General features: G+C 71.6%; 55 protein-coding genes, 2 tRNA genes and 1 riboswitch (2 of these 58 only partly in view). Of the genes, 30 read left to right on the top strand and 27 right to left on the bottom strand.

The window, feature by feature from the left end; all coding sequences use genetic code 11:
* Positions 1–1,072 carry the 5' portion of an alpha,alpha-trehalose-phosphate synthase (UDP-forming) gene (locus tag IE290_RS19865; RefSeq protein ID WP_017985373.1) on the bottom strand. Its footprint begins 371 nt before the window's first position, so 1,072 of the gene's 1,443 nt are visible here — the first part of the coding sequence; the start codon lies at positions 1,070–1,072; its stop codon lies beyond the left edge, outside the window.
* 82 nt (positions 1,073–1,154) lie between these two features.
* Complete coding sequence (locus IE290_RS19860; protein ID WP_191246112.1) at positions 1,155–2,675, bottom strand: threonine/serine exporter family protein; 1,521 nt, start codon at positions 2,673–2,675, stop codon at positions 1,155–1,157.
* Between the two features lie 152 nt (positions 2,676–2,827).
* Between IE290_RS19860 and IE290_RS19855 the strand changes: the two genes are divergently transcribed.
* Positions 2,828–2,900: transfer RNA gene (locus IE290_RS19855), tRNA-Thr, on the top strand.
* A 287-nt stretch (positions 2,901–3,187) separates the two neighbouring features.
* The gene (locus IE290_RS19850) at positions 3,188–3,421 is read left to right on the top strand and encodes a hypothetical protein (protein ID WP_191246111.1); all 234 of its coding nucleotides are present in this window, start codon (positions 3,188–3,190) and stop codon (positions 3,419–3,421) included.
* 189 nt (positions 3,422–3,610) lie between these two features.
* On the opposite strand, the gene IE290_RS19845 is transcribed toward IE290_RS19850, so the two are convergent.
* From IE290_RS19845 to IE290_RS19835, 3 genes are all read right to left on the bottom strand, one after another.
* Entirely contained in the window at positions 3,611–4,903 is a 1,293-nt protein-coding gene (locus IE290_RS19845; RefSeq protein WP_191246333.1) for an ArsB/NhaD family transporter, read from the bottom strand.
* A 7-nt stretch (positions 4,904–4,910) separates the two neighbouring features.
* A complete protein-coding gene (locus IE290_RS19840; protein ID WP_191246110.1) occupies positions 4,911–5,351 on the bottom strand; it encodes a CBS domain-containing protein in 441 nt (146 codons plus the stop codon).
* 208 nt (positions 5,352–5,559) lie between these two features.
* Positions 5,560–6,396, bottom strand: a complete 837-nt coding sequence (locus IE290_RS19835; RefSeq protein ID WP_191246109.1) for an HpcH/HpaI aldolase/citrate lyase family protein — start codon at positions 6,394–6,396, stop codon at positions 5,560–5,562.
* A gap of 325 nt (positions 6,397–6,721) precedes the next feature.
* On the opposite strand from IE290_RS19835, the gene IE290_RS19830 reads away from it, so the two are divergent.
* The 4 genes from IE290_RS19830 (at position 6,722) to IE290_RS19815 (ending at position 10,072) form a co-directional block, all read left to right on the top strand.
* Complete coding sequence (locus IE290_RS19830) at positions 6,722–7,543, top strand: HpcH/HpaI aldolase/citrate lyase family protein (protein WP_191246108.1); 822 nt, start codon at positions 6,722–6,724, stop codon at positions 7,541–7,543.
* Between the two features lie 23 nt (positions 7,544–7,566).
* Entirely contained in the window at positions 7,567–8,667 is a 1,101-nt protein-coding gene (locus IE290_RS19825) for a Glu/Leu/Phe/Val family dehydrogenase (protein WP_191246107.1), read from the top strand.
* A 56-nt stretch (positions 8,668–8,723) separates the two neighbouring features.
* Entirely contained in the window at positions 8,724–9,521 is a 798-nt protein-coding gene (locus tag IE290_RS19820; RefSeq protein WP_191246106.1) for a PrsW family glutamic-type intramembrane protease, read from the top strand.
* Between the two features lie 113 nt (positions 9,522–9,634).
* Positions 9,635–10,072 carry an ester cyclase gene (locus IE290_RS19815; protein WP_191246105.1) on the top strand — a complete coding sequence of 146 codons (438 nt, stop codon included), beginning with the start codon at positions 9,635–9,637 and terminating at the stop codon, positions 10,070–10,072.
* A gap of 33 nt (positions 10,073–10,105) precedes the next feature.
* Here IE290_RS19815 and IE290_RS19810 read toward each other — a convergent pair whose 3' ends face one another.
* The 5 genes from IE290_RS19810 to IE290_RS19790 form a co-directional block, all read right to left on the bottom strand.
* Complete coding sequence (locus IE290_RS19810; RefSeq protein WP_191246104.1) at positions 10,106–11,314, bottom strand: RNA polymerase sigma factor; 1,209 nt, start codon at positions 11,312–11,314, stop codon at positions 10,106–10,108.
* A gap of 2 nt (positions 11,315–11,316) precedes the next feature.
* Positions 11,317–11,661, bottom strand: coding sequence for a YciI family protein (locus IE290_RS19805; RefSeq protein WP_191246103.1), 345 nt, complete (start codon positions 11,659–11,661; stop codon positions 11,317–11,319).
* 96 nt (positions 11,662–11,757) lie between these two features.
* Positions 11,758–12,663, bottom strand: coding sequence for an endonuclease/exonuclease/phosphatase family protein (locus IE290_RS19800; RefSeq protein ID WP_191246102.1), 906 nt, complete (start codon positions 12,661–12,663; stop codon positions 11,758–11,760).
* 76 nt (positions 12,664–12,739) lie between these two features.
* The gene (locus tag IE290_RS19795; protein WP_191246101.1) at positions 12,740–14,035 is read right to left on the bottom strand and encodes an MFS transporter; all 1,296 of its coding nucleotides are present in this window, start codon (positions 14,033–14,035) and stop codon (positions 12,740–12,742) included.
* A 120-nt stretch (positions 14,036–14,155) separates the two neighbouring features.
* A complete protein-coding gene (locus IE290_RS19790; protein WP_191246100.1) occupies positions 14,156–15,262 on the bottom strand; it encodes a PucR family transcriptional regulator in 1,107 nt (368 codons plus the stop codon).
* A gap of 108 nt (positions 15,263–15,370) precedes the next feature.
* Here IE290_RS19790 and IE290_RS19785 point away from each other — a divergent pair, with 108 nt between their 5' ends.
* Complete coding sequence (locus IE290_RS19785; protein ID WP_191246099.1) at positions 15,371–16,150, top strand: SDR family NAD(P)-dependent oxidoreductase; 780 nt, start codon at positions 15,371–15,373, stop codon at positions 16,148–16,150.
* Here the strand turns inward: IE290_RS19785 and IE290_RS19780 are convergent.
* From IE290_RS19780 to selD, 3 genes are all read right to left on the bottom strand, one after another.
* Entirely contained in the window at positions 16,140–16,544 is a 405-nt protein-coding gene (locus IE290_RS19780; protein ID WP_191246098.1) for a CoA-binding protein, read from the bottom strand. The two genes, IE290_RS19785 and IE290_RS19780, sit on opposite strands and share 11 nt — an antisense overlap.
* A gap of 28 nt (positions 16,545–16,572) precedes the next feature.
* Positions 16,573–18,171 (bottom strand): hypothetical protein, encoded by a 1,599-nt coding sequence (locus IE290_RS19775; RefSeq protein ID WP_229874606.1) that lies wholly within the window; start codon positions 18,169–18,171, stop codon positions 16,573–16,575.
* A 246-nt stretch (positions 18,172–18,417) separates the two neighbouring features.
* The gene (gene selD, locus IE290_RS19770) at positions 18,418–19,410 is read right to left on the bottom strand and encodes a selenide, water dikinase SelD (RefSeq protein WP_191246097.1); all 993 of its coding nucleotides are present in this window, start codon (positions 19,408–19,410) and stop codon (positions 18,418–18,420) included.
* 66 nt (positions 19,411–19,476) lie between these two features.
* Here selD and IE290_RS19765 point away from each other — a divergent pair.
* The 5 genes from IE290_RS19765 (at position 19,477) to IE290_RS19745 (ending at position 23,959) form a co-directional block, all read left to right on the top strand.
* Positions 19,477–19,571: transfer RNA gene (locus IE290_RS19765), tRNA-Sec, on the top strand.
* A gap of 18 nt (positions 19,572–19,589) precedes the next feature.
* Positions 19,590–20,870 (top strand): L-seryl-tRNA(Sec) selenium transferase, encoded by a 1,281-nt coding sequence (selA, locus tag IE290_RS19760; RefSeq protein ID WP_191246096.1) that lies wholly within the window; start codon positions 19,590–19,592, stop codon positions 20,868–20,870.
* Positions 20,858–22,555, top strand: a complete 1,698-nt coding sequence (locus tag IE290_RS19755) for a SelB domain-containing protein (protein WP_191246095.1) — start codon at positions 20,858–20,860, stop codon at positions 22,553–22,555. Before selA ends, IE290_RS19755 begins: the two co-directional genes overlap by 13 nt.
* Before the next feature lie 95 nt (positions 22,556–22,650).
* Positions 22,651–23,412: an SDR family oxidoreductase gene (locus IE290_RS19750; protein ID WP_191246094.1), complete on the top strand. Its 762-nt coding sequence runs from the start codon at positions 22,651–22,653 to the stop codon at positions 23,410–23,412.
* A gap of 67 nt (positions 23,413–23,479) precedes the next feature.
* Positions 23,480–23,959, top strand: coding sequence for a hypothetical protein (locus tag IE290_RS19745; protein ID WP_191246093.1), 480 nt, complete (start codon positions 23,480–23,482; stop codon positions 23,957–23,959).
* Between the two features lie 142 nt (positions 23,960–24,101).
* On the opposite strand, the gene IE290_RS19740 is transcribed toward IE290_RS19745, so the two are convergent.
* Entirely contained in the window at positions 24,102–24,518 is a 417-nt protein-coding gene (locus tag IE290_RS19740; RefSeq protein ID WP_191246092.1) for a hypothetical protein, read from the bottom strand.
* Positions 24,519–24,835: 317 nt separating this feature from the next.
* Complete coding sequence (ilvD, locus tag IE290_RS19735; protein WP_191246091.1) at positions 24,836–26,503, bottom strand: dihydroxy-acid dehydratase; 1,668 nt, start codon at positions 26,501–26,503, stop codon at positions 24,836–24,838.
* Between the two features lie 76 nt (positions 26,504–26,579).
* On the opposite strand from ilvD, the gene boxC reads away from it, so the two are divergent.
* The 4 genes from boxC to IE290_RS19715 are packed head-to-tail and all read left to right on the top strand — an operon-like array spanning position 26,580 to position 32,053.
* Positions 26,580–28,196, top strand: a complete 1,617-nt coding sequence (gene boxC, locus IE290_RS19730) for a 2,3-epoxybenzoyl-CoA dihydrolase (protein ID WP_191246090.1) — start codon at positions 26,580–26,582, stop codon at positions 28,194–28,196.
* A gap of 1 nt (position 28,197) precedes the next feature.
* The gene (gene boxB, locus IE290_RS19725; RefSeq protein WP_191246089.1) at positions 28,198–29,616 is read left to right on the top strand and encodes a benzoyl-CoA 2,3-epoxidase subunit BoxB; all 1,419 of its coding nucleotides are present in this window, start codon (positions 28,198–28,200) and stop codon (positions 29,614–29,616) included.
* 20 nt (positions 29,617–29,636) lie between these two features.
* Positions 29,637–31,199 carry a benzoate-CoA ligase family protein gene (locus tag IE290_RS19720; RefSeq protein ID WP_191246088.1) on the top strand — a complete coding sequence of 521 codons (1,563 nt, stop codon included), beginning with the start codon at positions 29,637–29,639 and terminating at the stop codon, positions 31,197–31,199.
* The gene (locus IE290_RS19715; RefSeq protein WP_191246087.1) at positions 31,196–32,053 is read left to right on the top strand and encodes an amidohydrolase family protein; all 858 of its coding nucleotides are present in this window, start codon (positions 31,196–31,198) and stop codon (positions 32,051–32,053) included. Before IE290_RS19720 ends, IE290_RS19715 begins: the two co-directional genes overlap by 4 nt.
* Positions 32,054–32,786: 733 nt before the next feature.
* Here IE290_RS19715 and IE290_RS19705 read toward each other — a convergent pair.
* Positions 32,787–33,170 carry a VOC family protein gene (locus IE290_RS19705; protein ID WP_191246085.1) on the bottom strand — a complete coding sequence of 128 codons (384 nt, stop codon included), beginning with the start codon at positions 33,168–33,170 and terminating at the stop codon, positions 32,787–32,789.
* A 63-nt stretch (positions 33,171–33,233) separates the two neighbouring features.
* Positions 33,234–33,686: a MarR family winged helix-turn-helix transcriptional regulator gene (locus IE290_RS19700; RefSeq protein ID WP_094005709.1), complete on the bottom strand. Its 453-nt coding sequence runs from the start codon at positions 33,684–33,686 to the stop codon at positions 33,234–33,236.
* Positions 33,687–33,780: 94 nt separating this feature from the next.
* Between IE290_RS19700 and IE290_RS19695 the strand changes: the two genes are divergently transcribed.
* Together IE290_RS19695 and IE290_RS19690 are read left to right on the top strand one after the other, a co-directional pair.
* Positions 33,781–34,734 carry a ring-cleaving dioxygenase gene (locus IE290_RS19695; protein WP_191246084.1) on the top strand — a complete coding sequence of 318 codons (954 nt, stop codon included), beginning with the start codon at positions 33,781–33,783 and terminating at the stop codon, positions 34,732–34,734.
* Positions 34,731–35,333, top strand: coding sequence for an alpha/beta hydrolase (locus IE290_RS19690; protein WP_191246083.1), 603 nt, complete (start codon positions 34,731–34,733; stop codon positions 35,331–35,333). Before IE290_RS19695 ends, IE290_RS19690 begins: the two co-directional genes overlap by 4 nt.
* Here the strand turns inward: IE290_RS19690 and IE290_RS19685 are convergent.
* From IE290_RS19685 to IE290_RS19675, 3 genes are read right to left on the bottom strand one after another with little or no spacing between them, the layout of a single operon-like run.
* Entirely contained in the window at positions 35,330–36,055 is a 726-nt protein-coding gene (locus tag IE290_RS19685) for an SDR family oxidoreductase (RefSeq protein ID WP_191246082.1), read from the bottom strand. The two genes, IE290_RS19690 and IE290_RS19685, sit on opposite strands and share 4 nt — an antisense overlap.
* The gene (locus IE290_RS19680; protein WP_191246081.1) at positions 36,055–37,206 is read right to left on the bottom strand and encodes an NADH:flavin oxidoreductase; all 1,152 of its coding nucleotides are present in this window, start codon (positions 37,204–37,206) and stop codon (positions 36,055–36,057) included. The genes IE290_RS19685 and IE290_RS19680 overlap by 1 nt, the downstream gene beginning before the upstream one ends.
* Positions 37,203–37,769, bottom strand: a complete 567-nt coding sequence (locus IE290_RS19675) for a TetR/AcrR family transcriptional regulator (protein ID WP_191246080.1) — start codon at positions 37,767–37,769, stop codon at positions 37,203–37,205. The genes IE290_RS19680 and IE290_RS19675 overlap by 4 nt, the downstream gene beginning before the upstream one ends.
* Before the next feature lie 63 nt (positions 37,770–37,832).
* On the opposite strand from IE290_RS19675, the gene IE290_RS19670 reads away from it, so the two are divergent.
* The 8 genes from IE290_RS19670 (at position 37,833) to IE290_RS19635 (ending at position 46,207) form a co-directional block, all read left to right on the top strand.
* Positions 37,833–38,627 carry a class I SAM-dependent methyltransferase gene (locus IE290_RS19670; protein ID WP_191246079.1) on the top strand — a complete coding sequence of 265 codons (795 nt, stop codon included), beginning with the start codon at positions 37,833–37,835 and terminating at the stop codon, positions 38,625–38,627.
* Between the two features lie 42 nt (positions 38,628–38,669).
* Positions 38,670–39,014: a LapA family protein gene (locus tag IE290_RS19665; protein ID WP_191246078.1), complete on the top strand. Its 345-nt coding sequence runs from the start codon at positions 38,670–38,672 to the stop codon at positions 39,012–39,014.
* Positions 39,015–39,047: 33 nt separating this feature from the next.
* Entirely contained in the window at positions 39,048–39,824 is a 777-nt protein-coding gene (locus tag IE290_RS19660) for an Abi-alpha family protein (RefSeq protein WP_191246077.1), read from the top strand.
* A gap of 209 nt (positions 39,825–40,033) precedes the next feature.
* Complete coding sequence (ectA, locus tag IE290_RS19655; protein ID WP_191246076.1) at positions 40,034–40,534, top strand: diaminobutyrate acetyltransferase; 501 nt, start codon at positions 40,034–40,036, stop codon at positions 40,532–40,534.
* Between the two features lie 68 nt (positions 40,535–40,602).
* Positions 40,603–41,856, top strand: coding sequence for a diaminobutyrate--2-oxoglutarate transaminase (gene ectB, locus IE290_RS19650; protein ID WP_191246075.1), 1,254 nt, complete (start codon positions 40,603–40,605; stop codon positions 41,854–41,856).
* A gap of 22 nt (positions 41,857–41,878) precedes the next feature.
* Positions 41,879–42,292: an ectoine synthase gene (locus tag IE290_RS19645; protein ID WP_191246074.1), complete on the top strand. Its 414-nt coding sequence runs from the start codon at positions 41,879–41,881 to the stop codon at positions 42,290–42,292.
* Between the two features lie 66 nt (positions 42,293–42,358).
* Complete coding sequence (gene thpD / locus IE290_RS19640; protein ID WP_373300479.1) at positions 42,359–43,252, top strand: ectoine hydroxylase; 894 nt, start codon at positions 42,359–42,361, stop codon at positions 43,250–43,252.
* Positions 43,253–43,498: 246 nt separating this feature from the next.
* Entirely contained in the window at positions 43,499–46,207 is a 2,709-nt protein-coding gene (locus tag IE290_RS19635; protein WP_191246072.1) for an AfsR/SARP family transcriptional regulator, read from the top strand.
* Positions 46,208–46,739: 532 nt separating this feature from the next.
* Here IE290_RS19635 and IE290_RS19630 read toward each other — a convergent pair.
* From IE290_RS19630 to IE290_RS19615, 4 genes are all read right to left on the bottom strand, one after another.
* Entirely contained in the window at positions 46,740–46,892 is a 153-nt protein-coding gene (locus IE290_RS19630; protein WP_191246071.1) for a hypothetical protein, read from the bottom strand.
* Positions 46,893–46,972: 80 nt separating this feature from the next.
* Complete coding sequence (locus IE290_RS19625) at positions 46,973–47,857, bottom strand: hypothetical protein (RefSeq protein WP_191246070.1); 885 nt, start codon at positions 47,855–47,857, stop codon at positions 46,973–46,975.
* Positions 47,854–48,333, bottom strand: a complete 480-nt coding sequence (locus IE290_RS19620; protein ID WP_162830506.1) for a DUF6932 family protein — start codon at positions 48,331–48,333, stop codon at positions 47,854–47,856. Before IE290_RS19620 ends, IE290_RS19625 begins: the two co-directional genes overlap by 4 nt.
* 650 nt (positions 48,334–48,983) lie before the next feature.
* Positions 48,984–49,787 carry an SGNH/GDSL hydrolase family protein gene (locus tag IE290_RS19615; protein ID WP_191246069.1) on the bottom strand — a complete coding sequence of 268 codons (804 nt, stop codon included), beginning with the start codon at positions 49,785–49,787 and terminating at the stop codon, positions 48,984–48,986.
* Positions 49,788–50,009: 222 nt separating this feature from the next.
* Here IE290_RS19615 and IE290_RS19610 point away from each other — a divergent pair, with 222 nt between their 5' ends.
* The gene (locus IE290_RS19610; protein WP_191246068.1) at positions 50,010–50,654 is read left to right on the top strand and encodes a DUF3159 domain-containing protein; all 645 of its coding nucleotides are present in this window, start codon (positions 50,010–50,012) and stop codon (positions 50,652–50,654) included.
* Positions 50,655–50,761: 107 nt separating this feature from the next.
* Here the strand turns inward: IE290_RS19610 and IE290_RS19605 are convergent, their stop codons facing one another.
* Complete coding sequence (locus IE290_RS19605; RefSeq protein WP_191246067.1) at positions 50,762–51,676, bottom strand: N-acetylglucosamine kinase; 915 nt, start codon at positions 51,674–51,676, stop codon at positions 50,762–50,764.
* Complete coding sequence (locus tag IE290_RS19600; protein WP_191246332.1) at positions 51,673–52,680, bottom strand: SIS domain-containing protein; 1,008 nt, start codon at positions 52,678–52,680, stop codon at positions 51,673–51,675. Before IE290_RS19600 ends, IE290_RS19605 begins: the two co-directional genes overlap by 4 nt.
* A 127-nt stretch (positions 52,681–52,807) precedes the next feature.
* On the opposite strand from IE290_RS19600, the gene IE290_RS19595 reads away from it, so the two are divergent.
* Together IE290_RS19595 and IE290_RS19590 are read left to right on the top strand one after the other, a co-directional pair.
* Positions 52,808–53,536 (top strand): GntR family transcriptional regulator, encoded by a 729-nt coding sequence (locus IE290_RS19595; protein ID WP_191246066.1) that lies wholly within the window; start codon positions 52,808–52,810, stop codon positions 53,534–53,536.
* A 168-nt stretch (positions 53,537–53,704) separates the two neighbouring features.
* Positions 53,705–54,604 carry a hypothetical protein gene (locus tag IE290_RS19590; protein WP_191246065.1) on the top strand — a complete coding sequence of 300 codons (900 nt, stop codon included), beginning with the start codon at positions 53,705–53,707 and terminating at the stop codon, positions 54,602–54,604.
* A 106-nt stretch (positions 54,605–54,710) separates the two neighbouring features.
* Here IE290_RS19590 and thiE read toward each other — a convergent pair whose 3' ends face one another.
* Positions 54,711–55,367, bottom strand: coding sequence for a thiamine phosphate synthase (thiE, locus tag IE290_RS19585; RefSeq protein WP_191246064.1), 657 nt, complete (start codon positions 55,365–55,367; stop codon positions 54,711–54,713).
* A 31-nt stretch (positions 55,368–55,398) separates the two neighbouring features.
* A riboswitch (TPP riboswitch) is annotated at positions 55,399–55,507 on the top strand.
* Here thiE and thiO point away from each other — a divergent pair.
* Positions 55,502–55,616, top strand: the 5' end (the start) of a protein-coding gene (gene thiO / locus IE290_RS19580) for a glycine oxidase ThiO (protein WP_191246063.1). It continues 992 nt past the right edge of the window; only the first 115 of its 1,107 coding nucleotides appear in the window; it begins with the start codon at positions 55,502–55,504; its stop codon lies beyond the right edge, outside the window. (Overlaps the previous riboswitch by 6 nt.)

Here is a 55,616-nt window from a genome sequence, read left to right as displayed (position 1 = left end):
GCACCACCGGGTGACCGACGCGGGCGAACTCGCCGTTGATTCGGCCCACCATCTGCTCGATCTCGGTGCGCATCCGCTGGTAGTGCTCGACGCGTTCCCGGCTCGGGGTCGCCAGCTGGACGAAGGTGACGTCCTCCGGCTGGACGCGGCCCTCCTGGAGCAGTTCGTGCAGCGCCTGCAGGCGCAGGTCGATGCCCTTGGTGTAGTCCAGGCGGTCGACCCCCAGCAGGACGGTCTTCGGGTTGCCCAGGTCGCGGCGGATCTGGGCGGCCCGCTCCGCGACCTCCTTGGTGCGGGCGAGCGTGTCCAGGCCGGCGGCGTCGATCGAGATCGGGAACGCCCCGACCCGGACCGTGCGGTTGCCGACCTGCATCATGCCCGGCCGGGACCGCACGCCGACCGCGCCGCGGCTCGGTTCCAGCCCGAGCAGCGTGCGGGCCAGCCACAGGAAGTTCTGCGCGCCACCCGGCCGGTGGAAGCCGACCAGGTCGGCGCCGATCAGGCCGCGCACGATCTCCGCGCGCCACGGGAGCTGCATGAACAGCTCGACCGGCGGGAACGGGATGTGCAGGAAGAAGCCGATGCGCAGGTCGGGGCGCAGTTCGCGGAGCATGCTCGGGACCAGCTGCAGCTGGTAGTCCTGCACCCACACCGTGGCGCCCTCGGCGGAGACCTGCGCGCTGGCCTCGGCGAAGCGGCGGTTGACCTGGACGTAGCTCTCCCACCAGCCGCGGTCGAACACCGGCGGCGCGACCACGTCGTGGTAGAGCGGCCACAGCGTGGCGTTGGAGAAGCCCTCGTAGTAGTCGCGGACCTCTTCGGTGGACAGCGAAACGGGGTAGAGGACCATGCCCTCGTCGCTGAACGGGTCGACGTCCACCCCGGGCACACCCGGCCAGCCGACCCAGGCACCCTTGCGCGAACGCAGGAACGGCTCCAGCGCCGACACCAAGCCACCCGGACTCGCCGTCCAGCGCTGGTTGCCGTCGGCCGTCCGTTCCAGGTCGACGGGCAGCCGGTTGGCGACCACGACGAAGTCCGCCGAAGCCGTGCCGATCCCTGGTTCGCTCACGTGGCCATGCTCCCTTGTCGTCCGCTCGAACACTATCCCGCGGCGGCGAACCAAGATCCACCGCGCGGTGGCTCATGGACGGCTACTCCAGTCGGCGCTCGGTCGTCCGCAGCGGACCCGCCATCCGGGGGCCCGCGAGCTTCCGTTCGAGGCGGCCGAGACCGGTGCGGACCGGCTGCGCGAGGTACTCGCCGAGTACCACGCCGGCGGCCAGCGCAAGCCCGATCGCCGCGGCCTTGATCAGCGTGGAGAGGTTGCCGTTGCTCTGGGTGGCCAGTTCATAGAGGCCACGGTACGTGGACAGACCCGGCAGCAGGGGGGTGATTCCCGACACCGCCACGACCAGCGGCGTCACCTTCAGCCGTCGGGCCAGCACGCCGCCGGAGAAGCCGATCACGACGGCCGCGACGGCCGAGGAGGTGATGACGTCGAACCGGCCCACGATCACCAGCGCGCCGTAGACGCCCGCGCCGATCGCGCCCGCCGCGGCGGCCACGAGCATCGAGCGCAGCGTCGAGTAACTGGCGACCGCGAAGCAGGCCGCCGCGGCCGCGCCCGCGGGCACGATGACCAGCAGGCTGTCCGCGGTCTGGGCGGGCAGCACCGGTTCGGCCGGGGTGAACCCGAGTGCCTTGGCGATGTTCAGCGCGAGCGCGACGCCGGTGATCAGGCCGGCGGACATCAGGACGGTTTCCATCGTGCGGCCGGCGGCGGTGACGTTGTAGCCGGTGATGGCGTCCTGCACCGCGGAGACCGTGGACAGACCGGACAGCAACACGGTGATCGCCGCGGCGGCGACCAGTGTGGAGAACCGCGCCGGCACGAGGTCGGTGTTCACGGCGACGGTGGCCAGCCCGGTGGCGACCAGCCCGCCGACGGCCTGCTGGAAGAAGAACGGCAGCGCGACGCGGTTGAGCAGGCGCCCGAGCCGGTCGATGAGGGCGGAGATGATCAGCGCGCCGACCGCGACGTCGAGGGTGCCGCTGAGCAGCAGGGTGATGAAGAAGGCCATGCCGCCCCAGGCCAGGGTGGCGAACCAGCGCGGGTACGGGTGCGGGGCGGTGGTGATCTTGTGCAGCTCGGTGTAGGCCTCTTCCGCGCTGAGGTGGCCGCGCAGGATCTGCTGGACCAGCATCTCGGTCTGGGACAGGCGGGTGTAGTCCAGGCTGCGCGAGCGGACCACGCGCAGGGCGGTGATGGGGTTCGCGTCGGTGCCGCGGTGGCAGGTGACGGTGATGGAGGTGAAGATGACGTCCACCTCGCAGTGCGGGAGACCGAAGGCCGCGGTCAGGGACAGGATGGTCGCGGTCACGTCGGACGCGCCGGCGCCGCTGGCCATCTGCACCTCGCCGACGCGCAGGACCAGGTCGAGGACGAAGTTGACCGTCGCCTCGTCCGGCAGGGCGGGACCGAGTTCGGTGGTCGCGTCCGGCGCCGGCTGCTCGCCGGTGGGCGCTTCCAGGATGTGCCAGGCCCGGCGACGCGGCTCGGTCGCCCGGCGACGCCGGTTCGCCTTTTCGACGCCGGGATCCTCCGGCGCTTCGAGGATGTGCCAGCCGCGCCTGCGGGTCACCGGGCCCCGGACGCGCTGGGTGCTGTTCATACGGCCGTCACCTCCTTGATTTGGCCTCCCGGCAGGCCCATCGCCTGGATCAAGCCGGTCGTTGCAAAGGGGCAACCGTGGCGTGCGCCACTCCGCCGATCATCCACGAAACCGGGGGGCCCGGCAGCGGTTGCTAGGATGACCCCGATCAGGCCGACTTAGCTCAGCTGGTAGAGCAGCTGTCTTGTAAACAGCAGGTCAGGGGTTCGAGCCCCCTAGTCGGCTCCCCGTCCGGCCAGGGTGTGTCCCTGTGGTGGAAAACACCCTGGCCGGCTTGTTCGTCCGGGTCCGCCGTTCTCCGCCGGTAGCGGCTCGTCCACTCAGAATGAGCGTCGGAGAATGCGGGGAGATTTTCCCGGGCGCCCAATTGACACACCGCCAGCGGCGGAGTGACGATACAGCGGCTCGGGCAAATTAACTGACCATGAACTCAGGGGTCAGAACTTCTCTGGACGTTCCGGACCGTGCGGAGCTGAAAACAATCACGCTCTATTCAGGAAGGCTGTCCTGAAATGACCAAGAAGAGGATCGCCGCGGCTGTTTCGGCGGCGGTGGCCGCGCTGGCGATGGTGCTGCTGCCCGCGGCGCCGGCGTTCGCCAAGATCCAGCCGGTCGATGTGTCCTGCACCAACCAGGGTGGCAACCAGCCGGGCGGGCAGCAACCGAGCTGCCAGGGCGGTGGACTCACCCAGAACACCGAGAACCAGAACCCGGCCGGGCAGGCTCCGCCCGGGCACAATCCTTGATCGCATCCCCGAGTTCTGACCGGAGGTGTGCGGGTGGACTTGTGGGCACCATGCCGCGCTCGCGAGTTCACCCGCGAAAAAAGTCCGGGTTATTGTGGAGGCGGGCAAAAAGATATTAACCAATAAAAATGCCGTCTTCCTCGTCTGGTCGACGTGATTTCGCACATGAGCGTCCGTATTTCTGCGCCCTCACGCCAGCACGAAGTACCGCAGCCACAGGTACGGCGCCGCGAGCGCGACGGTGATCAGCGTGACCACCGCGCCCTTGCGGGTGAACTCCCAGAACGTGATCGGTGTTCCCTCGCGCGCGGCGATTCCCAGCATCACCACGTTCGCGCTCGCGCCGACCGCTGTCAGGTTGCCTCCGAAGTCCGCGCCCAGCGCCAGCGCCCACCACAGCGCCTGGCCCTGCCCGGGGTCCGGCAGGTCCGCCACCAGCCCGGCGACCAGCGGGCTCATCGTCGCCACGTAGGGGATGTTGTCGATCACCCCGGAGAGCACCGCGGAGACCACCAGGATCAGCATCACGGCCAGCAGGGCGTGTCCGCCGGTCGCGTCCGCCGCGAGTCGCGCCAGGTGACCGATCACGCCGGTGTGCACTAGCGCTCCGATCATGATGAACAGGCCCGCGAAGAACAGCAGCGTCTCCCACTCGACCGCGGCCAGGTAGTCCTTCGGACGGCTCCCCGAGACCAGCACGAGGATCCCGGCGCCGAGCAGCGCCACGACCGACGGGTCCAGGTGGAACACCGAGTGCCCGATGAAACCGGCGAACACCAGCGCCAGCACGACGCCGCACTTGACCAGCAGCCGCTTGTCGCGGATGGCTTCGCGCTCGTCGAGGGTCATCACCTCGGCGATGCGCTTGGGATCGGCATCGAACGAGCCGCGGAACAGCCAGCGCAGCACCAGCGCGAACACGGCGACCTCGACCACCACGATCGGTGTCAGGTGGACCAGGAAGTCGTTGAACGTGAGGCCGCCGCGGCTGCCGATGATGATGTTCGGCGGATCCCCGATCAGCGTCGCCGCGCCGCCGATGTTCGACGCGAACACCTCCGCGATCAGGAACGGCACCGGGTTGATCCCGAGCCGGTCGCACACCAGCAGCGTCACCGGCGCGATCAGCAGGACGGTGGTGACGTTGTCCAGGAACGCCGACGCCGTCGCCGTGAGCAGCACCAGCAGGACCATCACCCGCAGCGGCGAGCCCTTCGCGCGCTTGACCGCCCAGATCGCGGTGAACTCGAAGACGCCGGTGCGGCGCAGGATCCCGACGATGATCATCATCCCGAGCAGCAGGAAGATGACGTCCCAGTCGACGCCGGTGTCGTGCGAGTAGAACGCCTCGTCCGACCCGACCACGCCGGCCGCCAGCACGATCCCGGCGCCGCCCAGCGCCGCGGCCGTCTTCGGGACGCGTTCCGTCGCGATGAGCAGGTAGGCCACCGCGAACACGACGATCGCGAGGGCGGTCACCAGGCGCCGCCTAGCGCAGAGCCAGCTCCAGCAGCCGGGACGCGGTGATCACGCCGGTGAGGCCGTCGCCGTCCACCACCGCGACCAGGGGGCAGCGCAGCCGCGCCATCGCCGCGGCGACCTCGACGATCGTGTCGTCGGCCTGGACCACGGGCAGCTCCGGGCGGTCGTCCGGCAGCAGGGCGCGGACCGTCTTGCCCTGCAGCTTCTCCGCCACGCGGTCGGCCATCGACTCGGACAGCACCCCGGCCAGCGACGGGTCGTCCTGGACGTAGCGCGGCACCAGCAACCGCACCACCTGCGACGCGGGCAGGATCGCGGCCGGGCGGCCCCGCGGGTCGGTGACGACCAGGCCGGGCAACCGGTTCGCGGCCAGCAGTCGGGCCGCCTCGAGAGCGTCCGAATCCGACGCGACAACCGGGAAGTCCTCGGCGATCTCCGATGCGCGCACATCCGCAGCGTACGACGATTCCGCGGGGGTCACCGGTCCTTGCCGGAATCCTGACGAGCACCACCGGGCCACTCCTGCCGTCGACCGACCGCCCGGCCCTGCTCGGGACGGGTGTGCCGACCAGACTTCCCGGCGCGCCGCCCGTAAAGATGCCGTATGCGAGCCGAGGCGGCAAACCGGGCGGGCTCCGGTGGGCGCCCGGCGAGGCTCAGCCGTGTCCGAGTACGCGTCGCGCTCGTTCGATGATCGGCTTGTCGATCATGTTGCCGTGCGCATCGGTGCTCGCGCCGTCGGTGGCCGATTCGAGCACCCCGCGCGCCCACGCGCGGGCCTCCTCGGTCGGGGCGAGGACCTCGTGGATGACGGAGATCTGGGCCGGGTGGATGCACATTCGGCCGGTGAAGCCGAGCCGCGCGGCGTGCCGGGTGTCTTCGACGAGCTTCCGTTCGTCCCGGATGGCGATGGTGACGCCGTCGAGCGGCGGTGCGATACCCGCCGCGGCCGACGCGAGGACGACGGCCGAACGAGCGTGCGCCAGCGCGAGGTGATCGCCATGGTCGACGCCCAGTTCCTGCGCGAGGTCCCCGTTGCCGAACGCGACGCGGACGACTCCCGGCACCGAGCAGATGGCCCGGGCTTCGAGGATGCCCACGGCCGTTTCCAGCGTGGGGACCACACACGAACCCTCCGGCAGGCGATCGATCAGGTCGCGGACCTGGTCCGGTCCCGTCGCCTTGGGCAGCACGACCGAGCAGGGGCCGTCCTTGAGAGCGGCGATGTCGTCCTCGTACCAGGGGCTTGTCGCGTCGTTCACGCGTACCAGGCCCGGCCCGCCGCCGGCCCGCCACTGCCGGACGTTCTCCCTGGCCTCGTCCTTGCGGCCGGGTGCGACGGCGTCCTCCAAGTCGAGGACGATGCCGTCCGCCCCGCTGGTCGCGGCCTTGCCGAACCGGTCTGGGCGGTCACCGGGCACGAACAGGATGGTGCGCGCGGAGGCGATCCGGCCGGAATCCGCCGAGAAGTCCCTGTCGCGGTGCTCGTTCATCGGCAAACTCCTTCGAACCGGTCATCGAACTGATCATGCCGCCTGCTGAAACGATGGTAGGCAGGTGGAGCGTCGCCGGACAAGCCGCCGTTGCGGTGGGATGCGGCGGGTCGGCCGGGTTGAAATCGGTTCCGGAATGTCCTGGCGGAAATCGACGATGACATTTCGCAGAATGCGCCGGTTGAATTCACCGCGAGCGCGTTCGGGTGTCCGAGCTGCGGGAACGTGCTCGGAGTCGGCGGGAACGAAACTCGACTCCATGGCTCGGCGAAATCGCTTGATGACATTCTGCGGTATCAACGGCAATCCCGACGGAGGTTGTGTGATGACGGCGATGTCCGAATCCCTCGCACGGGCGCGATCGCTGCTGTTCGTGCCCGGCCACCGGCCGGACCGCTTCGACAAGGCGGCCGCGACCACGGCCGACACCATCGTCCTCGACCTGGAGGACGCGGTCGGTCCTGACGAGAAGCCCGTCGCGCGCAAGAACGTCGCCGAGTGGCTGGCCGGTGGCGGACAGGGCATCGTCCGGATCAACGACGCCGACACCTGCTGGTACTCCGACGACGTCGCGATGCTCGCGGAGCGGCCGGCCGCTGTGATGCTGCCGAAGATCACCCACCGCGGCCAGGTGGTCGACGTGGTCCGCGCGCTCGCGCCGGGTTCCTGCGTGATCGCGATCCTGGAGACCGCGGCGGGAGTGCTCAACGCGCAGTCGATCTGCTCCGTCCCCGGCGTGGTCCGAGCCGCGTTCGGAAACGCCGACCTCGGGAGTGAGCTGGGGTTGGACCCCGCGCACCAGGCGTCGCTGGTCCACGCCCGCGCGCAGGTCGTGCTCGGTTCCGCGGCCGCCGGGATCGTGCCCCCCATCGACGGCGCGACGCTCGACCTCACCGACCGGGAGGCGATCACCGCCGACGCGACACATGCGGCGGAGCTGGGCTTCACCGGCAAGGTCTGCCTGCACCCCAGGCAGGTCGACGTGGTCAACGCGATCTTCACGCCGTCGCCCGAGGCGGTCGAGTGGGCCCGCCGGGTCCTCGCCGCCGCGGACAGCGGCGGCTCGATCAAGGCCGTGGACAACCAGATCGTCGGCAAACCGATCATCGACCGGGCCAGGCGGCTGCTGGCGCAGGCCGGTTGCTAGCCGGGGATTCGCGGGGAGGTCCGATGCACCAGGGCGTGTTCGAACGGCGGTCAGGACACGAGCAGGTGGTGTTCTGCCAGGACAGCGAGTCGGGGTTGCGGGCGATCATCGCCATCTATTCGACCGCGCTCGGACCGGCGTTGGGCGGCACCAGGTTCCACCCGTACCCGTCCGAGGAAGCCGCGTTGGCAGACGTTCTCGAGCTGGCCAAGGGTATGGCCTACAAGAACGCCGTGGCCGGGCTTCCGCACGGCGGCGGCAAGGCGGTGATCATCGGCGACCCACGGGTGGACAAGTCCGACGCCCTCATGCGCTCGTACGGCCGGTTCGTGGAGTCGTTGCACGGCACGTACATCACCGCCTGCGACGTCGGCACCACGGTGCGAGACATGGACATCGCATCGCGGGAATCGCAGTACGTCCTCGGCCGCTCGCGAGCCGACGGCGGTGCGGGCGACTCATCGGTGCTGACGGCGTTCGGCGTCTACCGGGCGATGCTCGCGTGCGCCGAGTACCGGTGGGGCACGCCGTCGGTGAAGGGGCTCCGGATCGCGGTCTCGGGTGTCGGGAAGGTCGGGTCGCTGCTCGCCAAACTCCTCGTCGAACAGGGCGCGCGGGTGGTCGTGCACGACATCGACGACGAGGCGGTGCGGCGCCTGCGCCTGGCTCGTCCGGAGATCCGCGCCGCGGTCGACGGGCCCGCCCTCATGCGCACGAAGGCGGACATCTTCGCGCCCTGCGCGCTGGGTGGGGTGCTCGACGAGCGGGCGGTGGGACTGCTCGGATCGGAGATCGTCTGCGGCGCGGCCAACAACCAGCTCGCCGAGCCGGGGATCGCGAAGGAGCTGCACGATCGGGGCGTGCTGTACGCGCCGGACTACGTCGTGAACGCCGGCGGCGTCATCCAGGTGGCGGACGAGTTGCACGGGTTCACCTTCCAGCGGGCCAAACGCCGCGCCGCGAAGATCTTCGAAGCGACGCGATACGTGCTGGAACTGGCCGACGAGGAGGGCCTGCCACCGGCCGCCGCGGCGGATCGGGTCGCGGAACGCCGGATGGCGGAGGCACGACACCGCACCGCGCGGGCCCGCGAGCGCGCCGAGGCGCCGACGGGCACCGGGTAACGCTGTTCGCTCGTGGGGCGACTTCCGGGGCACCGGCCGGTTCGAGCGGAGGTGCCATGCGGACCCGACCCGCGACGCGGAACGTCGCCTGGCCCTGGGCGTGGGTGCTCGTGCTCGTGGTGGGGCTCGGGTTGTTCGAGCTCGTCCGGCGGGTTCTGCTCGCCACCGAGAACCCCAACCTGGTGCCCTCGCTGATCCTGCTCGGCGCCGCCGTCGGGCCGGCCACCTTCGTCGCCTTCGTGTGGGGGCGGCGGCTCTCCTTCGGCGTCGATCCGGTTCTCGTCGGGCTCGTCGCCGTCGTGGGGGGCGTGGTCGGCGTCGTCACGGCCGGGGCGCTCGAGTACGACGTCCTCAAGGACCTCGGTCCGTTCCAGATGGCCGGCGTGGGCGTCATCGAGGAGACCGCGAAGCTCATCGCGCCCGCCGTCGTCCTCCTGGTCGTCCGCGACCGGCGCGCGGCGACCGGGCTGCTGCTCGGCGTCGCGTCCGGGGCGGGCTTCGCGGCGCTGGAAACGATGGGCTACGCGCTCGTCGCGTTCCTCAAGTCCCACGGCGACATCAGCGCGGTCGACCAGACACTTTTGATCCGCGGCGTGCTCAGCCCGGCTACCCACATGGCGTGGACCGGCCTGACCGCCGCCGCTTTGTGGGCCGCTGCCCGGCACCGCGGGCGCTCCCGCTGGATGGGCCGCTTCGCCGCGACCTTCGTCGTCGCCGTGGCGCTGCACACCGCGTGGGACGGCATCGGCACCACGCTCAGCTACATCGTGCTCGCCGCCCTCAGCCTCGGGCTGCTCGCGCTGGCCGTGCACCGCATCGGACACCGCCCCCGCGTCCCCCGGGTGCCGCGATAAAGAGCCCAAATCCTCTGGCCGCGACACGTGCCACGGGTGTCCACTGCGGAACGCGGCCGCGGCAGGAGTCAGCGGGCGCCGCCCGCCCGGACGCGGCCGGAAGGAGGCACCTCATGACTTCCGACGAGCGGCGTGAGCGCGTGCGCCGGGTGCTGGACCTGATGTGGAACCAGGGTGAGCTCGACGCCTGCGAAGACCTGTGCGCGCCGCACTGCACCTTCCACGACCCGAGCTTCGAGGTGGACGGGGTCGCCGGGTTCAAGCGCCAGGTCAGCGACCTGCGCACGGCCAACCCGGACCTGCACATGGACATCCACGACGTGCTCGTCGACGGCGACCTGTGCGCGGTGCGGTTCACGATGGGCGGCACCTCGCGGGCGGAGTTCCGCGGCCTGCCCGCGACCGGCAAGACGTACGTGATGACCGGCATGCTGTGCGGCAAGTGGGCCGACGACCGCCTGGTGGAGATGTGGGTCAACTACGACCTGCTCGGCGCGCTGCAGCAGCTCGGGATCATCTCGGAGATGGCGCCGCGGGAGACGGCGGGCTGAGGTCAGCCCAGTTTCAGGTCAGCCCGGTTCAGGTCAGCCCAGTTCGGTGATGCGCAGCCGCAGGTGCGCCACCTGCGGCTCGCTCATCCCGAGCGCCATGGCCTGCCGGTACGCGACCCGCGCGTCCTCCGTCGCGCCGAGCCGGTGCAGCAACTCCGCGCGGGTCGCGTGCCACCACGGGTACGACGTCAGCCCGGGGAGCGCGTCCACCAACGCCAAGCCGGCCGCCGGGCCGTCGCGCTCGGCCACCGCCACCGCGCGGTTCAGGCGGGCCACCGCCGTGTCCGCGACGCCCAACAGCACGTCGTACCAGGAGATCACCGCGTCCCAGTTGGTCTCCGCATACGACGGCGCCAGCGCGTGGCAGGCGGCGATCGCGGCCTGGACGACGTACCGGTCCGGCTCCACCGCCCGGCGCAGGCCGCGGCCCACCAGCGCCACGCCCTCCTTGATCGCGGAGCGGTCCCACCGCGACCGGTCCTGGTCCGGCAGCAGCACCGGCACCCCGTCGGCGTCCACGCGGGCGTCGCGGCGGGAATCCTGCAGCAGCAGCAACGCGAGCAGCCCCAGCACCGTCGGCTCGTCGGGCATCAGCGAAGCCAGCAGCCGCGCGAGCCGGATCGCCTCCGCGGTCAGCTCGGCGCGCACCAGGTCGGCACCCGCCGCCGCGGCGTAGCCCTCGTTGAAGATCAGGTACACCGTCGCCGCGACGCCGGTCAGCCGGTCCGGCAGCTCCGCCGCCTCCGGCACGCGGTAGGGGATCCGCGCCCGCGCGATCTTCTGCTTCGCCCGCGTCAGGCGCTTCGCCATCGTCGCCTCAGGAACCAGCAGCGCCCGGGCGACCTCCGCGGTGGACAACCCGCCGAGCGTCCGCAACGCGAGCGCCACCTGGGCCTCCAGCGACAGCGCCGGGTGGCAGCAGGTGAACACGAGCCGCAGCAGGTCGTCCGGCACCACCTCGGCCGGTTCCGGTTCGACGAACGGCATCGCCGCCGCCTCCTTCCCGGATCGCGCGGCCTCACGGCGGAACAGGTCCACGGCCCGCCGCTTCGCGGTGACCAGCAACCAGCCGCGCGGGTTGTCCGGTACGCCGTCGCGCGGCCAGGTTTCCAGCGCCCGCACGACGGCGTCCTGCACCGCGTCCTCGGCCAGGTCGACGCTGCCGGTGACGCGGATCAGCGTGGCCAGCACCCGGGTCCCCTCGTCCCGGGCCAGCCGCGCGACCGCGTCACCGGCCCCCATCGTCAGAACTCGATCACCGGGCGGATCTCGACGGCGCCGTCCCACGCCGCCGGGAGCTTGGCGACGAGCTTCACCGCTTCGTCGAGGTCGGCGCATTCGAGCAGGTAGAACCCGGTCAGCGCCTCCTTCGTCTCGGCGTAGGGGCCGTCGCTGGTCAGGACCTCGCCGCCCTTCCCGCCGGACACCCGCACGGTGGTCGAGGTGGAGGTCGGGTAGAGGGCCTTCCCGCCCCGGATCACGGCCGCGGCGGCTTCCCCGAATTCCCGGTACTCCTTGATCGTGTCCGCGTACTCCGGCTGCGACCAGTCGACGTCCGCGGCGTACAGCAGTGCGGCATAGGTGGGCATGGCTGCTCCTCGGGTGGGCACCGGCGCCGATCGCCGGTGTTCACGATAAGGACGAACAGCCTCGCACCGCCCTGGACACCGCGGGCCGGTTTTTTTTCAGAGCAGCCGGACGAGCGCCTGCACCGGCACGTGGTCGGACGGGTAGCGGCCGTCCACGCGGAACGTGTTGATCGCCGCCGCCAGCACCGACACCCGCGAGTTCGCCAGCACCCAGTCGATGCGGTTCGCGCCCAGCACCGGCTCGCGGTAGTTCGGGAACGTGCCCCACTCCGGCGTGAGCTGCTTCGCCGCGGTGCGCCACGTGTCCGAGAGCCCGCCCTCGATCAGCGTCCGGTACGCCACCGAGCCGGCCGGGGTGTTGAAGTCGCCGGTCAGCACCACCGGCAGGGCCGGGTCGAAGCCGGCGATCCGGTCGCGCACCAGGGCCGCGCTGCGCTGCCGCGCGTTCTCCGACTGGTGGTCGAAGTGGGTGTTGACGTGCACGAACTCCTTGCCGGTGCGGGCGTCCCGGAAGCGCACCCAGGTCACCATGCGCACCACGTTGTTGCCCCAGGACTTGGACCCGATCACGTACGGCGTGTCGGACAGCCAGAAGTGGTCGAAGTCGATCGGCTCGACGCGGCGCGTGTCGTAGTAGATGGTCATGAACTCGCCGCGCCCGCCGCCCTCGCGGCCCAGCCCGATCCACTCGTAGTGCTTGGGCAGGTCGACCGCGACCTGCTTGACCTGGTGGTAGAGGCCCTCCTGGATGCCCAGCACGGTCGGCTGCTCGATCTCCAGGAACCGCGCGAGCACCGGCCGCCGGTCGGTCCACGAGTCCGGCGTGCCCGGCGCGGCCTTGGTGTCCAGGCGGATGTTGAGCGTGGTCACGTGCAGGGTGTCGCCGGTCGCGCGGCCGATCAGCGCCTCGCCGGACTGGGCCTGCGCCCCGCTCGCGGTCATCAACGTCACCGCACCCGCGCCCGCGAGACCGAGTGCACCCCTTCGAGTGATGTCAGACATGTCGCGCACTTTGTCCGTTCCGCGTGTGGCGGTGCCGACGGTCAGGCGACGCCCGGGCGAACAACGCGCGTCGATCTCACTCGAGTTCGGCGCCCCGGGTCTCGCGCAGGAACCAGACGCACACCGCGCAGATCACCGCTATCAACGCGACATACCCGGAAACCGGCAGGGACGAACCCGTCGCGGCGATGAGCTGGGTGGCCAGGATCGGGCTCACCCCGCCGCCAATCACGCCGCTGGCGTTGTACGCGATCGACGCGCCGGTGTAGCGGTAGCGGGTCGCGAACAGCTCCGGCAGGAACGCGCCCATCGGCGCGAACAACGCGGCGAACGCGATCATCCCGACGGCCATCGCGAGCGCGATCAGCACCGGCTCGCCGGTGTTGATCAACGCGAACATCGGGAACGCCCACACCACCGCGAGCACCGCGGCGCCCAGGCACACCCGGCGCCGGCCCACGCGGTCCGACCAGGTCGCGAGCAGCGGGGTCGCCAGGCCCATCACCAGCGCGCTGATCATCGCGCAGATCAGCAGCATGTTCTTGTCCAGCTCCAGCACGGTCGTGCCGTAGGACAGCGAGAACGTGGTGATCGTGTAGAACAGCGTGTGCGCCAGGATGAACGCGCACGTGCTCAGCAGCAGCGTCTTCGGCTGCCGCTGCACGACCTCGACGATCGGCACCTTCGCCTTGTCGTGCTCGGCCATCGCGCGCTCGAAGACCGGCGTCTCCGCGATCTTCATCCGGATGTAGTAGCCGATGACGATCAGCAGCGAGCTGGCCAGGAACGGGATCCGCCAGCCCCAGTCGTCGAACGACTCCTCCGACATCGTCTGGCCCAGCACCAGGAACGCGCCGCCGGCGATGATGAACCCGATCGCCGGGCCCATCTGCGGGAAGCTCGACCACAGCCCGCGGCGGTCGCGTGGCGCGTACTCGGTGGCCAGCAGCACCGCGCCGCCCCATTCGCCGCCGAGCCCGAAGCCCTGCAGGAACCGGCACAGCACGAGCAGGATCGGCGCACCGATGCCGATCGCGCTGTAGGTCGGCAGCGCCCCGATGGCGACCGTACCGGTGCCCATGACCAGCAGCGACGCGACGAGCATCGCCTTGCGCCCCACCCGGTCGCCGAAGTGCCCGAACACCACCGCGCCGACCGGCCGCGCGATGAACCCGACGCCGAAGGTCGCGAACGCCGCGAGCGTGCCGGCGAGCGCGGAGAACGTCGGGAAGAACTGGTGGCCGAACACCAGCGCCGCGGCCGTGCCGTAGAGGTAGAAGTCGTAGAACTCGATGGCCGTGCCGATGAAGCTGGCGACAGCGATGCGCGAGGCCGACACCGGGGCGGTGGACGTCTGCGCGGCGGTACTCATCGGCTGCTCCTTCGGGGCCTGGTGATCCGGGTCGGAGTATCTGCGCCACCCCGCCCGCTGACGACCTACGGTGGTCGGGTTTTGCCTGCCGTCTTTCCTCATCCTGTCGAAACGCCCAGGTCAGTCCCGCACCAGGGGGAGCAGCCGCAGGCCGAGGTGCAGGGTGAGGCGGTGCTCGCCGTCGCCGAGGTCGAGCCCGGTGATCTCCTCGATCCGGTGCAGCCGGTAGTACAGCGACGTGCGGTGGATGTGCAGCGCGGCGGCGGTGTCCAGGCTCGACCCGGCGTGGTCGAGGTAGGCGGCGAGGGTCTCCACCAGCCGGCCGCTGGTGTCCTGGGCGAGCAGGTCGAGCAGCGGTTCCGGCAGGTGCGCCCGGGCCGGGGCGGAGATGCGCAGGAGGAGGCCGTAGGCGCCGAGGTCGTCCCAGTGGGCGATGCCGTCGAAGCGCGGCAGCGTCGCGGCGGCCCGGACGGCGGTGGCGGCGCGGTCCCGGGCGATCCGGGGTGTTCCGCCGGTGCCGACGCCGACCACGCAGCGGGCGGAGCGGCCGAGCACGTCCGTCACCTGCCGGACGATCACCGCCGGATCGGCGCCGCCCAGCAGCACGCCCTGATGACCGGAGACGTAGAAGGACGGTTCGCGGCCACGGGTGGCGGCTTCCAGCGCGGTGCGCAGGGCGACCTCGGTCCAGGCGCTCGCACCGTCGATGACCTCGGCGATCAGCACCGTGGCGGAGTCGCCGGCGAGGCCGGCGCGGTCGGCCGGTTCGCCGCTGAGCAGCCTGCGGAGGTTCTCCTCGCGGGCCGCGCGTTCGGAGTCGGCGACCAGGAAGTCCCGGTAGAGCAGGGCGGCCATCGGTTCGGCGGCGGCCTTGATCGTGTCCAGGTCGGCGGCGGTGAGCGAGCCGTCCGGGTCGATGACCATCAGCAGGCCGAGCAGGGTGCCGCGCCAGCGCAGCGGCATGCTGACGCGGGCGAGCATGTCCAGGTCGGGCCGCGGCGGGATGACGCCGGGGCCGGTCCAGCGGGTCACGCCCTGCGCGAGGATGTGGCCGATCGCCTCGCTGCCCGCGCTGCGCTGCAGCATCGCCCGCACCCGCACGGCGTCCTCGTCACCGAAGTGCCTGCTCGCGCAGAGCAGCCGGACCGACGGATCGTTGATCGCCACCGACCGGCCGAGGTCTTCGGCGAGCGCGTCCACCCTCCGCTGCAGTTCGCTCTCGACCATGGACCCATGATCCACCAGCCCGTTCCTCTGGTTGTCGGAACGGCCGCCGCGCGATCTTCGACGCCCGGCGGTTCCCGGTGCGCCGGTGGCGTGCCGATACTGCGGCGCATGGGGAGACTGGCCGGCAAGGTGGCGCTCGTCTTCGGCGCGGGGTCCAGCGGCGACGGGATGAGCAACGGCAAGGCGGCGGCGCTCGCGTTCGCGCGAGAGGGGGCGCGGGTCGCGGCGATCGACATCCGCGCCTCGGAGGCGGCGCGCACGGCCGCGGAGATCACGGCGGCGGGCGGGGAAGCCGTGGCGCTGACCGCGGACGTCACGGACGAAGCGCAGGTCGCCGCCGCCGTCGAGGCCGCATCCGTGCTCGGGCCGCCGTCGGTGCTGCACAACAACGTCGGCGCGACCCGGGTCGGGGACGTGGTGGACCTGTCCCTGCCGGAGTGGGACGCCGCGCTGGCGGTGAACCTGCGGCCGGTGTTCCTGACCTGCAAATACGTGGTGCCCAAGATGCTCGAGGCGGGCGGCGCCATCGTGAACGTCTCGTCGATCGCCTCGGTCCGCGACACCGGTTACGTCTACCCGGCCTACAGCGCGGCCAAGGCGGCGGTGAACCAGCTGACGGTGTCGCTCGCACTGCGGTACGCGGCGAGCGGGATCCGGGTGAACGCGATCCTGCCCGGGCTGATCGAAACGCCCCTGGTGACACGGGGGATCGCGGCCGACCCCGGTGAGCTGGAGCGGCGGCACGCGGCCAGCCCGACCGGACGGATGGGCAGCCCGTGGGACGTGGCCGCCGCGGCGGTGTTCCTCGCCTCGGACGAGGCGGCCTACGTGAACGGGGTGTGCCTGCCGGTGGACGGCGGGCTGACCGCGCGGTGCGTCATCGCGTGATGCGGCCGAGCGCGCGGACGACCGCGATGCAGCGGTCCTCGACGTAGTTCAGCCCGCCGGCCTCGGCGATGCGCCGGGCCTCCGGCGACACGATGCCCTGCTGCAGCCACAACGTCTTCGCCCCGATGGCGACGGCCTGCTCGGCCACGCCGGGCGCTTCGCGCGAGGGGCGGAAGACGTCGACGATGTCCACCGGCTCGGGGATGTCGGTGAGGCGCCGGTAGACCTTCTCGCCGAGGAGTTCGTCGGCGGAGGGGTGCACCGGGATCACCCGGAAGCCGGCGGCCTGCATCGCGGCCGGGACCGAGTGCGCGGCCTTCGCCGGGTCGCGGCTCAGCCCCACCACGGCGATGGTCTTCGCGGCTTTCAGGACTTCTTCGGCTAGGTCGGCCATGTCTGTGGAAACCGCCGCCGAGCAGGCGCTATTCCACCGCGAGCCCGCGCGCGGCGCGGAAGGAGGCCAGCAGGTCCATCGACACCCGCGGGTCGAACGCCATCTGCTGGCGGGCCAGCGCGAGCAGCTGCGGCTCGCCGCCGGGCACGCCGTACAGCCGGTCGCGGGTGAGATCGTCGGTGAACACCTCCAGGATCGTCGCGCTGAACTGCAGGTACGCGGCGGCCTGCGTGCGCAGCGCGGCGAGCCCTTCGCCCGAGTCGATCTTCGCCGCCAGCGCGCGCAGCTCCCCGGGCCCGCGCACGGTCGGGATCGACACCAGGTCCGCGATGAGGCCGGACCGCTCCGGAGAGGGCTCGATCCCGCGCGCGGCCCCGGTGAAGGCGTGCGCCTTGCGGTCCAGTTCGCGCCGGACCAGCACCTCGACGACGGCGCTCAGCGGTTGACCGGCAGGCACGTCGAGCAGTTCGACGACGGTGCGCCGCAGATCCCGGGGCAGGCCGCCGGACAGGCAGTGGCACAGGCAGACGAACTGCTCCGGCAGCCCGAGCACGCGGCGGCTGATCCAGTTCCGCGTGTCGTCGGGGGTGAAGTTGTCCAGCCGCACCATTTCGGAGAAGGCGCTGTCGAACGCGTCGCGCGCGGGGATGCCGCGGCGCTCGAAGGTGGCCCGCAGCACCTCCGCCGCGTGTTCGGCGAAGGCGCGGAATTCGTCGACCACCTCGGGGTGGCTGAGCTGCTGTTCGGCGCTCTGCGTGGAGCGGGTCCAGCCGGCCTCGCTCTTCAGCGGCAGGGTGAGCTTGCCGGACCAGCCGGTGGTGTAGGTCTGCAGGAACCGGATGCGCCGCAGCAGCTGCCCGGCGATCGCGCGCAGCTCGCGCAGGCGTGCGTCGGCCGGCCGCTGCGGGCGCAGCCCGCGCACCGCCCGCCAGGCGAATGCGCCCAGGTCGACCACGACGACCAGCGCGACGAGGCCGGCGAGCACCAGCACGGCGATCCGCCAGCCGGTCAGGTCGCTGGACAGCGGCGGCGGATCGGTGACGAAGTCCAGCGGCGGCCGCCCCCACGCCCACGCGCCGAGCAGCACCGGCACCGCGATCGCGACGAGGTGGGCCAGCAGGGAGCGGAGGACGTGCGCGGCGCGTTCACGCCGCCGGACCGGGGCCGCCAGGCGTGCGAAGGTGGCCCAGCGGTGCGGCTGCCCGCCGCCGTGGGTGCGGGTGATGACCTCCTTGCACAGCAGGGCGTGCAGGTAGAGGACGAAGTCGCGGGCGTCGTAGCGGGCGGGCGCGGACGCGACCACGGCGAGCGGCGGCCGGTCCTGGTCACCGAGCACCCCGTCGGCGACGAAGCGGATCGCGGTGGTCTTGCCGACCCCGCGGTGCCCGGCGAGCGCGATCGCCCCGGTCGCCGATCGCTTGACGGCGGTGCGCAGGCGTTCCCCGGCGACTGTGATCACCGGGGTGGCGGTGGGGGATTCGGCGTAGATGTCCCGCACTGCCCGGTAGCCGAGGGTGGTGGCGTCCGGTGGTTCGCGCCGGCCGTTGATCCACTCAGCCGCGGCGGGAAGAACGATCTGCTGGTAAGCGTGTCGCTGCCGGAGCGGGTGCACGGGTTCGCCGGGCATCCCGTTGATCGCATCCCGCACAGGTGGGGCCACGCCGACACCAGTAGCAGGTGGTACACGAACAACGCGCCGATGACGGCCGCCACCCACAGCCGCTCCGCCCACGTCAGCGGGAGCAGGTCGGATGGAAAGGCCGCCTCGTATTCCTGCGTCGGGTCGCGGAGGAAGCGGCTTCGGTCGTCCGCCAGCCGTTCGAGGAGATCGTCATCGGGGCGCAGCGCGGTCCGGCCGGGGCCGGTTCCTCGATCAGCGCACCACCACGACGTGCTCGCCGCGCGGGACGAACTCGCCGATCACCGGGGCGCCCGGGATCTCCCCGGCCAGCAGGAGGCCGCCCGAGGTCTGGGCGTCGGCCAGTAGCAGGGCCTCCTCTTCGCGCACCGCGGACAGGTCGGTGTGCGGCCGGACCCAGTCGAGGTTGCGCCGCGTGCCGCCGCTGACGTAACCCGCCGCCAGAGCCGCCCGTGCTCCCTCCACATAGGACACCGCGGCGGCGTCCACGACGGCGGTGACCCCGCTGGCGCGCGCCATCTTGTACAGGTGCCCGAGCAGGCCGAACCCGGTCACGTCGGTGGCCGCGGTGATCCCGGCGTCGAGCGCGGCCCGGGCGGCCGGGGCGTTGAGGGTGGTCATCACGTCGACGGCCTCGGGGAACCGCTCGCCGGTCGCCTTGTGCCGCGAGTTCAGCACGCCGATGCCCAGCGGCTTGGTCAGCGACAACGCCATCCCGGGCCGGGCGGAATCGTTGCGCAGCAGCCGGTCCGGGGCGCCGACGCCGGTCACCGCGAGCCCGTACTTCGGCTCCGGGTCGTCGACGCTGTGCCCGCCCGCGAGGTGGCAGCCGGCGTCGGCGCAGACGTCCGCTCCGCCGCGCAGCGCCTCCGCCGCCAGCTCGAACGGCAGCACCTCGCGCGGCCAGCCCAGCAGGTTGACCGCCACAACCGGACGGCCGCCCATCGCGTAGACGTCGGACAACGCGTTGGCCGCCGCGATGCGCCCCCAGTCGTAGGCGTCGTCGACCACCGGCGTGAAGAAGTCCGTGGTCGCGATCAGCGCGAGCCCGTCGCGGATCCGCACCGCGGCCGCGTCGTCACCGTCGTCAAGGCCGACCACCAGTTCGCCCACCGGATCCGAGGGCTGCCTGCCGACCAGCCCGCGCACCACGTCCTCCAGCTCGCCGGGCGGGATCTTGCACGCGCACCCGCCGCCGTGCGCGTACTGCGTCAGTCGATGGCCCATGCCCTCATCGTGCCGTTTTCGCGCTGCGGCGGCCGCGCGAAGTTGCGATCATGGGGTATCCCGCAGGGAGGCGTATCCGGTCTGGTGGCCGGCGCGGTCTTCAAAACCGTTGAGCGGCAGGCACTGTCGCTGGCGGGTTCGATTCCCGTCCGCCTCCGCCACCCAGGGAGGAGCGGACAGTGGCGGACCCCCGTCGCCGGGTGCCGCGCACCGACGTGCTGCTCGCGCACCCGCGCCTGGCCGAGGCGGAGCGCGTGCTCGGCCGCGCCCTGGTCAAGGCCGCGGTGGTGGCGGCGCAGGAGCGGGCGCGGGCCGGGGAGATCGAGCCGGAGCAGGTCGCCGAGCAGGCCATCGCGGCGCTGCCGCCGTCCGCGACCACGCTGCGGCCGGTGGTCAACGCGACCGGGGTCGTCGTGCACACCAACCTCGGCCGGGCGCCGTTGTCGCAGGCCGCGCTGGACGCGGTGGTCACCGCCGGACGGAGCACCGACGTCGAGTTCGACCTCGCGACCGGCCGCCGGGCCCGCCGGGGCCGCGGTGTGCTGGCCGCGCTCGCCGACGCGGTGCCTGCCGCGGGCGGGGTGCATGTGGTGAACAACAACGCCGCGGCCCTGCTCCTGGCCGCGCTCGCGCTCGCGCCGGGCAAGGAGATCGTGATCAGCCGCGGCGAGCTGGTCGAGATCGGCGACGGGTTCCGCATCCCCGAGTTGCTGGCGTCCACCGGCGCGCGGCTGCGCGAGGTCGGCACGACGAACCGGACGAGCCTGCGCGACTACGCGGCCGCGCTCGGCCCGGACACCGGGTTCGTGCTGAAGGTGCACCCGTCGAACTTCCGGGTCACCGGCTTCACCGCCGAGGCGTCGGTGCGTGAACTCGCGACGCTGGACGTGCCGCTGGTCGTCGACATCGGCTCCGGGCTGCTGGCGCCGCACCCGGTGCTGCCGGACGAGCCGGACGCCACCACGGCCCTGCGTGACGGCGCCGATCTGGTGACCGCGAGCGGGGACAAGCTCCTCGGCGGCCCGCAGGCCGGGCTGCTGCTGGGCTCGGCCGAGCTGGTGGAGCGGTTGCGCCGTCATCCCGCCGCCCGGGCGTTGCGGGTCGACAAGTTGACCCTCGCCGCGCTGGAGGCGACCCTGCGGGGACCCGAACCGCCGGTCGCGCGGGCGCTCGTCGTCGAGGTGGCGGAGCTGCGCCGCCGGGCGGAAGCGCTGGCCGCGCGGATTCCGGGCGCGAGCGTGGTGGAGTGCCGGGCGGCCGTCGGTGGCGGCGGGGCGCCCGGCGTGGAGCTGCCGTCGGTCGCGGTCAGCCTGCCCGAGTCGTGCGCGGAACCGCTGCGGACCGGGACGCCGTCGGTGGTGGGCCGCGTCGAGCACGGCCGGTGCCTGCTGGATCTGCGCACGGTCGGCCCGGACGAGGACGAACTGCTGCTCGCGGCGGTGCGCGCATGTACGTCGTAGCGACCGCGGGGCACGTCGACCACGGCAAGTCGACGCTGGTCGAGCGGCTCACCGGCACCTGGCCCGACCGGCTGGCGGAGGAGCAGCGCCGGGGGCTGACGATCGAGCTGGGGTTCGCGTGGACGGAGATCGACGGGCGGCGGCTGGCGTTCGTCGACGTGCCCGGGCACGAGCGGTTCGTGCCGAACATGCTGGCCGGGGTGGGTCCGGTGCCGGCCGTGGTGTTTGTCGTCGCCGCGGACGAGGGGTGGATGCCGCAGTCGGCCGAGCACGTGGCGGCGCTGGCGGCGCTCGGCGTCCGGCACGCGCTGCTCGTGGTGACCAAAGCCGACCTGGCCGATCCACGGCCGGCGGCGGAGGAAGCGCTTTCCCACCTGGCGGTGCTGGGCCGGGTCGACGCGGTGCCGATCGGGCGCGGCGGGGACCTGGCGCCGGTGCGGAGGGCGCTGTGCGCGCTGGTCGACCGGCTGCCCGCGCCGGATCCGGCGGCCGACGTGCGGCTGTGGGTGGACCGGGCGTTCACGGTGCGCGGCGCCGGCACGGTCGTGACCGGGACGCTCGCGGGCGGCACCCTGCGCGCCGGGGACGAGCTGGAGCTGGGCGGCGAGCGGGTGAGCGTGCGTGGCCTGCAGTCGCTCGGGGAGGCGGAGACCGAGGTGACCGCGGTGGCGCGGGTCGCGGTGAACCTGCGCGGCGTGGACCGCGACCGGGTGCGGCGCGGGAACGCGTTGCTGACGCCCGGGGCGTGGGTGCACACCTCGGAGGTGGACGTGGCCGTGCGGGCGCAAGGGGACTTGCATCGGGAGCTGGTGCTGCACCTGGGTGCGGCGGCGGTGCCGGTGCACGTCCGTCCACTCGGGACGGACGCGGCGCGGTTGCGGCTGCGGGAGGCGTTGCCGCTGCGGATCGGGGACACCGGGCTGCTGCGGGACCCGGGCGAGCACCGCATCGCGGCCGGGATCACGGTGCTGGACGTGCGGCCGCCGCCACTGCGGCGTCGCGGCTCGGCGCGGGCGCGGGCGGCGGAGCTGGCGGCCGGACGCGTGGCGCCACCGCCGATCGCGCGGGCGAGCGAGGTGCGGGCGATGGGTTTTCCGTTGGCCGGCAAGCGGATCGGCGAGTGGGTCGTGGACGACGACGCCCTCGCGCGGGCGCGCGAGAAGGCGCTGTCGCGGTTCGACGAGTGGTCAGCTCGTCACCCGGTGGCGGCCGGGATGCCGGTGGAGGCGCTGCGGCAGGCGGTGGACCTGCCCGCGGCCGAGCTGGTGCCGGCCGCACTGGACGGCACGGGATTGCAGATCGCCGAGGGGATCGTGCGGCGCCCGGGCGCGGGGCTGCCCGCGCGGGTCCTGTCGGCCCTGGAGCGGCTGGACGAGCGCTTCCGGGGGCAGCCGTTCCGCGCCCCCGAGGCCGACGACCTCGCCGAGCTGGGCTTGGGGCCGCGGGAACTGGCGGCGGCGGTGCGGGCCGGACGGCTGGTCCGGATCGCGGAGGGCGTGTTCCTCGGTCCGGACGCTGTGCGCCGAGCGGCGGAAGCGCTGGCGGCGCTGCCGCAGCCCTTCACCGTCAGCGAGGCCCGGCGCGCCCTGGACACCACCCGCCGGGTGGCGGTGCCGTTGCTGGAGTCGCTCGACGTCCGCGGCCTGACGACGCGGGAGCCGGACACCCGCCGCCGGATCGTCTGAGGGTGGTACTGCCGGGCCCAGGGTCGAGCGGTGACTGGGTCAGCCGTCCGCGCCGGAGCACTGTTGGTCTCGTTCCGCCCGGAGAAGGAGACCCGATGAACTACGACAGCCTCGCCGACCGCACCGCCGTCATCACCGGCGCGGCCAGCGGCATGGGCGCCGCCACCGCCGAGCTGCTCGCCGCCCAGGGCGTGCGGGTCGCGTTGCTGGCCCGCCGCGGCGACCGGCTCACCGAGCTGGCCGAGAAGATCACCGCGAACGGCGGGCGGGCGCTCGCGGTCACCGCCGACGTCACCGATCCGGCCTCCGTCGCGGCCGCCGCCGACCGGGTGCACGAGACCTTCGGGCGCGTCGACCTCGTGGTCAACAGCGCCGGCGTGATGCTGCCGAACCCGATCACCGACGGCCGCGAGGACGAGTGGGCCCGGATGATCGACACGAACGTCACCGGCGCGCTCCGCGTGATCCGGGCCTTCGCCGGTGACCTCGTCGAGGCCGCCGCCGCGGGCCGGACCGCCGATCTGGTCAACGTCTCCTCGATCGGCGCGCACGTCCCCTTCCCCGGCTACGCCGTCTACAGCGCGACGAAGGCCGCGCTCACGCAGCTGTCCGCGTCGCTGCGTACCGAGCTGGGGCCGAGGGACGTCCGGGTCACCAACATCGAGCCCGGCCTGACCGAGACCGAGCTCGGCGGGCACGCGGACTCCGCGGAGCACGCCGCGCAGCTGGACGAGATGGCGGCCGCGCTCGATCCCCTCGCCGCGGACGAGATCGCCGACCTCATCGCCTACACCACGAGCCGCCCGCGGCACCTCAACCTGCGGCAGATCATCGTGCTGCCGACCAGGCAGGCGTGACCGGTGCGCCTTGTTTCGCTCGGAAGCGTGACGGGTACTCGACTCACGGTGAGGAGAGGAGCTCGTCATGGACACGAACGCCTATGTGGCCTTCCTGGTGATAGGCGCGCTGATCGTCTTGGTCGACGGCCAGTTCGTCTACCACAGCGGGAAGCGGTACCTGGCGAACGGGCAGGGCGAATCGGAATCGGGGGCGTCCATGGCCCGGCTGGTCGCGGTGTTGTTCCACATCGCGACGCTGGGCGTGCTCGCGCTCATCTCGACGATCGACTTCCCCGGTGGCACCACGCCGACGGCGATCGTGGGACGCATCGGCGTGTTCCTACTGGTCCTGGCGCTGGCGCACGGCATCACGATCGCCGTGTTGTCGCGCCAGCGCGAGGAACAGGTCGTCGAGCAGATCAACACGCGGATGAACACCCCGCGTCCCGCGGACCATTCGCTGAACGACCCGGTCGTCTCCCCGGTGCCCGGTCAGGAGGGCCGCGACCCGCGCGTCAGCCCCAGCATCGAAAGCGGCACCCCGTACACGACCGACCGGTACTAGGAGTTCAGGCTCCGCAGCAGTTCCGGCGTGCGGGCCTGCTCCGCCGGTGACCCGGTGAGAGCGGCGGCGAACTCGGTGGCTCCGGCGTCCAGGTGGCGCCGGAGCTGCTGTTCGACCGCCCCCTCGTCCTCGGCGACGACTGTCAGGCGTAGAGCGTCGGTGAGTACTGGCGCGCGTCGTTGCCCACGCCGTCGACCCCGAAGCGGATCGTGCTGTCCTCGCGGAAGTCCTTGTCGCACACGCCCCAGTGGCCCGAGCCGAGGTTGTTCCGGCACGTGCCCTCGCGGTAGGGCGCCCCGTTCAGGCGGTTGTACCAGCGGACCTCGGCCGAGGTGCCGTTCGCCTTCGTGTCGCGGACGTAGAACAGGTCGCCGTAGGGCTGGTAGCAGCCCTCCACGCCGGTGTCCGTCACGCAGTAGTACCAGTAGTTGCCGCTGGGGCCGCTGGAGGCCGTCGCGATGTTGTAGTCCGAAGCCGCGGCCGTCCCGGGAACGAGCAGCGCGAGCGCCGCGCCGATCGAGCTGGCCAGGGCAACGAAAATCGAGCGCCTCGCACGCATGCGGGACTCCTTCGCCATGAATGGGCCGCACCGGTGTGCCGCCCCCAGTGGCGCAGGACAGTATTGGATTGTTGAACGATTCGTCAATACTACGTCGGGAGCAGGTGGCCTCTGGCCCGGCGCGCCGCGCCTCCAGCTACTCGACGGAAATGCTCATGGCGCATGTTCGGGCCGTCGGCCCCAGGGGTCGGGAGTAGATGGCCCCTGCGCCGCGGACCCAGGGCAGCTCGGGCGGCTCCCGCCCAGCACGCCGCGCCTCCAGTTCCTCCGCGGGAATCCCACGGCGCACGTTCGGGCCACCGGTCCAGGGGGCTACGTCAGGAGCAAATGGCCCCCTGTGCCGCCGACCCGACCAGGCGCGCGTACTTCGCCAGCACGCCCGTCCGGCGCGGCAGCTCCGGCGGCTCCCATCCGGCGCGCCGCGCCTCCAGTTCCTCCGCGGAAATCCCCACGTCCAGCGTCCGCGCCTCCATGTCCAGCACGATCGGGTCGCCGTCGCGGACGAAGGCGATCGGGCCGCCGTGCGCGGCCTCCGGGGCGACGTGCCCGATGCACAACCCGGTGGTCCCGCCGGAGAACCGGCCGTCGGTGAGCAGGAGGACGTCCTTGCCCAGCCCGGCGCCCTTGATCGCGCCGGTCACGGCGAGCATCTCCCGCATCCCGGGCCCGCCGCGCGGCCCCTCGTACCGGATCACCACCACCTCGCCCGGCTGCAGCGTCGGCAGCGCGTCCATCGCCGCCTGCTCCCCGTCGAACACGCGCGCCGTGCCCTCGAACCGCGACGAGTCGAACCCGGCGCTCTTCACCACCGCACCCTCCGGCGCGAGGCTGCCGTGCAGGATCGTCAGCCCGCCGGTCGGGTGGATCGGGTTCGACAGCTTCCGCACCACCTCGCCGTCCAGCTCCGGCGGCGCCAGCTCGGCCAGGTTCTCGGCCAGCGTCTTGCCCGTCACGGTCAGGCAGTCGCCGTGCAGCAGACCCGCGTCGAGCAGGGCCTTCATCACCACCGGCACCCCGCCGACCCGGTCCACCGCGGTCATCACGTGCCGCCCGAACGGCTTCACGTCGGCCAGGTGCGGCACCCGGTCACCGATCCGGGTGAAGTCGTCCAGCGTCAGCTCGACCTGCGCCTCGTGCGCGATCGCCAGCAGGTGCAGCACCGCGTTGGTCGACCCGCCCAGTGCCATCACGACGGCGATCGCGTTCTCGAACGCCTCGCGCGTCAGCACGTCCCGCGCGGTGATCCCGGCCGCCAGCATCCCGACGACGGCCTCGCCGCTCTCCCGCGCGAACCGGTCGCGTCGCCGGTCCACCGACGGCGGGCTGGCCGACCCGGGCAGCGACATGCCCAGCGCCTCCGCCGCACAAGCCATCGTGTTGGCCGTGTACATCCCGCCGCACGCGCCCTCACCAGGGCAGATCGCGCGCTCGATCTTGTCGACCTCCTCGCGCGAGATCAGCCCGCGCGCACACGCGCCGACCGCCTCGAACGCGTCGATGATCGTCACCTCGCGGCCGTCGACGTTGCCCGGCAGGATCGACCCGGCGTAGAGGAACACCGCGGCGACGTCCAGGCGCGCGGCGGCCATCAGCATGCCGGGCAGGCTCTTGTCGCAACCGGCCAGCAGCACCGCGCCGTCCAGCCGCTCGGCCTCCATCACCGTCTCGACCGAATCGGCGATGATCTCCCGCGACACCAGCGAGAAGTGCATGCCCTCGTGGCCCATCGAGATGCCGTCGGACACCGAGATCGTGCCGAACTCCATCGGGAAGCCGCCGCCGGCGTGCACCCCTTGCTTGCTCGCCTGCGCCAGCCGTTGCAGGGACAGGTTGCACGGTGTTATCTCGTTCCACGACGAGGCGATGCCGATCTGCGGTTTGGCGAAGTCCTCATCGCCCATTCCGACCGCGCGCAGCATGCCCCGCGCCGCCGCGCGTTCCAGCCCGTCCGTCACGTCCCGCGACCGGGGTTTGAGGTCAGCCATGGTGAGCACGATAGGCCCGAGATCCACTCTCTACACAACGTTGACGACCGAGAACAAGTTGTAGAGAATCGAACCCATGACGACGGTGTCATTCGATCGGCGACCGGAGGACTACCGGCACTGGCGGCTCCGGATCGAGCCGCCGCTGGCGTGGCTGGAGATGGACGTCGACGAGAACGGCGGCCTGGTTCCCGGCTACGAGCTCAAGCTCAACTCCTACGACCTGGGCGTCGACATCGAGCTCTACGACGCCGTCCAGCGGCTGCGCTTCGAGCACCCCGAGGTGCGCGCGGTCATCCTCACCAGCGCCAAGGACAAGGTGTTCTGCGCCGGCGCGAACATCCGGATGCTGGCCGGCTCCTCGCACGAGTGGAAGGTGAACTTCTGCAAGTTCACCAACGAGACCCGGAACGGCATCGAGGACGCCACCGAGAACTCCGGCCAGATCTACCTCGCCGCCGTCAACGGCAGCTGCGCCGGCGGCGGCTACGAGATCGCCCTGGCCTGCGAGAAGATCCTGCTGGTCGACGACAACTCCTCGACCGTCGCGCTGCCCGAGGTGCCGTTGCTCGGCGTGCTGCCCGGCACCGGCGGCCTCACCCGGGTCACCGACAAGCGCCGCGTCCGCAAGGACCGCGCGGACGTGTTCGCCACGCGCCCGGACGGGGTGAAGGGCCGCACCGCGGTCGACTGGCGCCTGGTCGACGAGCTGGTGCCGCGCCAGGAGTTCCGCGCGATCGTCGAGCAGCGCGCCCGTGAACTCGCCGCCCGCAGCAACCGGCCGCAGGACGCGCAGGGCATCGTGCTCGAGCCGCTCGAGCGCACCGAAGAAAACGACCGCATCACCTACCCCAACACCACCGCCGAGCTGGACCGGGCGGCCGGCGTCGTCACCATCACCGTCCACGCGCCGCGGGGCGACGGGTGGCTGCTGGCGATGACCCGCGAGCTGGACGACCTCATCCTGCGCCTGCGCACCAACGAACCCGAGCTGGGCACCTGGGTCTTCCGCACCGAGGGCGACCCGGACGCGGTGCTCGCCGCCGAACGCGAGGTGCTCACCGGCACCGACTGGCTGTCCAACGAAATCCTGCACTACTACAAGCGCACGCTGAAACGGCTCGACGTCACCAGCCGCAGCCTCATCGCGCTCATCGAACCGGGCAGCTGCTTCGCCGGGGTGCTGCTGGAGCTGGCGCTGGCCTGCGACCGCCAGTACATGTTGGACGGTCCGCCGATCGACGACGAGGACAGCGAGGAACGCGCGTGCCTCGTGCTGTCCGACGCGAACTTCGGCGCCTTCCCGATGGGCAACGGCCTGTCCCGCCTGGAATCCCGGTTCTACGGCGAGCACGACCACCTCGACTGGCTCAAACGCGAACGCGACCGCCGCCTGTCCGCGGGCGAGGCCGTCGAGCTGGGCCTGGTCACCGAGGCCCCGGACGACATCGACTGGGAGGACGAGATCCGGATCGTGTTGGAAGGGCGGGCCGCGCTGTCGCCGGACGCGCTCACCGGCATGGAGGCCAACCACCGGTTCGTCGGCCCGGAAACCATCGAGACCAAGATCTTCGGCCGCCTGACGGCCTGGCAGAACTGGATCTTCACGAGACCGAACGCCTCCGGGCCGGAGGGCGCGCTGCGCCGCTACGGCACCGGCCAGAAGGCGACCTTCGACCGCAAGCGGGTGTGAGATGCCGACCAGGATCGACTACGACGCCAAGATCCCGAACAACGTGGAGCTGTCCGACAACCGGCGGCTGCAGCGCGCACTGGAGGGCTGGCAGCCGAAGTTCATGCACTGGTGGGCCGAGATGGGCCCGGCGCTGGAGACCCAGGGCGTGTACCTGCGCACGGCGGTCAGTGTCGGCCGCGAGGGCTGGGCGCACTTCGACCACGTCGTGCCGCAGGACTACCGCTGGGGCATCTTCCTGTCCGAGCGCGACCCGGACCGCCGCATCGCCTTCGGCGAGCACCGCGGCGAGCCGGCCTGGCAGCAGGTGCCCGGCGAGTACCGCGCCGACCTGCAGCGGCTGATCGTCATCCAGGGCGACACCGAGCCGGCGTCGGTGGAACAGCAGAAGCTGCTCGGCCTGACCGCGCCCAGCCTGTACGACCTGCGCAACCTCTTCCAGGTCAACGTGGAGGAGGGCCGTCACCTGTGGGCGATGGTCTACCTGCTGCACGCCTACTTCGGCAAGGAGGGCCGCGAGGAGGCCGAAGCGCTGCTCTACCGCAACTCGGGCAGCCCGGACACCCCGCGCATCCTCGGCGCGTTCAACGAGGAGACCGCGGACTGGCTCGCGTTCTACATGTTCACCTACTTCACCGACCGCGACGGCAAGTACCAGCTGGGCACGCTCAAGGAGTCCGCGTTCGACCCGCTGTCGCGCACCTGCGAGTTCATGCTCAAGGAGGAGGCGCACCACATGTTCGTCGGCACCACCGGTGTCGACCGGGTGGTGACGCGCAGCGCCGAGCTGATCCGCGAGCACGACACGACGGACATCGCCGCGCACGGCGGCATCCCGCTGGAGATCATCCAGCGCTACCTGAACTTCCACTACACGGTGTCGCTGGACCTGTTCGGCAGCGAGACGTCGACCAACGCGGCCAACTACTACACCGCCGGGCTCAAGGGCCGCTGGATGGAGACCCGCCGCAAGGACGACCACCAGCTGACCGAGGACGCGGCGGTGCTGGAGAAACCGCAGGACGACGGCACCTGGACCACCGAGGAGATGCAGAAGATCCTGCTGCTCAACCTCGACCTGCGCAGCGAGTACATCGCGGACTGCTCCTCCGGTGTGAAGCGGTGGAACAAGATCCTCGCCGACGCCGGCATCGACTTCTCCTTCCGCCTGCCGCACCCTGGTTTCAACCGGAAAGTCGGCATAAACTCCGGCCACCACATCACGCCGGACGGGACGATCGTGGACGAAGCGACCTGGGAGCGCAGCCGCAAGCACTGGCTGCCCACGGACGAGGACCTGGCGTTCGTCCGCTCGCTCATGCACCCGGTGTACGAGCGGGGCAAGATCGCGAGCTGGGTCGCCCCGCCGCGGCAGGGCATCAACGGGAAGCCGTTCGACTACGAGTACGTGTACCTGTAAACCTGCGAAGGGCGGGCGCGATGGCCGAGTTCAACGCCGCGGACTACCTGGTCGACCGGCACGTCCGGGACGGCGATGGCGCCCGCACCGCGGTCGTCACGGTCTCCCGCACGCTCACCTACGCGGACCTGTCCGAAGCGGTGCACCGCGTCGCCGGCGGGCTGGCCGACATCGGTGTGCGGCCCGAGGAACGGGTCATGTTGTGCATGGTCGACGGCGTGGAGATGCTCACCGGCATCCTCGGCGCTATGTGCCTCGGGGCGGTGCCGGTGCCGGTGTCGACCATGGTCACCGGTCCCGAGCTGGGGCGGGTGCTGGCCGACTCGCGGGCCCGCGTGCTGTGTGTGTCCGGCGAGTTCGCCGCGGCCGCGAAGGAGGCGGTCGATCTGGCGCCGGAGGTCACCGACGTCGTGCTGGACCGGGCGGACGCGGCCCAGTTCTCCCGGGTGTCCACACACGACTGGTCGCGTCTGTCCACAGCGGACCCGCGCGAAACGTATGCCACCTGGGAGGATTCGCCCGCGCTGTGGCTGTACACCTCCGGCACGACCGGCCAGCCCAAGGGCGCGATGCACCGGCACGCGAGCATCCGCGCGGTGTGCGAGACCTACGGCCGCCAGGTGCTCGGGATCCGGCCGGACGACCGGTGCTTCTCGGTCGCCAAGCTGTTCTTCGCCTATGGCATCGGCAATTCCGCGTTCTTCCCGCTGTCGGCGGGCGCGAGCACGGTGTTCGAACCGGGCCGCCCGACGCCGCAGCTGGTGGCCGACCGGGTGCGCGCCGAGCGGCCGACGTTGTTCTTCGGCGTGCCGACGTTCTACTCCGCCCTGCTGTCCGCCGACCTGCCGCGGGACACGTTCTCCTCGGTGCGCCAGGCGGTTTCCGCGGGCGAGCCGCTGCCCGCGGTGCTGTTCGAGCGGTTCCGGGAGCGGTTCGGGGTGGAGATCCTGGACGGGATCGGGTCCACCGAGGCGCTGCACATCTTCCTGTCCAACCGGCCGGGCGCGGTGGTGCCCGGCACGACGGGTGTCGCGGTGCCGGGGTACGACCTGCAGATCCGCGACCCGCTGGGCACGCTGATCGAGGGCACCGGGCAGCCCGGCGAGCTGTACGTGCGCGGGCCGTCCACGGCGTTCGGGTACTGGAGCCGGTACGAGACGTCGAAGCAGGTGTTCCAGGGCGAGTGGCTGCGGACGGGCGACAGCTACGTGCGCAACCCGGACGGCACGTACACGTGTCTGGGCCGGTTCAACGACATGTTGAAGGCGGGCGGGATCTGGGTGTCGCCGGCGGAGGTCGAGCAGCGGTTGCTGCAGCACCCGGACGTGGCCGAGGTGGCGGTCGTGGCGGCGCCGGACTCCGACGGCATCGAGAAGCCGGTGGCGTGCGTGGTGCCGGTCGCCGGGCGGACCGTCGACCCGGAGGCGTTGATCGACTTCTGCCGCGAGGGGCTGGCCGCGTTCAAACGCCCGCGTGCCGTGGTGGGGGTCGAGGAGCTGCCGAAGACCGCGACCGGCAAGATCCGCCGGAACGTGATCCGCGAGCTGGTGCGGGATTCGCTGCGGCCGGGGGCGCTCACGTGATCGACGGCTACCCCGTGGTCGACGCGCACGTCCACACGCCGCGACTGGGCACGTTGAAGCCGGCGTGGCTGGAGTGGGCGGAGCGGTTCTCCGGCCCGCACGACTGGCGGTCCGCCTACGACGCGGATGGGAATGTCGTACCCGCGCGACTGGACGCCTTGTTCGAGTCCGAGGGCGTCGACCGGGCGTTGTTGTTCTGCGAGTACAGCCCGCGCGCGACCGGGATCCAGCCGATCGAGGACAACCTGCCGCTGGTGGCGCACAACCCGACGCGGTTCCGGCTGGTGGCGAACGTGAACCCGTACCTGCACCACCCGGTGGCGGCCGAGGTGGAGCGGCAGCTGGACCTGGGTGCGGTGGCGTTGAAGATCCACCCCGTGCACGGTGCGTTTTCGCCGGGGGACAAGGAGTTGTACGCCGCCTACCACGTCTGCGCCGAGCGCGGGGTGCCGGTGATCATCCACTCGGGCACGAGCAGCTTCCCCGGCGCCCGCGCGAGCTTCGGCAATCCCGAGCTGATGGCGGACGTCGTCGAGGACTTCCCGTCGGTGCAGTTCGTGTTCGCCCACGGCGGCCGCGGGTGGTGGTACGACGTGGCCGCGTTCCTGGCGCTGGCGCGGGACAACGTGTGGCTGGACCTGTCCGGGCTGCCGCCGCGGAAGCTGCCGGAGTACTACGCGCGGTTCGACTTCGTCCGGCTGGCCGGCCGGTTCGTGTTCGGCACGGACTGGCCCGGCGTCCCGGGGGTGGCGCGTAACGTCCGGGCGCTGATGGAGCTAGGCCTGCCGGACCCCGTGCTGCGGGACGTGCTGTCCGGCAACGCGGCGAAGCTGTTTCCGGGGTTGGGGATCTAGGGAGTGTCCTGATCTACCTGTAGGCCTGGTTTGGTCTTGGGTTGTGGTGGGTCGGGGTGAGGTTGTGAGGTCGAGTGGGTCACCTCGGTGGACTCCAGTGTGGTGCGAGCACACCAGCATGCTGCTGGGGCTCGGAAAAGGGGGCTGTACGCCCGCCGTCGAGGCGCTCGCGGTCGACGGGGAAGGACTCGGCCGGTCCCGGGACTGAGCACGAAGATCCATCTTGCGGTCGATGGGCGCGGGTTACCGATGCGGTGCTGCTCACCGCAGGTCAGGCCGGCGACAACCCACAATTGCTGCCGCTGCTGGATGGCATCAACGTGGCCCGAATCGGGCCGGGCCGCCCGCGCTGCCGGGCCGAGATGGTCATCGCGGACAAGGCTTATTCGCATCCCTCAACCCGGCAGGCGATGCGGAACCGGCTGGATCCGGTTCACCAGCCCGGAGCGGGAGGGCCAGATCGCCCGCCGCGCGGCGAAAGGTTCCCGCGGCGGGCGTCCTCCCGCCTTCGATGCCGAGGCCTACCAGCGGCGCAACGTGGTCGAACGCTGCTTCAACAGGCTCAAACAGTTCCGCGGCCTGGCCACCCGCTACGCCAAACGCGCCCGCCTACTACCAGGCCGAACTCACCATCGCCGCCATCGTCCTCAGGCTCAGATGACTTACAGGACACGCCCTAGTCCGGGCACGACGTGGTGATCCCGCCACTCGGGCGGGAAGTGCACCGCCGTAGTCAGCGCACCACCTCGTGCAGGCAGAGCCAGTTGCCTTCGGAGTCGGGGAACCAGGCGGCCTTCTCGTTGCCGAGGGTGGCGATGTGCCCTTCGGTGCGGAGGTCGCCGGAGTCGTAGTCGGCGAAGCGCACGCCGCGTTCCTCCAGGTCGTGCACCTCGGTGGAGATGTCGTCGACCTCGAAGCTGAGCACCGTGTTCTCGCTCGGTTTGGCGTCCGGCAGCGGCCGCAGGCCGATCACGTGCCCGGAGCCGGCTTCGAAGTAGCAGGTGCCGTCCGGGCCGGTTTCGGTCTGGCGGAGGCCGAGCTGGTCGCCGTAGAAGTGCCGGGCGCGGTCAGCGTCCTGGGCGGGGAGCATGTGCGTGATGGTGGACGTGGTGAGCATGGGTCGCCTCCTTCACGAGAGGACTAATGGTGCGCCGCTGAACCGCCGGAGGCAACGGGGGTTTCAGCTGGTGCCGTTCACCTCACGCAACGTCCGCATCGCGTCCGCCAGTGCCTCCGACGCCTCCGGCCCCAGCGGCTCCAGCACCCGGCGCCGCAGGATCTCCGCGCACGCCTGGCGCGCCTTCTCCGCCACCTCGCGGCCGTGTTCGGTCAGGCACGCGAACGTCACCCGCCGGTCGTCCGGGCTCGGTTTGCGGGTGATCAACCCGGCCGCGACCAGCCGGTCCGCCACCTTGGTGAACCCGCCGCTGGACAGCGCCGCCTCGGTGGCCAGGCGCGTCATCGGCATGCGGTGGCCGGGTGTGCGCACCAGCCGCAGCAGGATGTCGAACGGCGCCGGCGCCAGCCCGAACCGTTCGGCGATCTCGCCCATGAGTCGATCCTGCGTGGCGAGGTACCCCTCGATCACGAGGCCCCACCAGGTCACGATCTCGTCATCGCCGGGAGTGGTCACGCTCTGACTATACCGGTCAGAACTCTTCCCGGAATATATCTTGCTGGCGAGAGGTTTTGCGGGTTACCTTGAGGCCCCGGCAAAGGAGCAGACGATGTCCATCAAGACGAGCGGCTTGCACCACGTGACCGCGATCGGCGGCGACCCCCAGCGCAACGCCGACTTCTACCTGCGCACGCTCGGCCTGCGCCTGGTGAAGACCACGGTCAACTTCGACGACCCGGGCACCTACCACCTCTACTACGGCGACCAGTCCGGCAAGCCCGGCACGCTGATGACCTTCTTCCCGTGGCCGGACGCGCCCAGCGGCCGCCTCGGCACCGGCCAGGCCACCACCACCGCGTTCTCCGTGCCGGAGAACTCCATCGGCTGGTGGAAGGACCACCTCGCCGAGGCCGGCATCACCACCGGCCGCATCGCCAACCGGGAGGGCGAGGACGTCCTGACCTTCCGCGACCCGGACGGCCTCCAGCTCGCGCTGATCGCGCACCCGCAGGGCGACCCGCGCGACCCGTGGGACAACGGGCACGTCCCGGCCGAGCACGCGATCCGCGGCCTGCACTCGGTGACCCTGTCCGTCGCCAAGGAGGACGCGACCGCCGAGATGTTCGGCGACCTGGGCCTGACCTTCAGCAGCCAGGACAGCAACCGGCTGCGCTTCACCGCCGGCGAGGGCGGGCCGGGCGCCCTGGTCGACGTCCTGGTCACCCCCGACGCGCCGCGCGGGCTGGTCGCCGCCGGCACCGTGCACCACGTCGCGTGGCGCGCGCCGGACGAGGACAGCCAGGCCGCGTGGCGCGCCGAACTGGTCGACCGGGGCGTGAACGTCACCTCGATCCTGGACCGGCAGTACTTCCGCTCGATCTACTTCCGCGAGCCGGGCGGGACGCTGCTGGAGATCGCGACCGACCAGCCCGGGTTCGCCATCGACGAGCCGCTGCTGGAGCTGGGCCGCGCGCTCAAGCTGCCGCCGTGGCTGGAGCCGGACCGCGAGCAGATCGAGCGCGCGCTGCCGAAGCTGGACATCCCGAGCGAGAACAACCGATGACGCTCGAGCACAAGTTCACCGAGGGCGCGCCGGACGCGCCGGTGCTGTTGCTGCTGCACGGCACCGGCGGCGGGCCGGACGACCTCGTCGGCCTCGCGCGGGAGCTGAGCCCGTCGGCCACGCTGCTGGCCCCGGCCGGCCCGGTGTCCGAGCACGGCGCGGCCCGCTGGTTCCGGCGGCTGGCGGAGGGCGTCTTCGACTACGACGACGTCCGCGCCCGCACCGACCAGCTGGCGTCGTTCGTGCTCCAGGCGCGCGAGCAGTACGGGCTGGACGGGCGCCGCCTGGTCGCGGTCGGGTTCTCCAACGGCGCCAACATCGGCGGCGCGCTCACGCTCCTGCGTCCGGACGTGGTGACGGAGGCGGCGCTGTTCGCGTCGATGCTGCCGGTGCCCGACCCGCCGCCGCACGACCTTCGGGGTACACGCGTATTCCTCTCGAACGGTGAACGAGACCTGATGGCGCCGCTGCCGTCGAACGAGCGGTTCATCCAGCTGCTGCGCGAGCGCTCGGCGGACGTGACGGTGCACCGCCACCCCGGCGGACACCAGATCACGCTGGACGCCCTCCAAGCCGCGAAGGCTTGGCTCGACGGCTAGAACTCGGTCGGCCGCATCAACGCGTCCGAGCCGCCGTCGATCAGGAACTGGGCGCCGTGGATGTAGCCCGCGTCCGGGCCGAGCAGGTAGCGGATCAGCGACGCGATCTCCTCCGGCCGGCCCCGCCGCGGGATCGGGGCCTGGTAGCTGCGGATCGCGTCGCCGAAGCGCGACTCCAGGCCCGCCCGCAGCAGGGGCGTGTCGACCGCGCCGGGGGCCACCGTGTTCAGCCGCACGCCCGCCGCGCCCCACTCGGCGACCCGTTGGCGGACCGCGACCGTCAGCGCGTTCTTCGACCACGAATAGGCCAGGTGCCCCGCGTACTCACCGGCGTCGGCCAGGGCCGCGGCCTCCTCGCCGCGGGAGATCGGGTTGTCCGCCCACTTCACCATCGTCGACGCCGAGGACGAGACCGCCACCGCCGCCCCGCGCAGCACCCGGAACAACCCGTCCAGCACCTCGACCGCGCCGCGGTAGTTCACCTCGATGATCTGCCGTGGATCCGGCACGTGCGGCCCGAGCCCGGCGCACACCACCAGCCCGTCGAGCTCATCCACCAACCCGAGCACCCCGGCCACCGCCGCCCGGCGTCCGTCCGCAGTGGACAGATCCGCGCACACCGCCGCGTCGCGCAGGTCCACGCCGATCACCTGGTGCCCGTCCGCCCGCAGCGCGGCCACGACCGCGGCCCCGATCCCCGAGGCGGACCCGGTCACGGCCATCACGTCAGCACACATCGCGTTCCCCGGTAGATCGTCGGCATGCAGCGGTTGCAATGCACGCACAGCGAACGCGCCCCGGCCCGCAGCCGCCGCGGCAGGTCCGGCTCCCGCAGCAAGGCGCGCGCCATCGCCACGAACTGGAAGCCCTCGGCCATCGCCCGTTCCATCGTCTCCAGCCGCGTGATCCCGCCGAGCAGGATCAACGGCAGCTCCAGCGCCGCGCGGAACTGGCGCGCCCGGTCCAGCAGGTAGGCCTCCTGGAACGGGTAACTCTTCAGGAACGCCCCGCCCACGGCCCGGATGCCGAGACGCACCGGCGCCGGGAACGCTGCCGCGAACTCCCGCACCGGCGCGTCCCCGGTGAACAGGTACATCGGGTTCAGCAGCGAACTCCCGGCGGTCAGCTCCAGCGCGTCGACGGTCCCCTCGGCCTCCAGCCACCGGGCGACCTGCACGCTCTCGTCCAGCCAGAACCCACCCGGCACGCCGTCGTCCATGTTCAGCTTGGCCGTCACGGCGATGCGTGAGCCGACCGCGTCCCGCACCGCCCGCGCGACTTCCAGCGCCAGCCGCGCCCGGTTCGCCAGCGACCCGCCGTAGGAGTCGCGGCGTCGGTTCAACCGCGGGCTCAGGAACGAACTCACCAGGTAGTTGTGTCCGAAGTGGATCTCCACCGCGTCGAAACCCGCGGCGACCGCCAACCGGGCGGCAGACGCGTGAGCACGCACCACCCGCGCGAGATCGTCCACAGTGGCCGCTCGGGTCATCCGCATCCCCAGCGGATTGGGGAACCGGCCCGGAGCCAGCGCCGGCAGGCGGTTCGACGCCGCGTTCGCGACCGGCCCCGCGTGCCCGATCTGCGCGCTCACCGCCGCACCCTCGGCGTGCACCGCGTCGGTGAGCCGCCGCAGCCCCGGCAGCGCCTCCTCGCGCATCCAGATCTGGTGCCGGTCGGTGCGCCCCTCCGGCGACACCGCGCAGTACGCCACCGTGGTCATCCCGACCCCGCCGCGCGCCGGCCGCCGGTGGAACTCGATCAACTGGTCAGTGACCAGCGCGTCCGGGGTCGCGCCCTCGAACGTGGCCGCCTTGATGATCCGGTTCCGCAGCTCGACCGGCCCCAGTCGCGCGGGTGCGAAGACGTCGGTCATGACCCCGCCAATCCCGCCGCGACGAACGCCCGCAGCGTCTCCACCGGCACCTCGCCGGGCATCCCCTCGGCGAAGAACTGCAGCACCAGCCCGAACGCGAGCAGCCAGCGCTGCGCCGCCTCCGCCTTGGACAGCTCCGGCCGCGCGTCCCGCAGCAGCTCGATCCACGGCCCCAGCCCGAACCACCGCGACGTCCACGCCGGTTCCCGCCGCCCCAGCACGAACCGCGCCAGCAGCTTCAACCGCAACTGCCCGACCGGATCCGCGGCCAGCTCGGCCAGCGGGGTCACGACCAGATCCACCAGTTCGGGCACGGTCGGCGCCCACCCGTCGCGCCGCTGCGAGGTGACCTCGTCCAGCCGCTGCTGCCACACCGGTGCGAGCCGGGCCTCCAGCAGCGCCGCGATCAGCGCGTCCTTCGACCCGAAGTGGTAGTGCACCGCCGCCGGGTTCATGCCGGCCGCGCTGTTGATCGCCCGCACCGACACCGCGTCGTAGCCGGATTCCAGCAGCAGCCGCTCGGCGACGGTCAGCAGTCGCTCGCGGGCGTCGGTGGTCGGCACCCGTCCAGCAGACCACACTTCCATCACTGAATCAATCACTGATTGACCGGCACAATCGAACCCATGGCGGACGCGGTGCGCAGGTGGTCGGAGCAGCTGGCGGGCTGGGCGATCCCGGCGCACATCCTGGTCGCGGCGCCCGAATCGCCGTGGTTCGTGCCCCGCCGGGCGTTCGCGCGCCGCGCCGACCGCCTGATCGCCGAACCCGCCACCCCGACCCACGACGCCGTCCTGGCCGGTCTTCCCGGTTCCGTGCTCGACGTGGGTGCCGGGGCGGGCGCGGCGAGCCTGCCGTGCGCCCGGGCCATCACGCGGGTCACGGCGGTGGACACCAACGCCGGCCTGCTCGCCGAGTTCACCGCCCGCGCGGAAGCGCTCTCCGTGCCCTGCACGACGATCGAGGGGCGGTGGCCGGACGTCGAGGCCGCACCCGCCGACGTCGTGGTCTGCGCCCACGTCCTCTACAACGCCCCCGACCTGGCGCCGTTCACCGAGGCGCTGACCGCCCACGCCCGCCGCCGGGTCGTCGTAGAACTCGCCGCCGTCCACCCGATGACCAGCCTGAACGCGTTGTGGCGGCGGTTCCACGGCATCGACCGCCCGGACGGCCCGACGGCCGACGACGCCGTCGCCGCGCTGCGGGAACTCGGCGTCGAACCGGAGATCGTCCGGTGGCACCAGCCCGCGAAGCGGGAATACCAGCGCTTCGACGAGCTGGTCGACGTCACCCGCCGCCGGCTGTGCCTGCCCCCGGACCGGGCCGATGAGGTGGCCGAAGCGCTGCGCGGCGCACCCGACTTCGGCTCCGCGGGTCGCGATGTGGTCACGCTCAGCTGGCGAGTTAGCCGCTCCGTGTGATTTCGACCTGCGGGAATCCGCCCACCCGAGCACAATCGGTGTATGACTCACGCGCAGGGGGACGAGCCGGCCACCGGCACCCCACCCCAGCCGCCCGTCACCGAACCCGCGCCCGCGAAGCCGGTCAAGATCAAACGGACCCGGGTCAGCGGCACCTGGGTGGCGATCGTCGTCGCGTTGATCATCCTGGTGTTCCTGCTGATCTTCATCCTGCAGAACCTGGACTCGACGACGGTGGCCTTCCTCGGGATGGAGGGCAGCCTGCCGCTGGCCGTGGCGATGCTGTTCTCCGCGATCGCCGGAGCCGTCCTGGTCGCCCTGGTCGGCGGCGCGCGCATCTTCCAGCTCCGCAAGGCGACGCGGAAGGCGAACAAGGCTCTGCGCTGATCCGGCCGTACCATCATCCCGGGAAACGGGGTGATGTGGTTGACCAGCGAGAACCTGCCGAGTTCGCCGGAGGGTGGCGACGAGAACCTGCTGCGCCGCGCGGGACGGCTCGCCGGCTGGGCCGCACGCACCGGGTTCACCATCGGCCGTCGTCTGCCGCTGCCCGGTCTCGAACTGGCCGGTGAGGGGCTGCGACAGGTCGAGCGGCAGGTCCTGACCGGCCTGCGCCGCCGTCTCGACGAGGTCGACGACCCGTACGTGGTCGCGCTCAGCGCGGCCGGCTCCGAGCACACCCCCAACGGCGCCGGCGAGCTGGTCCCGGCGCGGGAACCGCTGCGCGCCGCGATGAAGGAGCTGCTCGACCGGTCCGTGGGCTTCGGCCGGGAGCAGGCCCGCGAGTACCTCTACGCGACCGTCCTGCGCCAGCTCACCCCGGACGAGGCGCGCATCATCGCCACGCTCGCCACCGGCGCCGCCTTCCCTGTGATCGACGTCACCGAACGCGGGTTCGGCGGCGGCCGGACGATCCTGCGCAACGCCTCGACGGTGGGCAAGGCGGCCGGTGTGACGCTGCCCGACGAGGTGCCCGGCTACCTGACCCGGCTGGCCGGATTCGGCCTGGTCGAGCTGGACGCCGAGTCCGCCGAGCTGGAGTCGCAGTACGAGATCCTGGCCACCGAGGACCTCGTCCGCACGGCCGTGAAGTCCGCCCGCCGGGCACGCCTGGTGCGGCGCACGGTCCGCCTGTCGCGGTTCGGCGTCCGCTTCTGGGCGGCGTGCGATCCCGGTGAGTGGGCTCGCATCCTGTGAGCGCTGCCACTAGCGTGTAACGCGCGGCGCACGTCGAGCGCTCTACGTGATAAGGCCCCGTCCAGGCTGGGGCCATACCACATCTCGGCTTCGGAACACCAGCTTCCTGTTGTCATTCTCACGTGTGTTTCGCCGTTGTTGCAGGTAGCTCGCCTGCCCGGTCCGCGATGCGCTGAACGACCCAAACAACTCTGTTAGGTTGTTTTGACATGTCCGGAAAGCACTTGATCGAAAATCCGACCAAGGCCGACGGGGCTGCGCTTTGGCGAATCGCACGCGATTCGCAGAAGCTCGATCTCAACTCGCCTTATGCATATCTGTTGTGGTGCCGCGATTTCGCCGACACCTCGGTGGTGGCGCGGGTGGACGGTGACGCGGTCGGATTCGTGATCGCTTATCGCCGTCCCACGGCGCCGGACACCGCGCTCGTCTGGCAGGTCGCCGTCGATGCGTCGCAACGTGGGCAGGGGCTGGCCGGAGCCCTGCTCGACAACCTGTTCACGCGGCTGGTCGCCGACGGGGTGCGTCACCTCGAGACCACCATCACGCCCGACAACAAAGCGTCCATCCGGCTGTTCACCTCATTCGCGCAGCGGTGGGGCGCACAGCTGGAGTGCACCGAGCTGTTCGGCTCGGACGACTTTCCGGACGACGGCACGCGGCACGAGCGGGAAGACCTTTACCGAATCGGCCCGCTGAGCCCGAGATAACGCCGGAATTGGGCGAGGACGCCCGTGCGATTAGCTGTCGACAAGCACCAGTGAGGGGAAAACCCAAAGTGAGCATCTTCGAAAAGCTCGAATCCGAAGTGCGCAGCTACAGCCGGGGGTGGCCGGTCGTGTTCGACCGCGCGCAGGGCAGCCGCCTCTACGGCGAGGACGGGCGCCCGTACCTCGACTTCTTCGCCGGCGCCGGGGCGCTGAACTACGGCCACAACAACCCCGTGCTCAAGAAGGCGCTGATCGACTACATCGAGCGCGACGGCGTCACGCACGCGCTCGACATGTTCACCGTCGCCAAGCGCGACCTGCTCGAGACGCTCGACGAGAAGATCCTCAAGCCGCGCGAGCTGGACTACAAGGTCATCTTCCCCGGCCCCGGCGGCGCCAACGCCGTCGAAGCCGCGCTGAAGCTGGCCCGCAAGGTCACCGGCCGCGAGTCGGTCATCAACTTCACCAACGCCTTCCACGGCATGACGATCGGCGCGCTGTCGGTCACCGGCAACTCGATGAAGCGCCACGGCGCCGGCATCCCGCTGGTCCACGCCACGCCGATGCCCTACGACCAGTACTTCGACGGCGTCTACCCGGACTTCCTGTACTTCGAGCGCCTGCTCCAGGACTCCGGCAGCGGGCTGAACGAGCCGGCCGCGGTGATCGTGGAGACCGTGCAGGGCGAGGGCGGCATCAACGCCGCCGGCCTGGAGTGGCTGCGCGGCCTGTCCGACCTGTGCAAGCGGCACGACATCCTGCTGATCGTCGACGACGTGCAGATGGGCTGCGGCCGCACCGGCCCGTTCTTCAGCTTCGAGGACGCCGGCATCAAGCCGGACATCGTCTGCCTGTCGAAGTCGATCAGCGGCTACGGCCTGCCGATGGCGCTCACCCTGATCCGCCCCGACCTGGACGTCTGGGAGCCGGGCGAGCACAACGGCACGTTCCGCGGCATCAACCCGGCGTTCGTCACCGCCGCCGAGGCCATGCGCACCTACTGGAGCGACGACGAGCTGGAGAAGTCGGTCCGGGCCAAGGGCGAGCGCATCGGCGCGGCGCTGCAGGGCCTGGTCGACGCCTACCCGGAGGCGCAGCTGACCGCCAAGGGCCGTGGCCTGGCCCGCGGTTTGGAGTTCCAGAACGGGGAACTCGCCGGGAAGGTCTGCGCCGCCGCGTTCGAACGCGGCCTGCTCATGGAGACCTCCGGGCCGGACAGCGAGGTGATGAAGCTGCTGCCGCCGCTGACGCTCACGGATGCCGAGGTCGGCGAGGGGCTGGAGATCATCGACGCCTCCGTCAAGGCCGTGCTCGGTAAGTAGAAGAACGAGAAGGGGAAGAGTTTTGATCGTCCGGACCCTCGACGAGATCACCGACACCGACGCCGACATCAAGACGCCGAACTGGCGCTCGAAGCGGATCATCCTGGCCAAGGAGAAGGTCGGCTTCTCGGTGCACGAGACCACGCTGTACGCGGGGACCGTCAACGACTTCTGGTACGCCAACCACATCGAGGCGGTCTTCGTCTACGAGGGCGAAGGCGAGATCACCAACAAGGCGACCGGCGAGACGTTCCAGCTCAAGCCGGGTTCCCTGTACCTCCTCAACGACCACGACAAGCACCAGGTCCGCCCGAAGACCGACATGAAGACCGTGTGCGTCTTCAACCCGCCGGTCACCGGCCGGGAGGTGCACGACGAGAACGGCGTGTACCCGCTGGTCGTCGAGGACGACGAGGCGGACGAGAAGTCCGCCTGAGCCACCACGGAGCGAGGCCCCTACCGGAAGGCAACGCATAAAAGGAGGCGAACCGATTTGACGATCATGGAAACCGGTGTCGAGGACAGTTACCCGACCAGGGTTCCCGTCCCGGCCGAGCCCTTCGATCGTGTCGACCCGACTGTCTGGGGCAGTGAGGCCGACGGTCCGATCGATGCGGCGACTCTCGCGTCGCACGACGCGAAGGGGTACCACATCGTCGAGGGCCTGCTGTCGCCCGCCGAAGTGCAGGGCTACTGGCAGGAGCTCGTCCGGCTCTCCAGCGACGAGCAGCTGAAGGCCGACGAGCGGGTCATCACCGAGAAGAAGACCGGCAGCGTCCGGTCCATCTTCGAGGTGCACAAGATCAGCGAGCTGATCGCCGAACTCGTGCGCGACCCCCGCGTCCTCGACCGCGCCCGGCAGATCCTCGGCTCGGAGGTGTACATCCACCAGAGCCGCGTGAACTACATGCCGGGCTTCAAGGGCACCGGGTTCTACTGGCACTCCGACTTCGAGACCTGGCACGCCGAGGACGGCATGCCGCGGCCTCGGGCGGTGAGCTGCTCGATCGCGCTGACCGACAACTACCCCTTCAACGGCGGCCTGATGGTCATGCCGGGTTCGCAGCGGACGTTCGTCCCGTGCGTCGGCCAGACCCCGGAGGACTACTACAAGTCGTCGCTGAAGGAGCAGGAGATCGGCGTTCCCAGCGAGAACGACATCACCAAGCTCGCCGCGGAGTACGGGATCGACCAGTTCACCGGGCCGGCCGGGTCGGCGCTGTGGTTCGACTCCAACATCATGCACGGGTCCGGCAACAACATCACGCCGTACCCGCGGTCCAACATCTTCCTGGTGTTCAACAGCGTCGAGAACGCGCTCGTCGAGCCGTACGCGGCGACGAAGCCCCGGCCGACCTTCATCGGCAGCCGGGACTTCACGCCTGTGACGCGGTAGACACCGGAAGAAGTGCGGGTCGGGTGTAGCCGGTTCATCGCGCCCTGTTACAGTGCCGCCACTGCGAACGGCGGCAGCATGGGTCTTCCTTGCTCGGGGTGAATCCCGTGTGGCGCCGGTAGCGATGGGCGAGGCGAACCCGGCCCCGTCACTTGTTTCACCGAGTGCGGCCCCGCACCATCAGATCGGGACTGATGGTGCGGGGCCGTACTCGTTTCCTCCGGCGCGGTGCTCGGGGAGGGGCCTGTGCTCAAGGGTTTGCGCATCCAGCTGCTCGGACCTGTCCAGCTCCACGCCGGCGACCGGCCGGTGCCGATCGGCGGACCGGGCGCGCGCGGGCTGCTCGCGATCCTGGCGCTGAACCCGAACCGCGTCGTCGCGCTCGACGACCTGATCGACGCGCTGTGGCACCACGACCCGCCGCCGACGGCGCGGACGATCGTGCACGGCAACGTCTCCCAGCTGCGGCGGGCGTTGCGGTCGTTCGAGACCCCGGAGGCGCGGATCGACACCGCCGCGCCCGGTTACCGGCTGAGCATCGACCCGATGCTGGTCGACGTGCACCGAGCGCGGGCGCTGTTCGAGCGCGCCGAGGCGGCGCCGCTCGTCGAACGCGCCTCGCTGCTGGCCGAGGCGTGGGCGCTGTGGCAGGGGCCGGAGCTGGGCGGGGTGCCGGTGCGCGCGCCCGAATTGACGCATTTGCGGATCGCGGTGCACGGCGCCCGGGTGGACGCCGATCTCGCGCTCGGGCGGCACGAGGAGCTGATCGCCGAGCTGACCACGATCGTCCGGGAGGATCCGCGGCGCGAGCGCACCGTGGGCCAGCTGATGCGCGCGCTGTACTACTCGGGGCGCCGGGCCGACGCGCTCGAGGTCTACCGGGAGGCGGCGCGGTTCGCGTCGGCGAAGCTCGGCCTCGATCCCGGGCCGGACCTGCGAGCGCTGCATTCGCAGGTGTTGAACGACGAACTGGCGCCGGTCGCCTCCGCGATCGACGTGAGCCGGGTGGTGCCGCGCCAGTTGCCGCCCGCGGTGCCGTTGCTGGCCGGGCGGTCGGCGGACCTGGCCTGGCTGGACGGTGCCGGCGCGGTCGGGGTGATCACCGGGCCGCCCGGGATCGGCAAGAGCGCGCTCGCGGTGTCGTGGGCGCACCGGGCCGCTCCGCGGTTTCCGGACGGGGTGCTGTTCGCCGAGTTGCGCGGGTTCTCTTCACCGGGGCCGGTGCTGGCGCGGTTCTTGATCGGGCTGGGGGTGCCCGCGGCCGAGGTGCCGGAGCCGGAGGGGGAGCGGCTCGCGCTGTACCGGTCGCTGACCGGCGGACGGCGGATGCTCGTGGTACTCGACGACGCCCGGTCGGCGGAGCAGGTGCGGCCGTTGTTGCCGCCGGGGCCGGGGTCGGTCGCGGTGGTGACCTCGTGGGCGCGGCTGGACGGCCTGATCGTTTCGCACGGGGCGCGGGTGCGGTCGCTGGAGCCGTTGGCGCGGGCGGACTCGGTGCGGTTGATCGCGGATGTCGCCGGTGGGGCGTTCGCGGAGTTCCACTCGCAGGTGGCTGGGTTGTGCGGGGACCTGCCGCTCGCGTTGCGGATCGCGGGGGCGCGGCTGGCGGCGGGTCCGGCGTGGACGGTGCCGGAGTTCGTGGCCGAGTTGGCGAGCGAGCGGACGCGGCTCGCGGCGCTGGACGTCGACGACGCCGGGGTGCGGGCGGCGCTGGACGTGTCGGTGCGGGGGTTGCCGGCCGAGGTGGCGGCGATGTTCCGGGCGCTGGGGGCGTTTCCCGGGCCGACGGTCGGGCCGTTCGTGGCGGCGGCGTTGTGCGAGGTGCCGGTCGCGGAGGCGCGGCGGCGGCTGCGGGTGCTGGCGGCGCACCACCTGCTGACCGAGAGCGGGCCGGAGGTGTTCACGCGGCACGACCTGGTGCGGTTGTACGCGCACGAACTGGCTGGTTCGTCGGGGTTGCCGCGGGCGGTGCGGTACTACCAGGCGGCGGCCGACGTCGCGCGGCGGCGGTTGTTGCGGATCGTGGACCCGCTGGATTTTTCTTCTGTTGCGGTGCCGGTGCCTTCGTTGGCCGGTTTCGACGACGCGCTGGCGTGGTTCGTGGCTGAGTGGCCGAACCTCTTGGCGGTGCTGGAGGCCGCGGCGGCGGCCGGGTTGGACGAGGACGTCTGGCGGCTGGCGCGGGTGGCGCACACGTACCGGGTGGTGCGCCCGCTGTGGGACGAGTGGCAGCGGCTGGTGGCGCTGGGGATGGCGGCGGCCCGGGCGTGCGGGGATGTGCGGGCGCGGTTCTGGATGCTGATCTCGCGGTGTGCGATGTCCCTGACGTTCGATCTGGGGCCGGCGTCGCTGGCGGATGCGGCCGAGGCGCTGTCGATCGCGGCGGACGAGCGGAGCCACACCTGCGCGATGATCCACCTGGGGTGCGCGTTGAACAGCGTGGGCCGTCACGACGAGGCGGTGGAGTGCCTGACGAAGGCGGTGGCGGCCGCGGGTTCGGACGAGCTGCGGGGGCAGGCGCTGGCGAACTGCGCGGAGGCGGAGAAGGCGAGGGGCCGGTACGCCGAGGCGATTTCGTATCAGCTGTCGTCGCTGGAGATCGACCGGCGACTGGGGGACGAAAGTTATGTGGTGGTGTCACTGAACAACCTGGCGGAGTCGCACCTCGCCCTGGGTGAGGAAGGTGTGGCGCGGGAGTACGCGTCCGAGGCGGTGGAGCTGGCGTCCCGGCGGGGTTTCCTGCTGCAGGAGGCGGTCGGGCGCCTGACGCTCGGCCGGGTGTGCCGCCGCCGAGGCGACCTCGAGGAGGCGCGGTTGCAGGTCGGGCTGGCGGCGGAGCTGTACCAGCGGGTGGGGCCCGGGCTGGCCGCGGAGGTGGTGCGGGAGCTGGAGGAGCTGGGCCTGCCGGTCGAGGAGCCGGCCCCGTCGGACACTCGAACTGACGCTTTCGAGTAAAAGAATCCCCGCACTTAGCGAATTCTTAGCGATGGATCTTGCCGAGGGCGTATGGTGCCGCTTGGCCGTCTGGCGCAGTGGGGGAGCGTCAGACGGCCGTCTCGATTCCGCTGGTTGGCCCTGTCGCCGACCCGGGCGCCCACGGGAAGCGATGAATGGACCGTTCATCGCTGCACCGGCTGGTGGATTCGCGCCGCACGACATGACCAGCGGTAAGCGCCTTGAGCGGCCCCCCGGTTGTCGCCGCGAGCGGACCTCTCGCGCGGTGGTGAGTGGACCGCTCATGTGGCCGCGAGTGGACCTTTCGGGCGGTGGTGTGTGGACCGCTCATGCGGCCGTGAGTGGACCTCTCGCGATGGGGCGAGGGTGCCTCTCGTGTCGCCGCGCTGGCGCGAGTGGTCATTTCGCGCGCCGATGAACGGTCCATTCACGAGGGTGCCAGCACCGGGCCCTCCGCCAGCCAGGCGACCAGGACCACCACCCCTCGGCACCAGCCACCAGGACCGATCGGGCAGACGATCACCGGCACCATTTACGGGTGGACCACCAGGTGCACCGGGCGGACGGCAAGCAGCAGCACCACCACCACCGACGGGTGCCAGCCATCCGGACCACCGGCGGGCGGCGACCACCGCCGCCAGTTGCAGGTGCCGGCCACCGCCACGCCCCGGCGGGTGCCGGTCACCTCGACCACCGGCGGGCGGCGATCACCGCCGCCACCGCCCGTCGACCCCAGCCCCTAGGCCAGCCGCCACCAGCCACGCGTCACTGGTCGAACAGGTTCACTTCCGGCGTGATCTCCAGCAGCTCGTGCACCGGGCGGCCGCGGCGGCCGTCGATCGTCGTGGTGCGGACTACCCGTAGGCGGGCCGTCACCGGGCGGTCCAGGTTTTCCTTGATCTGGTCCAGCAGGTCCGGCGCCACCGCCCCCTGGATCGTCCCCCCGGACTCGCGCTCCAGGTAGAAGATCCGGCGGCGCGTGCGGACCCCGTCCAGGCGGCCGGACACCGTCTCGTAGCCGACCTCTTCGCGCGACTCCCGCAGGCTGTTGTGCAGCACCTTCGCCTGCTCGGTTGTCATGCTGCGCGTCACGTCCTCCCCGGCCGTGGGGGTCAGCTGCAGCCCGATGCCGGTGTTCTTCACAACCGCGCTGACGATGTCGCTCACCGCGTTGCGCACCGTGTCCCGCTGCAACAACACCGCGTCCAGGGCGCCGTCGTCGGAACCGTTCGCCGGCAGGAAATCGCACAGTTCTTTCACCGCGCGCTCGGACAGCGTCTCGATCCCGTCGTGGATCAACGCGTCGTCCGGCGCCGGCTCGGGGAAGCCGAAGAAGATCGTGTTGCCCGCCTGCCCGCGCTGGATCAGCGGCGCCTTGTCCCGGTCGGTCTGCTGGACGTAGGTGATCTCGCCCTGCGGGTTGCGGATGATGTGCCCGACCTTCGCCGTCGCGTCCTGCAGCGCCCGGCTGATGTCGGAGAAGGTGTACGCGTCCAGGTTCGTCGGCCCGAGCATCGACACCCGCAGCAACGGCGACCGCGCCGTGCGCTCGAACTTCGCGTGCGCGGCCATCGCCGACGCGCGCGCCAGGTCGTCGAGCCACGTGCCGCCCGGGATCTCGTCGGCGATCCGGCGGAAGTCCATCATCACCACACCACCTCGGGGAAACCGCGGCGCCCCTCGTAGGACCAGGTGTTCGCCCACGTCTCCTCGTCACCGGGGAAGCACAGGAACCCGTCCAGCAAGCCGCCGACGGGTTGTACCTGATCGAGGTACATCGCGGGCTGCCCGACGATGACCCCACGCAGGGTCAGCAACCCGTACAACGAGTCCCGCACCCGGCCCGTCATGCGCTTGAGACCGCCCCAGTCGTCCGGGAGCAGCACGACGTCGAGCCCGCTGGGCACGTCCGGCGTGCGCGTGATGAACTGCCCGCCGATCCAAGCGCGACCGCTCGGGATGATGCGGGCGACCGCGCCGAGATAGCTGTTGAGCGCGCTGAACAGGATCTCGCGGGCGTTCTGGTGCGGCGCGTCGAAGACGAGACGTTCGTAGATGTCGGCCACGTCCGCCGGAAGCCGCCCAGGCGGCAGAACCCCCTCCGGGGTCCAATGGGGCAGCGGCATGCCCAGAAACTATCAGCGACGCGCGGTGTCTCGGTTGAGGGTGGTGGTGGGTGACGGGTGGGCTGCCGGCGGCGCGCGGTGTCTCGGTTGAGGGTGGTGGTGGGTGACGGGTGGGCTATCAGCGACGCGCGGCGTCTCCGTTGAGGGTGGTGGTGGGTGACGGGTGGGCTATCAGCGACGCGCGGCGTCTCCGTTGAGGGTGGTGGTGGGTGACGGGTGGGCTGTTAGCGGCGCGCGGTGTCTCGGTCGAGGGTGGTGGGTGGAGGCCCGGCGGGGTGTGGCGCCTCGGCGGTGGCCGAGGGGTCGGCTGCCGACGGGCGCGGCGAGGCGGGTGGCTGGCTCGTGGTGACGGGTGGGTTCTGGGCGAGGTGTGGCGCCGCGATGGGGTGTCGGCGAGGTGCCCATGGAGGCGGCGAGGTGCCTCGCGGAAGGTGGTGCGTGGGTTCTGGGCGAGGTGTGGCGCCGCGATGGGGTGTCGGCGAGCCCCGCGGAGGCGGCGAGGTGCCCGGGCAGGCCCTCGGCGAGGTGCGGTGCCGCGATTCGGCGCCGGGCGCGCCGTTAGCGACGCGGGCCCCTCAGGGCGCGCGCCGCTCATCCACCCACGCACGCCGAATGGCGGGGCGACGAACCGCCCCGCCGGGCAACCTCCCTCAGCTCGCCGGGGCGTGGTCCTCCGACACCGGCGGCCGCGCCACGAACGGGGTCAGCTGCGGGCGCTTCGGGGACAAGCCGTCGCCCATGGACTCGCCGCGCAGCTGCCGCCGGATCCACGGCAGCAGGTGCGTCTTCGTCCACGCCAGGTCCGACCGGCGCATCGCGATCCAGTCCGCCCGCGTCTCGGTGCTCGGCCACGGCTCGCGCCAGTCCTCGGCCGTCGGCACGCCCAGGACCTCCGCCGCACGCAACGCGATCCGCCGGTGACCCTCGGCCGTGAAGTGCAACCGGTCGTCGCTCCAGGCACGCGGGTCGTGCAGCGGGTCCATCGCCCACAGGTCGACGATCTTGGCGCCGTGCCGGATCGCGCTCGTCCACAGGTGCGCGTTGTAGATGCCGATCTTGCCGCGCAGCACGCTCATCACCGGCAGGTGCTTGGTGTCCGGCCCGTTGAACACGAGGACGTCGATCCCGGCCGCGCGCAGCTTGCCGATCACCTCGTCCAGCTGGGCCGCGATCTCGTCCACGTCGGAACCCGGCACGATCACGTCGTTGCCGCCGGCGCACAGCGTCACCAGATCGGGTTTGAGCTCGAGGGCGATGGGAACCTGTTCCGAGATGATCTCGGCGAGCATCTTCCCCCGCAGCGCCAGATTGGCGTACTGGAAACCGGGCTGGCCCTCGGCCAGAATTTCGGCGAGACGGTCCGCCCAGCCGCGGAAGGTCCCGTCCGGGTTGAAGTCGTTGAGACCTTCGGTGAAGCTGTCACCCAGTGCGACATAGCTGTCGTACACACGCACGCTGCCGTCCCCTTTCGCCAGCACCTGTTGATCGCCCCTGGAACAACTCAGCAGGATGCACTTGTAATCCCGACCTACGCCACCGTCGGTTCAGGGCAAGGTCACAGTCTCTTACGTTGTCGGCCTCCTGAGCTTCTCCATTACCGCTCTTCGCCCGGATGTTGTGGCGAAGATCTCGATGGTAGCTGCCCCCACCGACAGTTTTGGGGCACGCTGTAAAGCGTGACCGGACAAGCCACGCCGCAGAGGGAATCCCTCGGCAGCATCCTCGGTGGGCGCAAGGGCGCGATCGACGCGAGCCTGCCGCCGCTGGCGTTCGTGATCGGCTGGCTGGCCGCGGGCAACTCGATCGCCTGGGGCGCGACCGCGGCGATCGCCACGGCCGTCGTGGTGGGCGTGGTCCGCTTGACCCGTGGCGACAAGGCGCGCGCCGTCGTGGTCAGCCTCGCGGCGGTGATCGTGGCCGCGTTGATCGCGCTGCACACCGGTCGCGCGCAGGACTTCTTCCTCATCCAGGTGCTGTCCAACGTCGCCAGTGCGTTGCTGTGGGTGACCAGCGTCGTCGTCCGGTGGCCCCTGCTGGGTGTCGTCGTCGGGTTGCTGCTCGGCCAGAAGACCCGCTGGCGCAAGGACCCCGACCTGATGCGCGCCTACTCGCGGGCGAGCCTGGTGTGGTCGCTGCAGTACGTGCTGCGCGTGGCCGTCTACCTGCCGCTGTGGTGGGCGGGCGAACTGGTCGCGCTGGGTGTCGCGCGCACCGTCATGACCTGGCCGTTGCAGGCGCTGACGATCGCGGTGAGCGGGTGGGTGCTGTACCGCACGCTGCCGAAGGAGCACCCGGGGCTGCGGGTCGTGCAGGGCGAGTAAGAGCCCCCGGCGAGGGGGAGGTCCGGGGGCCGTCCACACCGTACGCCCGCGCAGCGCACCCGGCATTTGTGCTGCGCGCACGAAAAATGTCCGGATCTTTGGTCCGGTCAGGCCGGGCGGCGCGCCGCGGCCTCCCCGAACGCCTCCACCGCGGCCAGCCACGCCGCCCCGAAAACGCCGTCCGAGCTGGTCCGGACCTCGAGTCCGGCCAGCTTCGCCCGCACCCGCGCGCCCACCCGGCTGCCCTCGCCGAGCACGCTGCCGACCAGTACGACCGGCGTGTCCTCGCCCGGCTCGCGGGTCCCCAGGGCGGTCGCCACCAGCAGGTCCGCGGCGCGCTCGACGATGTCGGTGGCGACCGGGTCGTCCACCGCGACCAGCGGCGCGAACCGGGCCAGTCGGACCGGCGGCTCGGCGTTGACGACCGTGATCAGCCGCCGCCACGCGTACCTCCGGTCGGTCGCGTCGACCCCGGCCTCGGCGAGCACCGCGGTGGCCAGCGGGCCGAGGTCGCCGTCGCGCCCCAGCGCGGCCAGGGTGGCGCGCACGGCCTCCCGGCCCAGCCAGAACCCGGAGCCCTCGTCGCCGAGCAGCCAGCCGTAGCCGCCCTCGGTCGCGACCATCCGGCGCTTGCGGATGCGGCCCGCGATCGAGCCGGTGCCGGCGATCAGCACCGTCCCGTCGGGCGCGTCGGTGGCGGAGGCGAACGCGACCTCGGCGTCGGTCAGGATCACCACCCGGTCCAGGCCCAGGTCGCGCCAGGTGCCCTCGAACAGGGCCGCGACCGCCGGATCGGTCAGCTTCGCGGTGCCCGCCATGCCGATCACGCAAGCGCTTGCCCGGCCCGGGACCTCGGCCGCCGCGCGGATCGCCGCCGCCAGGTTGGCGACCGCTTCCGCCGGCGGGTGCGAGTTCGGGTTGGCGCCGCCGGCGTGCCCGGTGCCGAGCACCGTGCCGTCCGCGGCGACGGCCAGCGCGCGCGTGGACGTGCCACCCGCGTCGACGCCGAGGACGAACCTCATCGCGTCCGGGTGACCTTGTTCAGCCCGCGCGGGCGGTCCGGGTCGAAGCCGCGGGCCAGCGCCAGTCCGAGCGCGATCCGCTGCACCGGCAGCACCTCCAGTACTGGGGCGAGTTCCTCGGCCACGGACGGTACCGGGATGCGCACCGCGGCCGGCACCGCGTCGGCGGACGACCCCAGGGCCAGCACGTCGGCGCCCCGCTCGGCGACCGCGGCCAGCACGTCACGCAGCGCCGCGCCGCCCCGCCCGGCGCCGGTGACGGCGAGGACCGCGGTCTCCTCGTCGACGGCCGCGACCGGGCCGTGCAGCAGGTCCGCGCCGCTGTACGCGCGGGCGGCGAGGTAGCTGGTCTCGGCGAGCTTGAGCGCCGACTCCAGCGCGGTGGCGTAGGAGTAGCCGCGGCCGGTGGTGATGATCCGGTCGACGAAGCGGTAGCGGTCCACCGCGCGCTGCACATCTACGTCCAGCGCCTGCCGCGCCAGCGGCTCGATCTCCGCGGCGGCCGACGAGTCACCGCCCCGGACGGCGTCGATGAGCAGGTACAACGCGAGCAGCGTGGCCGAGTACGTCTTGGTCGCGGCCACCGCCGTCTCGGTGCCCGCCCCGATGTCGACGGCCAGCTCGGCGGCCCCGCCCAGCGGCGAGGCGGGCGTGTTGGTGACCGCGACGGTCAGCGCGCCCTGCTTGCGCGCGGTCTGGGTGAACTCGAGCAGGTCGGGCGAGCCGCCGCTCTGGCTGACCGACACCAGCAGCACGTCCCGCAGGTCGGGGCGCGCGCCGTAGAGGGTCACCGTGGAGGGTGAGACGAGCCCGGCCGGCAGCCCGAGCAGGACCTCGATGAGGTACTTCGCGTACAGCGCCGCGTGGTCGCTGGAGCCGCGCGCGGCCAGCAGGGCGAACCTCGACGGCCGCCGGGAGATGGCGGCGGCGACGTCGGCGATCTCCCCGCGGCGGGCCACCAGTCCCCCCAGAACGGCGGGCTGTTCGGCGATTTCCGCGGCCATGTGCTGTCCGGGGTTGCTCATCCCTGATCCCTTCGAAGGTCTAGACCAATGCTACCCCGGGCGCGGTTCCATTCGGAAAGGGTAGTTTCATCCTGCGCCAGGGGCGCGGTTCGAGGAGGAGTCGGTCATGTTGGAGTCAGCCACGCGCGGTCAGCGCGAACCGAAGTACTGGGCGTTGAAGCAGCATCTGCTCGACCTGCTGGAGACGATGCCGCCGGGTTCGCCGATTCCCACCGAGCGCTCGCTGGCCACCGAGTTCGCGGTCTCCCGCACCACGGTGCGGCAGGCCCTGGCGGACCTGACCGCCGAGGGCAGGCTGCACCGGGTGCAGGGCAAGGGCACGTTCGCGGCCGAGCCGAAGCTGGCACAGCGGCTGCAGCTGTCGTCCTACACCGAGGACATGCGGGCGAAGGGGCGCGAGCCGTCGTCGAAGCTGCTGGAGATCGAGGAGCTGACGGCCGAGCCCGAGCTGGCGAAGCTGCTCGGCATCCGCAACGGCGCGAAGGTGCTGCGGATGCGCCGCCTCCGGCTGGCCGACGGCGAGCCGATGGCGCTGGAGACCACGCACCTGCCCCTGGGCCGGTTCCGCGGCCTGCGCAAACACGTGTCGGCAGGCGGCTCCCTGTACGCGGTGTTGCGGGAGCACTACGGCGTGGAGATGGACAGCGCGGAGGAGACGATCGAGACCGCGCTGGCCGGGCCGCAGGAGGCCGACCTGCTGGGCGCCGACGTGGGCACCCCGATGCTGCTGCTGTCGCGCCACTCGTTCGCCGCGGACGGCAAACCGGTCGAATTCGTGCGGTCGATCTACCGCGGTGACCGGTACAAGTTCGTCACCACGCTGCGACGTCCGTAACTCCCCAAGATCCCTTGTCGTGTCAAGGGATCGTTAAGCCCGAAGTGTCCACTGTGGACGTCGAGAGTGGCTTGCGTCACCTTCCGGCAACGCTGGGAGCATCTCAATCGACAAACACGTTGGACACGATGGGGTTAACACGAGAGGGAGAGCGAACACACCGCGATCATGACCGAGGAGAAGGAAGAGAGCGGCGAGAAGAAGACCGGGCTGTCTCCGGCGCAGGTGGTGGCGTCGGCGCTGGCCGCGGTGACGGCTGCCTTCCTGGGCTCCACCCTGGGCGTGGCGGGGACGGTCATCGGCGCCGGGATCGCGAGCATCGTGACGACAGTGGGCGGCGAGGTCTACCTGCGGTCGCTGCGGCGCACGCGGGCGGCGGCGCGCAAGACCGCCGAGCTGCTGGCCGTGGCCGAGACCCGGCAGCAGACCAGGGTGGTCCCGCCCGCCGTCGCACCGCGTTCGACGCACCCGCTGATCAGGCACCAGCAGCAGAACGGGACGACGGTCGCCAGACCGGCGGCCCAGCTGACCGACGTGCAGCGGACCCGGGTGATCCACCCGATCACGCCGCCGCTGTCGGGCACGACGCGCCGGATGCCGGTCGCCGGGCAGGGTGGTTCCGGGGGTGGCGAGAAGACGGTGTTCATCCCGAAGCCGGTGGACCCGCCCGCGGTTGACGAGGCGCCGCCGGACGGGAAGAAGCCCTGGTGGAAGAGCCGGTGGACGCTGGCAGTGGCCACCAGCGTCGTCGCGTTCGTGGTCGGGATGCTGGCGATCACCGGCTTCGAGGCGGCCACCGGGAGCACGGTGTCCGGCGGGCACGGCACGACGCTGGGCCGGGTGGTCGGCGGAACCGGCCCCGCCGAGACGACGACCACGCGGGTCACGACGGTCACCGAGAGCGCCACGACGGACGCCGAGGCGCCGGCGAGCACCAGCACCACGCCGACGCCGTCGTCCAGCGCCGAGAAGACGGAATCGCCCGTGACGACGACGCCGAGCACCAGCGTGCAGGAGACGCCGTCGCAGGCGTCCGAGACCGCGACGACCGCGCCGAGCAGCCCTTGAGGCCGGAGTGCGGGAACGGGCCCTTCGCGAGTTTTCGCGGAGGGCCCGTTTTTCGTGCGCCGAGGGCGGCCACCTCCCGCGGGGCGTCGCGGCCGACGCGCCCAGGTCAGTCCAGCTGTGCGCGCAGCGCTCGGGTTGCCGCCGCTGGGTCGTCGGCCTCGGTGACCGCCCGTACCACCACGATCCGCGACGCGCCCGCCGCCAGGACTTCCGGCAGGCGCTCGGTGTCGATGCCGCCGATGGCGAACCACGGCCGGGCGGTGCCGAGCTCCGCCGTCTCCCGCACGAGGTCCAGGCCGGGCGCCGGGCGGCCCGGCTTCGTCGGCGTCGGCCAGCACGGGCCCGTGCAGAAGTAGTCCACACCTTCTTCCACAGCCGCCGCTCGCGCCTGTGGAAGGTCGTGCGTCGAGCGGCCGATCGCCGGCTCGTCACCGATCACCCGCCGCGCCAGCGGCACCGGCAGGTCGTCCTGCCCCAGGTGCAGCACGTCCGCGTCGACGGCCGCCGCGATGTCCGCCCGGTCGTTCACCGCCAGCAGCGCCCCGTGCCGCGCGCACGCCTCGGCCAGGATCTCCAGCGCCGCCAGCTCCTGGCGGGCCTCCAGCGGCGCCCCGTCCCGCTTGTCCCGCAGCTGGATGATGTCCACCCCGCCGGCCAGCGCGGCATCGGCGAACTCGGCCAGGTCCGGCCGGTCCCCGGTGCACAGATACAGCCGTGCCGCGTCGAGGCGCTTCCTGATCTCGTCACCACTGAGCCCTGGCATGGCCCGAACCCTATCTCGCACGTTAGGGTGGGGGTGTCCGCACGGGAGCCCGAGCCACGGGCTGAGAGGGAGCTGTCAGCGCTCCGACCGTGGAACCTGATCCGGATCATGCCGGCGCAGGGAGCGTGATTCTGATGAGCAACCAGCACGTGGCCGTCGTCGGCGGCGGGGTCATCGGCCTGTCCGTGGCCTGGCGCGCCGCCGCGGCCGGGCACCGTGTCACCGTCGTCGACCCCGCACCGGGCCGCG

The organism is Amycolatopsis deserti (assembly GCF_014653945.1).
Lineage (GTDB): Bacteria > Actinomycetota > Actinomycetes > Mycobacteriales > Pseudonocardiaceae > Amycolatopsis_E > Amycolatopsis_E deserti.
Note: the sequence above shows the minus strand (reverse complement) of the source record. Positions and strands in the feature narration are given on the sequence as shown.

Coding starts and splice junctions, on each gene's coding strand:
- IE290_RS19860 (WP_191246112.1), bottom strand. CDS start 2,675: ATGAACAGCACCCAGCGCGTCCGGGGCCCGGTGACCCGCAGGCGCGGC.
- IE290_RS19850 (WP_191246111.1), top strand. CDS start 3,188: ATGACCAAGAAGAGGATCGCCGCGGCTGTTTCGGCGGCGGTGGCCGCG.
- IE290_RS19835 (WP_191246109.1), bottom strand. CDS start 6,396: ATGAACGAGCACCGCGACAGGGACTTCTCGGCGGATTCCGGCCGGATC.
- IE290_RS19830 (WP_191246108.1), top strand. CDS start 6,722: ATGACGGCGATGTCCGAATCCCTCGCACGGGCGCGATCGCTGCTGTTC.
- IE290_RS19825 (WP_191246107.1), top strand. CDS start 7,567: ATGCACCAGGGCGTGTTCGAACGGCGGTCAGGACACGAGCAGGTGGTG.
- IE290_RS19820 (WP_191246106.1), top strand. CDS start 8,724: ATGCGGACCCGACCCGCGACGCGGAACGTCGCCTGGCCCTGGGCGTGG.
- IE290_RS19815 (WP_191246105.1), top strand. CDS start 9,635: ATGACTTCCGACGAGCGGCGTGAGCGCGTGCGCCGGGTGCTGGACCTG.
- IE290_RS19810 (WP_191246104.1), bottom strand. CDS start 11,314: ATGGGGGCCGGTGACGCGGTCGCGCGGCTGGCCCGGGACGAGGGGACC.
- IE290_RS19805 (WP_191246103.1), bottom strand. CDS start 11,661: ATGCCCACCTATGCCGCACTGCTGTACGCCGCGGACGTCGACTGGTCG.
- IE290_RS19800 (WP_191246102.1), bottom strand. CDS start 12,663: ATGTCTGACATCACTCGAAGGGGTGCACTCGGTCTCGCGGGCGCGGGT.
- IE290_RS19795 (WP_191246101.1), bottom strand. CDS start 14,035: ATGAGTACCGCCGCGCAGACGTCCACCGCCCCGGTGTCGGCCTCGCGC.
- IE290_RS19790 (WP_191246100.1), bottom strand. CDS start 15,262: ATGGTCGAGAGCGAACTGCAGCGGAGGGTGGACGCGCTCGCCGAAGAC.
- IE290_RS19785 (WP_191246099.1), top strand. CDS start 15,371: ATGGGGAGACTGGCCGGCAAGGTGGCGCTCGTCTTCGGCGCGGGGTCC.
- IE290_RS19780 (WP_191246098.1), bottom strand. CDS start 16,544: ATGGCCGACCTAGCCGAAGAAGTCCTGAAAGCCGCGAAGACCATCGCC.
- IE290_RS19775 (WP_229874606.1), bottom strand. CDS start 18,171: ATGCCCGGCGAACCCGTGCACCCGCTCCGGCAGCGACACGCTTACCAG.
- selD (WP_191246097.1), bottom strand. CDS start 19,410: ATGGGCCATCGACTGACGCAGTACGCGCACGGCGGCGGGTGCGCGTGC.
- IE290_RS19755 (WP_191246095.1), top strand. CDS start 20,858: ATGTACGTCGTAGCGACCGCGGGGCACGTCGACCACGGCAAGTCGACG.
- IE290_RS19750 (WP_191246094.1), top strand. CDS start 22,651: ATGAACTACGACAGCCTCGCCGACCGCACCGCCGTCATCACCGGCGCG.
- IE290_RS19745 (WP_191246093.1), top strand. CDS start 23,480: ATGGACACGAACGCCTATGTGGCCTTCCTGGTGATAGGCGCGCTGATC.
- IE290_RS19740 (WP_191246092.1), bottom strand. CDS start 24,518: ATGCGTGCGAGGCGCTCGATTTTCGTTGCCCTGGCCAGCTCGATCGGC.
- ilvD (WP_191246091.1), bottom strand. CDS start 26,503: ATGGCTGACCTCAAACCCCGGTCGCGGGACGTGACGGACGGGCTGGAA.
- boxC (WP_191246090.1), top strand. CDS start 26,580: ATGACGACGGTGTCATTCGATCGGCGACCGGAGGACTACCGGCACTGG.
- boxB (WP_191246089.1), top strand. CDS start 28,198: ATGCCGACCAGGATCGACTACGACGCCAAGATCCCGAACAACGTGGAG.
- IE290_RS19720 (WP_191246088.1), top strand. CDS start 29,637: ATGGCCGAGTTCAACGCCGCGGACTACCTGGTCGACCGGCACGTCCGG.
- IE290_RS19705 (WP_191246085.1), bottom strand. CDS start 33,170: ATGCTCACCACGTCCACCATCACGCACATGCTCCCCGCCCAGGACGCT.
- IE290_RS19695 (WP_191246084.1), top strand. CDS start 33,781: ATGTCCATCAAGACGAGCGGCTTGCACCACGTGACCGCGATCGGCGGC.
- IE290_RS19690 (WP_191246083.1), top strand. CDS start 34,731: ATGACGCTCGAGCACAAGTTCACCGAGGGCGCGCCGGACGCGCCGGTG.
- IE290_RS19685 (WP_191246082.1), bottom strand. CDS start 36,055: ATGGCCGTGACCGGGTCCGCCTCGGGGATCGGGGCCGCGGTCGTGGCC.
- IE290_RS19680 (WP_191246081.1), bottom strand. CDS start 37,206: ATGACCGACGTCTTCGCACCCGCGCGACTGGGGCCGGTCGAGCTGCGG.
- IE290_RS19670 (WP_191246079.1), top strand. CDS start 37,833: ATGGCGGACGCGGTGCGCAGGTGGTCGGAGCAGCTGGCGGGCTGGGCG.
- IE290_RS19665 (WP_191246078.1), top strand. CDS start 38,670: ATGACTCACGCGCAGGGGGACGAGCCGGCCACCGGCACCCCACCCCAG.
- IE290_RS19660 (WP_191246077.1), top strand. CDS start 39,048: ATGTGGTTGACCAGCGAGAACCTGCCGAGTTCGCCGGAGGGTGGCGAC.
- ectA (WP_191246076.1), top strand. CDS start 40,034: ATGTCCGGAAAGCACTTGATCGAAAATCCGACCAAGGCCGACGGGGCT.
- thpD (WP_373300479.1), top strand. CDS start 42,359: ATGGAAACCGGTGTCGAGGACAGTTACCCGACCAGGGTTCCCGTCCCG.
- IE290_RS19620 (WP_162830506.1), bottom strand. CDS start 48,333: ATGCCGCTGCCCCATTGGACCCCGGAGGGGGTTCTGCCGCCTGGGCGG.
- IE290_RS19605 (WP_191246067.1), bottom strand. CDS start 51,676: ATGAGGTTCGTCCTCGGCGTCGACGCGGGTGGCACGTCCACGCGCGCG.
- IE290_RS19600 (WP_191246332.1), bottom strand. CDS start 52,680: ATGGCCGCGGAAATCGCCGAACAGCCCGCCGTTCTGGGGGGACTGGTG.
- IE290_RS19595 (WP_191246066.1), top strand. CDS start 52,808: ATGTTGGAGTCAGCCACGCGCGGTCAGCGCGAACCGAAGTACTGGGCG.
- IE290_RS19590 (WP_191246065.1), top strand. CDS start 53,705: ATGACCGAGGAGAAGGAAGAGAGCGGCGAGAAGAAGACCGGGCTGTCT.
- thiE (WP_191246064.1), bottom strand. CDS start 55,367: ATGCCAGGGCTCAGTGGTGACGAGATCAGGAAGCGCCTCGACGCGGCA.